The organism is Bifidobacterium aquikefiri (assembly GCF_002259795.1).
Taxonomy (GTDB): domain Bacteria; phylum Actinomycetota; class Actinomycetes; order Actinomycetales; family Bifidobacteriaceae; genus Bombiscardovia; species Bombiscardovia aquikefiri.
Genome location: NZ_MWXA01000005.1, coordinates 576713 through 634383, shown reverse-complemented (window position 1 = coordinate 634383; position 57671 = coordinate 576713). Strand labels below are relative to the sequence as shown.

General features: G+C 52.3%; 44 protein-coding genes, 1 tRNA gene and 3 pseudogenes (1 of these 48 cut by a window edge). 35 read left to right on the top strand and 13 right to left on the bottom strand.

What is annotated here, in order from left to right; all coding sequences use genetic code 11:
* Positions 1-378: 378 nt before the first annotated feature.
* On the bottom strand, positions 379-975 hold the full coding sequence (locus BAQU_RS06570; RefSeq protein ID WP_211277125.1) for a VIT1/CCC1 transporter family protein: 597 nt from the start codon (positions 973-975) through the stop codon (positions 379-381).
* Positions 976-1077: 102 nt separating this feature from the next.
* Between BAQU_RS06570 and BAQU_RS06565 the strand changes: the two genes are divergently transcribed.
* On the top strand, positions 1078-1545 hold the full coding sequence (locus BAQU_RS06565) for a Fur family transcriptional regulator (RefSeq protein ID WP_158215657.1): 468 nt from the start codon (positions 1078-1080) through the stop codon (positions 1543-1545).
* Between the two features lie 53 nt (positions 1546-1598).
* On the opposite strand, the gene BAQU_RS06560 is transcribed toward BAQU_RS06565, so the two are convergent.
* Entirely contained in the window at positions 1599-1892 is a 294-nt protein-coding gene (locus BAQU_RS06560) for a hypothetical protein (RefSeq protein ID WP_094693761.1), read from the bottom strand.
* A 938-nt stretch (positions 1893-2830) separates the two neighbouring features.
* Here BAQU_RS06560 and BAQU_RS06550 point away from each other — a divergent pair.
* Positions 2831-4531, top strand: coding sequence for a serine hydrolase (locus BAQU_RS06550; RefSeq protein WP_094693757.1), 1701 nt, complete (start codon positions 2831-2833; stop codon positions 4529-4531).
* A 23-nt stretch (positions 4532-4554) separates the two neighbouring features.
* Here the strand turns inward: BAQU_RS06550 and BAQU_RS06545 are convergent, their stop codons facing one another.
* Entirely contained in the window at positions 4555-5046 is a 492-nt protein-coding gene (locus tag BAQU_RS06545; RefSeq protein WP_094693755.1) for an AAA family ATPase, read from the bottom strand.
* Between the two features lie 265 nt (positions 5047-5311).
* Here BAQU_RS06545 and BAQU_RS06540 point away from each other — a divergent pair, with 265 nt between their 5' ends.
* Positions 5312-6244: a DMT family transporter gene (locus BAQU_RS06540; RefSeq protein ID WP_094693753.1), complete on the top strand. Its 933-nt coding sequence runs from the start codon at positions 5312-5314 to the stop codon at positions 6242-6244.
* 545 nt (positions 6245-6789) lie between these two features.
* Here BAQU_RS06540 and BAQU_RS06525 read toward each other — a convergent pair.
* Positions 6790-7563, bottom strand: a complete 774-nt coding sequence (locus tag BAQU_RS06525) for a (S)-acetoin forming diacetyl reductase (RefSeq protein WP_094693747.1) — start codon at positions 7561-7563, stop codon at positions 6790-6792.
* A 453-nt stretch (positions 7564-8016) separates the two neighbouring features.
* Between BAQU_RS06525 and BAQU_RS06520 the strand changes: the two are divergent.
* Positions 8017-8502, top strand: a pseudogene (locus tag BAQU_RS06520) (carbohydrate ABC transporter permease); the annotation flags it as partial.
* An 84-nt stretch (positions 8503-8586) separates the two neighbouring features.
* Entirely contained in the window at positions 8587-10704 is a 2118-nt protein-coding gene (locus tag BAQU_RS06515) for a hypothetical protein (protein WP_244568455.1), read from the top strand.
* A gap of 94 nt (positions 10705-10798) precedes the next feature.
* Here the strand turns inward: BAQU_RS06515 and BAQU_RS06510 are convergent, their stop codons facing one another.
* Positions 10799-11812 (bottom strand): LacI family DNA-binding transcriptional regulator, encoded by a 1014-nt coding sequence (locus BAQU_RS06510; protein WP_094693745.1) that lies wholly within the window; start codon positions 11810-11812, stop codon positions 10799-10801.
* Positions 11813-12094: 282 nt separating this feature from the next.
* On the opposite strand from BAQU_RS06510, the gene BAQU_RS06505 reads away from it, so the two are divergent.
* Positions 12095-13369, top strand: coding sequence for an alpha-amylase family protein (locus BAQU_RS06505; protein WP_094693743.1), 1275 nt, complete (start codon positions 12095-12097; stop codon positions 13367-13369).
* Positions 13370-13399: 30 nt separating this feature from the next.
* Here BAQU_RS06505 and BAQU_RS06500 read toward each other — a convergent pair whose 3' ends face one another.
* The 4 genes from BAQU_RS06500 to BAQU_RS06485 all read right to left on the bottom strand — a co-directional run bounded on the left by BAQU_RS06500 (position 13400) and on the right by BAQU_RS06485 (position 18652).
* Positions 13400-14902 (bottom strand): DUF92 domain-containing protein, encoded by a 1503-nt coding sequence (locus BAQU_RS06500; RefSeq protein ID WP_094693741.1) that lies wholly within the window; start codon positions 14900-14902, stop codon positions 13400-13402.
* Positions 14890-15981 carry a phytoene/squalene synthase family protein gene (locus tag BAQU_RS06495; protein ID WP_094693739.1) on the bottom strand — a complete coding sequence of 364 codons (1092 nt, stop codon included), beginning with the start codon at positions 15979-15981 and terminating at the stop codon, positions 14890-14892. Before BAQU_RS06495 ends, BAQU_RS06500 begins: the two co-directional genes overlap by 13 nt.
* Complete coding sequence (locus BAQU_RS06490) at positions 15974-17533, bottom strand: phytoene desaturase family protein (protein ID WP_094693737.1); 1560 nt, start codon at positions 17531-17533, stop codon at positions 15974-15976. Before BAQU_RS06490 ends, BAQU_RS06495 begins: the two co-directional genes overlap by 8 nt.
* A 273-nt stretch (positions 17534-17806) precedes the next feature.
* Positions 17807-18652: an aldo/keto reductase gene (locus tag BAQU_RS06485; RefSeq protein WP_094694093.1), complete on the bottom strand. Its 846-nt coding sequence runs from the start codon at positions 18650-18652 to the stop codon at positions 17807-17809.
* Between the two features lie 223 nt (positions 18653-18875).
* Between BAQU_RS06485 and BAQU_RS06480 the strand changes: the two genes are divergently transcribed.
* Entirely contained in the window at positions 18876-19745 is an 870-nt protein-coding gene (locus BAQU_RS06480; protein ID WP_211277124.1) for a TetR/AcrR family transcriptional regulator, read from the top strand.
* A gap of 42 nt (positions 19746-19787) precedes the next feature.
* Here BAQU_RS06480 and BAQU_RS06475 read toward each other — a convergent pair whose 3' ends face one another.
* Positions 19788-20765 (bottom strand): glycosyltransferase family 2 protein, encoded by a 978-nt coding sequence (locus BAQU_RS06475; RefSeq protein ID WP_094693733.1) that lies wholly within the window; start codon positions 20763-20765, stop codon positions 19788-19790.
* A 106-nt stretch (positions 20766-20871) separates the two neighbouring features.
* On the opposite strand from BAQU_RS06475, the gene BAQU_RS06470 reads away from it, so the two are divergent.
* The 11 genes from BAQU_RS06470 (at position 20872) to BAQU_RS06420 (ending at position 33667) form a co-directional block, all read left to right on the top strand.
* Positions 20872-22311, top strand: a complete 1440-nt coding sequence (locus BAQU_RS06470; RefSeq protein ID WP_094693731.1) for an AI-2E family transporter — start codon at positions 20872-20874, stop codon at positions 22309-22311.
* A complete protein-coding gene (locus tag BAQU_RS06465; RefSeq protein ID WP_094693729.1) occupies positions 22311-23588 on the top strand; it encodes a glycosyltransferase family 2 protein in 1278 nt (425 codons plus the stop codon). The genes BAQU_RS06470 and BAQU_RS06465 overlap by 1 nt, the downstream gene beginning before the upstream one ends.
* Positions 23589-23620: 32 nt before the next feature.
* A complete protein-coding gene (locus BAQU_RS06460) occupies positions 23621-24577 on the top strand; it encodes an ABC transporter ATP-binding protein (RefSeq protein WP_338022688.1) in 957 nt (318 codons plus the stop codon).
* 81 nt (positions 24578-24658) lie between these two features.
* Positions 24659-26287, top strand: coding sequence for a hypothetical protein (locus tag BAQU_RS06455; RefSeq protein WP_094693727.1), 1629 nt, complete (start codon positions 24659-24661; stop codon positions 26285-26287).
* Positions 26288-26405: 118 nt separating this feature from the next.
* Positions 26406-27794: a D-alanyl-D-alanine carboxypeptidase gene (locus tag BAQU_RS06450; RefSeq protein WP_169713272.1), complete on the top strand. Its 1389-nt coding sequence runs from the start codon at positions 26406-26408 to the stop codon at positions 27792-27794.
* 246 nt (positions 27795-28040) lie between these two features.
* Entirely contained in the window at positions 28041-29126 is a 1086-nt protein-coding gene (gene tilS / locus BAQU_RS06445) for a tRNA lysidine(34) synthetase TilS (RefSeq protein WP_244568453.1), read from the top strand.
* A complete protein-coding gene (hpt, locus tag BAQU_RS06440) occupies positions 29113-29676 on the top strand; it encodes a hypoxanthine phosphoribosyltransferase (RefSeq protein WP_094693725.1) in 564 nt (187 codons plus the stop codon). The genes tilS and hpt overlap by 14 nt, the downstream gene beginning before the upstream one ends.
* Positions 29673-31763 (top strand): ATP-dependent zinc metalloprotease FtsH, encoded by a 2091-nt coding sequence (gene ftsH, locus BAQU_RS06435; RefSeq protein ID WP_094693723.1) that lies wholly within the window; start codon positions 29673-29675, stop codon positions 31761-31763. The genes hpt and ftsH overlap by 4 nt, the downstream gene beginning before the upstream one ends.
* Before the next feature lie 13 nt (positions 31764-31776).
* Positions 31777-32898, top strand: a complete 1122-nt coding sequence (locus BAQU_RS06430; RefSeq protein ID WP_094693721.1) for a dihydroneopterin aldolase — start codon at positions 31777-31779, stop codon at positions 32896-32898.
* Positions 32895-33434, top strand: coding sequence for a DUF3180 domain-containing protein (locus BAQU_RS06425; RefSeq protein WP_094693719.1), 540 nt, complete (start codon positions 32895-32897; stop codon positions 33432-33434). Before BAQU_RS06430 ends, BAQU_RS06425 begins: the two co-directional genes overlap by 4 nt.
* Before the next feature lie 159 nt (positions 33435-33593).
* Positions 33594-33667, top strand: a tRNA-Ile gene (locus BAQU_RS06420).
* Here BAQU_RS06420 and BAQU_RS06415 read toward each other — a convergent pair.
* Positions 33649-34827 (bottom strand): glycerate kinase family protein, encoded by a 1179-nt coding sequence (locus BAQU_RS06415; RefSeq protein WP_094693717.1) that lies wholly within the window; start codon positions 34825-34827, stop codon positions 33649-33651. The genes BAQU_RS06420 and BAQU_RS06415 overlap by 19 nt on opposite strands.
* 322 nt (positions 34828-35149) lie before the next feature.
* On the opposite strand from BAQU_RS06415, the gene BAQU_RS06410 reads away from it, so the two are divergent.
* The 5 genes and pseudogenes from BAQU_RS06410 to BAQU_RS06395 all read left to right on the top strand — a co-directional run bounded on the left by BAQU_RS06410 (position 35150) and on the right by BAQU_RS06395 (position 40111).
* The gene (locus tag BAQU_RS06410; RefSeq protein WP_143241973.1) at positions 35150-35398 is read left to right on the top strand and encodes a hypothetical protein; all 249 of its coding nucleotides are present in this window, start codon (positions 35150-35152) and stop codon (positions 35396-35398) included.
* Positions 35395-37536 carry a glycoside hydrolase family protein gene (locus BAQU_RS06405; protein WP_094693713.1) on the top strand — a complete coding sequence of 714 codons (2142 nt, stop codon included), beginning with the start codon at positions 35395-35397 and terminating at the stop codon, positions 37534-37536. The genes BAQU_RS06410 and BAQU_RS06405 overlap by 4 nt, the downstream gene beginning before the upstream one ends.
* A gap of 355 nt (positions 37537-37891) precedes the next feature.
* Positions 37892-37987: pseudogene (locus BAQU_RS10685) on the top strand (LacI family DNA-binding transcriptional regulator); the annotation flags it as partial.
* 272 nt (positions 37988-38259) lie between these two features.
* Positions 38260-38481 (top strand): annotated as a pseudogene (locus tag BAQU_RS10270) (LacI family transcriptional regulator); the annotation flags it as partial.
* Positions 38482-38743: 262 nt separating this feature from the next.
* Positions 38744-40111 carry an amino acid permease gene (locus BAQU_RS06395; protein ID WP_211277123.1) on the top strand — a complete coding sequence of 456 codons (1368 nt, stop codon included), beginning with the start codon at positions 38744-38746 and terminating at the stop codon, positions 40109-40111.
* A 142-nt stretch (positions 40112-40253) separates the two neighbouring features.
* Here BAQU_RS06395 and BAQU_RS06390 read toward each other — a convergent pair whose 3' ends face one another.
* Entirely contained in the window at positions 40254-40874 is a 621-nt protein-coding gene (locus BAQU_RS06390) for an ECF transporter S component (RefSeq protein ID WP_094694083.1), read from the bottom strand.
* 452 nt (positions 40875-41326) lie between these two features.
* Between BAQU_RS06390 and ettA the strand changes: the two genes are divergently transcribed.
* The 12 genes from ettA to BAQU_RS06330 all read left to right on the top strand — a co-directional run bounded on the left by ettA (position 41327) and on the right by BAQU_RS06330 (position 55887).
* Positions 41327-43003 (top strand): energy-dependent translational throttle protein EttA, encoded by a 1677-nt coding sequence (ettA, locus tag BAQU_RS06385; protein WP_094693709.1) that lies wholly within the window; start codon positions 41327-41329, stop codon positions 43001-43003.
* Positions 43004-43227: 224 nt separating this feature from the next.
* Positions 43228-44142: an acyl-CoA thioesterase gene (locus BAQU_RS06380; RefSeq protein ID WP_094693707.1), complete on the top strand. Its 915-nt coding sequence runs from the start codon at positions 43228-43230 to the stop codon at positions 44140-44142.
* Positions 44143-44431: 289 nt separating this feature from the next.
* A complete protein-coding gene (gene rpmE, locus BAQU_RS06375; RefSeq protein ID WP_094693705.1) occupies positions 44432-44644 on the top strand; it encodes a 50S ribosomal protein L31 in 213 nt (70 codons plus the stop codon).
* A gap of 146 nt (positions 44645-44790) precedes the next feature.
* Positions 44791-45885 carry a peptide chain release factor 1 gene (gene prfA, locus BAQU_RS06370; RefSeq protein ID WP_094693703.1) on the top strand — a complete coding sequence of 365 codons (1095 nt, stop codon included), beginning with the start codon at positions 44791-44793 and terminating at the stop codon, positions 45883-45885.
* A 38-nt stretch (positions 45886-45923) separates the two neighbouring features.
* Positions 45924-46904: a peptide chain release factor N(5)-glutamine methyltransferase gene (gene prmC, locus BAQU_RS06365; RefSeq protein ID WP_158215655.1), complete on the top strand. Its 981-nt coding sequence runs from the start codon at positions 45924-45926 to the stop codon at positions 46902-46904.
* Positions 46905-47197: 293 nt separating this feature from the next.
* The gene (locus BAQU_RS06360) at positions 47198-47902 is read left to right on the top strand and encodes an L-threonylcarbamoyladenylate synthase (RefSeq protein WP_094693701.1); all 705 of its coding nucleotides are present in this window, start codon (positions 47198-47200) and stop codon (positions 47900-47902) included.
* Positions 47899-49071, top strand: coding sequence for an MraY family glycosyltransferase (locus tag BAQU_RS06355; RefSeq protein WP_094693699.1), 1173 nt, complete (start codon positions 47899-47901; stop codon positions 49069-49071). The genes BAQU_RS06360 and BAQU_RS06355 overlap by 4 nt, the downstream gene beginning before the upstream one ends.
* Before the next feature lie 71 nt (positions 49072-49142).
* Positions 49143-50690, top strand: coding sequence for an IMP dehydrogenase (gene guaB, locus BAQU_RS06350; RefSeq protein WP_094693697.1), 1548 nt, complete (start codon positions 49143-49145; stop codon positions 50688-50690).
* 151 nt (positions 50691-50841) lie between these two features.
* Entirely contained in the window at positions 50842-51543 is a 702-nt protein-coding gene (gene orn, locus BAQU_RS06345; protein WP_094693695.1) for an oligoribonuclease, read from the top strand.
* A 210-nt stretch (positions 51544-51753) separates the two neighbouring features.
* Entirely contained in the window at positions 51754-53199 is a 1446-nt protein-coding gene (locus tag BAQU_RS06340; protein WP_094693693.1) for a PIF1 family DEAD/DEAH box helicase, read from the top strand.
* 80 nt (positions 53200-53279) lie between these two features.
* Positions 53280-55094 carry a proline--tRNA ligase gene (locus BAQU_RS06335; RefSeq protein ID WP_094693691.1) on the top strand — a complete coding sequence of 605 codons (1815 nt, stop codon included), beginning with the start codon at positions 53280-53282 and terminating at the stop codon, positions 55092-55094.
* A gap of 241 nt (positions 55095-55335) precedes the next feature.
* The gene (locus tag BAQU_RS06330; RefSeq protein WP_094693689.1) at positions 55336-55887 is read left to right on the top strand and encodes a single-stranded DNA-binding protein; all 552 of its coding nucleotides are present in this window, start codon (positions 55336-55338) and stop codon (positions 55885-55887) included.
* Positions 55888-56014: 127 nt separating this feature from the next.
* Here the strand turns inward: BAQU_RS06330 and BAQU_RS06325 are convergent, their stop codons facing one another.
* Positions 56015-57671, bottom strand: partial view of a M13 family metallopeptidase gene (locus tag BAQU_RS06325; RefSeq protein ID WP_094693687.1) — the 3' portion only. Its footprint extends 425 nt past the window's final position; only the last 1657 of its 2082 coding nucleotides appear in the window; its start codon lies beyond the right edge, outside the window; the stop codon is at positions 56015-56017.

Below are 57671 nucleotides of genomic sequence, written 5' to 3'. Positions count from 1 at the left end.
TTCGTTGAGTACTGGGCTGTGCGATGGGTCTGATGGCGACCCTGTAGCAAGGAGCTTCAATGCGTGCTTCATCTTCCTCGACAAAGAATGTAATCGTCTCTCCTTTGTTGGATATGCCCACGGTTGCTGCTCATGACCGTCATCGTCATTCCTTTTGGTAAAAGGATTTCCCGTCTAAACTATCACATAAATCGTTTGACTTCGAGTTCTGGGCGGCGTGTGTCCATGACTCTTTTGAGAGAAGGCATCGAGCGAAGCTCGGTAGCCAGCCCATGCATTCACTCGACTGACACAGATCCAACTGAAGTCTTCACTGATGAAGTGCCAGCATTGTCGCTGCAACGACAATGCTGGCACTTGCAATCCGTCAATCTGGGGTCAGCTGGCTCCCAATGCAACGCCGATGGCGAGAACGATAAGCCCTCCGAGCGTGACAACCAGGAGTGAATTCTTCATCGGAACGTGCAGGAAGCGGTTACGCACCCATGCGATGACAACGAGTTCTATGGCAACCACAATGAATGCCACGAGCAACGATAGGTGCAGATTGGGAATCAGGAAGGGCAGTGTGTGGAAGGTGCCACCGATGGTGGTCGCGGCTCCGGTGATTGCTCCACGCACTATGGAAGAGCCGCGGCCCGTTGACTTTCCATTATCGGAAAGCGCTTCTGACCAGCCCATGCTCACGCCGGCACCGAGTGCGGTTGCCATGCCGACGATGAACGCGGCATGAGAACCGGAGAAGATTGCTGACGCAAATACGGGAGCTAGCGTGCTCACTGTGCCATCGATCAAGCCGACGAGACCTGGCTGCACATAACGAAGTACGAAAGCGCTGTCAGTATGATTGGATGACAATAGTTTCTTGGCAAATGCAGCAGCGGATATACCCGCTGGCGATTGTTTGGCTGTCGTATTCGAAGTTGCCGAATCCGAATAAGCCATCTCAGAATCAATGTTTTCTGAATGAGTCATATCAAAAACCTCCATGAATTATTTTAATTGATTTCTAATTAAATGCAAATTAAGAAAACAAATTCCTTGAAATAGTGTGTGATGTCGTCTAGTCTAGGTTCTATGCAGGCACAAGAAGAGGAACGTGTGATTCACACGAATCTTGATGAGGTTCTTCATGATCGGGGTTTACGGACCACCCCACAACGAAAGCTGATCTATCGCATCATCACTGCGACGGCGCAGCATGTCAGTGCCCAACAGATTCAACAGGAACTTGAGGACGTTTTTCCTGGAATTTCATTGCCCACGGTCTATTCCACCCTGGAGCTTTTCACTCAGCTAGGCGTCATCCACAAAATGGCAATCAATGATGGTGAGATGCTCTATGACACTGGTTGGAGCCATCCACATGCGCATATGAAATGCAGGCAGTGTGGGCGAATCTTCGATTTGGACATCCCACCCGTAACGCAGAAGGATATACAATCTGCGGCGAAGGCCGGATTCAACGTTGATTCAGGGGATTTGCTGCTCCATGGACTTTGCAAGGAATGTGCGGCAAAAGAGTCTCAGAAGGCAGGTGCCTGAATCGCTATGAGCGGTGCTTGTACTGACTGAAGTCAGAGTGGAGCGTCGGAGAATCAGATTGAATTGGTGAATGCCGTGAAATCATTCGCTGCACCTGAAGTCAGATTAGCGATGATCCCGACCACAACGATCACTGAAAGCAAGCTTGCCAATCCTACGAGTATTGAAGATATGAGCCGCATCAGGCTACCGGATCCTCTCGCAAAAATGCGGAAGATGATGGCGACTATCCATGAAACGGCCAAAAGACCAAGTAGTGCAGTGATGGACAAGGATGCCAGATTGGCATAGACGGTACTGATCACGGTCCAAAACCATTGACCTATGCTCGCGAATACGCTATCCATCTCGTTGTACCTTCCTCAATAGGCTGTCCAAACGTTTCAATACAACAATTGTGCATCTCAACCATGAATGTTTACTTATGCTTACGTGCACAATATGTAAGGGAAGTTGGCGGTACCTATGGCAAGTGCGAGTTGATCCAGATCAATACGGCACTGTACCTGATGGTGTCTCTAGCTTTTCTTGGACTTCTGCGGTGTAAAGATCCGGGATGAGACATTCGAACCTTGTAAGGATATGAGAAAATCGATTTTCCGTTCGATCAGATCAAGATATCTACCAACATTGCAGCAAACCCTTTCTCCGTCATCCCGAGCGTAGTCGAGGGATCTTCTGTTGACTGTTGAGTGGGGGTGGGATCTCTCTGCTTCGGCTTCGCCTTCGCTCGAGATGACGGTGAGAAATGCGCTTGGACGCTCGAGATGACGGTGAGAAATGTGCGCTTGGACGCTCGGGGTGACGGAGAAAGAAAAATGCGCGCTTGGTTGCTCGAGATGACGGTGAGAAATGCACCCACAAGCGGTCTCAATGACAGAAAAAGCACACCCTTGGGCGCGCCCGTAATAGCAGAAATCCCTTTCGTTGTTCCAACCATGTTCCTTTGTCATTCTGAGCGTGTTCCTTTGTCATCCCGAGCGTAGTCGAGGGATCTTCTGTTGACCGTTGAGTGGGGGGGGATCTCTCGACTTCGGCTTCGCCTTCGCTCGAGATGACAGGGAAGAAATGTACGCTTGGACGCTCGGGTGACGGTGAGAAATGTGCGCTTGGATGCTCGGGTGACGGTGAGAAATGTGCGCTTGGATGCTCGGGGTGACGGAGAAAATGCGTGCTTGGGCGCTCGGGGTGACGGAAACATACACTCCCTAACGAGACATTTCTGCGGGGGATTGTGGCTGTTTGATAGGGTATTGATAGTGATGGACGGAGTCAGGGGAGCATATTGGTTTGTGACAAGTGCGGATTTGAAAATGAAGAGGGTGCGCAAGTATGCATCTCTTGTGGTTCGCGGTTACCGGCTCTGCCTGCTGATCTGAATTCCACAAAGCAGATCAAGGGCGCTGATGATCTTGATGCGCATCCTGATACGGCTCTTGACGATGTGGAATCCACTTCAAGCATTGATATTGCTGAGATGTTTGGTGATGACGAAGATTCAGGAATCGGTAATTCTCCAAAATCGGATCAACCCAATGACGAGCGCAATGAAGATCAGGCTAGCGACGATGGGCATGGAAAATTTGGCGAGCCGTCGAAGAATAACGACGGCACCAATTTTGCAGCTTCGGGGGTTCTCGGTTTGCATGAGTTTGAAGAGACCCAGTATCAGCCCACCTTTCCATTTGATATTCCCACATCGGCTATGCACCATGGCCAGACGGATGGCAATGGTGCAGGGCGGCAAGCTCAGCCAGGATATGCGGCGCAGATGAATCCAGCGAATTTTGCCAATGCGGCATTCGGGGTCAATTCAGGCAATCTGGCTGACTTGGTAAACACAACACAAGAGAGGGTCTCGAACAGTTCCTCTCAGGGAGTCGAAGATGCAAATAGATTGAGCAACAGTGATAATCCTGACGACTCACCTGCCAAGAGCGAGGCCGGGACCAGCTCCCCTGAAACGGCTCAGCGACCACAGCTTCAGCCCCAACGAAAACAGCAGCCGACATATCAATCCAATCCCTATCAATCCAATCCCTATCAATCCAATCCCTATCAATCCAATCCGTATCAACCACCACTACTGAGCCAACAAGTTCATCCACAGAACCAACCTCAGACTCCAGCACCCAAACAGGCAGATCAGCAAACATCTCGCAACCCAAGGCTGCTCATAAGCATCGGCATAACCATCGCAGCGATGATTGCCATATGCCTCATCATCGTGGGGATACTCAACAGTGGCATATTGGATACGAACTCCACCAACGTTGGAGCAACCCCGAGCACACCACAGCAGACCACCAAGTCCGCGCGATCATCGAAAACCGTCTTTGATAAAAAACAGCTCAATACACTGATATCGCAGTTCTCAGCATCCGATGCTGCAATCGCCGGCATAGACATCAATGGTAAAGACGCATATTCATCGAAGCTGGCAACAACGAAGTTCGTTGCTGCCGGACTCTATCTGCCCATATATCTTGACGCGCATTCCGGCAAGAATCCAGATTCAATAGCGGCTTCCGATGTCATGATGAATACCATGAGCAATGACGATGCCAACACGGCGATGGCAGATCTGGGCGGATTTAGCGGCGTGACCGGCTGGCTGCATAAGAACGGTTACAAATCAACCGAAATGGGCCGAAATTTCGGAGACGTTGCAGCATCCAACAATGGCCTCGAAAACTATTCCACAGCATCCGATTCGGCTTCCATGCTGAAAGCAGCTGAAGCAGCCGGTGGGGCAAACCTGATGACCTATGACATAACGGCGGATGGTGTAACCATTCCTGCAGACATGCAGGTTTGCGCACATCGCGGCCGCGGCATCAAGAACGCGTATAACTATTTCCTCATCATCAAGGACAAGGGCCACACGATTGCACTCGCAGTCCTCACCAAGAATCAGAGCGAAACAGCGGTGACCACATTTACCTCAAAACTGCTGGCATCGATAGACTCGACAATCGCGAAATAAGGTTCCCTCGTCTACCGCATGAATCACAAGGTCACGCATTTTCCCTGAAAGCGGTGAGCGAGACTTCTATATAAGGCTGCGCGGCTTCGTGAGCGCCCTCTCCAGAGCAGCCATGCGAGAAATTCAGCATCGATCTTATCATTGCACCCGACGGTCATGTCCGGGCGGTTGGTATTTCGATATTTCAACCGTCTCAACAACACTCTGCGAAGGCAAATCAAGCGGTTGACATTGAGAATGATGATGCAGTCTGCCTCATTCATTCGTCGCTCGAATGATATGTTACGATAATTTCCTTCGATGACCCACGAATTGTGCGTGTCCAGGAATTCGTCCATCATCGCGCTCGCCTCATCGTGACTGCGTTCCTGCCAATGCGGCAGCCAGTGGAGTGTATCCAGATACACCAGCGGAAGAGAACGATCGGAGGCAAGCTTGCGTGCAAGCGTCGATTTTCCAGAACCGCTATATCCGAGGATCGCTATGCGTTTTGCCTCTTTCGCAATGGTTGTCATGCTATCCCTTTCATGACCTTGTAATTCACCGATGTCATTAAATCCTAGCCATTGGTTATGCGTTCGCCAATCCTTGACATCCCTCAAGCTGCTCGCGTCGCATCACCTCTCCGAGAAAAATGGTTGTTTGAAACTGACAATGGCGCTCACGCCGTTATACTCGCATGTGTTCCAATAATCCTGCGTGCTTCGTCACGGGAAGGCACCATGTTCCGTACTGGGCCTGTGAGAAGTGCAAGCGTTATCTTGTCAAGAGGGGTCCTTCATGTTTTCGCTGCTGATCGGTTTAGTGATTGGGTTTGGATTGCCTGTGCAGACGGCGATCAACTCGCGGCTGCGAAACATTGTAGATTCACCAATGCGGTCTTCCATGATTTCGTTCAGTATCGGAACCATATTTCTGGCATTGGTCTTGTTGATAACGATGCAAGGGCTGATTGTCCCGATCGCGACATTTGCTCAACAGCCATGGTGGATATGGATCGGTGGAATCCTTGGAGTTGTCTATCTCACAGGGAATATCGTTCTCTTTCCACATCTTGGAGCTGCGCAGACGGTAATCATGCCAGTTGTTGGACAGCTGATCATGAGCATGCTGATCGATAACTTCGGTTGGTTCGGATTGCCACGGCACACGCTTACGCTCGTCAGAGTCGTTGGTGGCATCGTCGTTCTTTTTGGAGTCGTTCTGGTGGTGTTCACCAATTCGTCGGCGGGTACATTGAAGACGGCAGAAACGAGACATGCTTCGCTCGTGTTGCCTTGGCAGATTGCAGGAATATGCACGGGCATGCTCAGCGCGGCCCAGACGGCTATCAACGGTCATCTCGGAACCGTGTTGCAATCGCCGGAAAAGGCAGCATTCATATCATTCCTCGTTGGCACTGTCGCGCTGCTGCTGATAGTTGCCATATATGAGCATGGGATTCACATTCGTCCAGCTTTCTCGACACACAATCCGTGGTGGATTTGGCTCGGCGGCGTGATCGGTTCCCTCTTCGTTCTCGGAAACGCCTATCTCGTCCCAGAGATAGGGACTGGTCTAACCGTCGTCATTGTCCTCTTCGGCATGATCTCGGGCGGACTGGTGATAGATAGTCTGGGTTGGCTCGGAGCCAGGCGCATCAAGGTAAAGGCAATCCAGCTGGTAGGCATACTCATACTCGTGTGCGGAGTGGTTCTGATCAAGCTGTTCTGAAGTGAGAGTCTGGGGTCGGCAGAATGGCGTGAATGATGCTCCATTCTATCTCGATTCAACTTTTAAACAGCGCTTTTGGAGTCATTTTCGCCTGATTGTTGCTCAGAACCGATGTGAAAAGCGCACCTGATGAGGTCTGTGACTTCCTCATAAAAGCATCTCAAGCGCTCGAAACGTTCTGGCTTTTTCAGTTCGCACTCCCGCATCACCATGACACGGCAACCGAGTTGTGCAAGCTCTTGCCCTTCTTTGGTGCCGCGCTCGAAATACTCTGTTGTGGCAAAGCTGCTTCGCAAGCACATCTGTACTCATAAGGAAATCGAAACATTCAAATCTGCTGTGCCGATGGTTGTCGCCAAGCAGCATTCTTCCCCTGAGAAAGGCCATCTTCGAGGCTTGAATCAAAGAATACGCAGCGTGTCCAATGGCGATGGAACCCAGATGCATCCCTTGAAGGCCTGTTTCGTTCCATCAGGAACTGTCTATGCTCCACTGGAATGCATGAACTGGTGGGTTCATGCATTCCAGTGCTTTCTGAGCAAATTTCACTGGAACTGCATACCGCCGTCAACGATCAGTGTTTGACCGGTGATGTAGTCCGAATTGTGCCCCGCAAGGAAGGCGACGGCATTTGCCACATCGGAGGCTTCGCTCAGACGACCGAGCGTGATGTCCTTCGAGAAGGTGCTCATGCCCCATTCGTCATCCTTGCCGGCATTGACGGCTACTTGATGGGCTATGTCCATCATCATCGGGGTTTTTACAATGCCCGGAGCATAGGCATTGGCGGTGATGCCATCCTTCGCAAGATCCTTCGCCGCTACTTGAGTCAGACCGCGAATGGCAAATTTCGTAGAGCTGTAAAGCATCAGGTTGGCATTGCCGACGACGCCTGCCTGGCTGGCCGCATTGATGATCTTGCCTCCATGCCCTTTGCCTTTAAATAGTGCAGTTGCTGCCTGCATGCCCCAGATACACGATGCGACATTGACGTGGTATACCTTGTCGAACATTTCTGCAGTGATCGTATCGATAGGTGTCGTTGGAGCAATTCCGGCGTTGTTGATCAGCACGTTGAGATCTCCGAGACTGTCTGATGCGTCTTCGATTGCCTGTTGGAATCCTCCACGATCGGAAACATCAACCTTGAAGGCTGCCGCCTTGCCACCATCATCATTGATGGAGTCAGCAACCTTCGTAGCCAATTCGAAATTCAAATCGGCGATGGCAACGGCAAAACCGTCCTTAACCAATCGGCGGGCGATCGCCTCGCCAATGCCTTGTGCCGAACCTGTAATAAATGCAACTTCTTTGTTCATGATGCAAGCCCCTTCCGGTTGCTTCACGTCTATCGGAAGTCTCACGCCACAATGGCGTGCAACGCCATTAGTATAAGTCTTTCCGTACGTGAAATGAGATGCAAACTCGCGTGGTTTGCAATAAAAATTCTCGCCGAAAATGGTTAATTTGTGCGCATCAAATGTTGTGATATATTGATTTGTACGCTTCAATGTTGACGCGCAACAATAGGAAGGGGGAACGTATGAGCTCCAAGTTATAATCTCGTTGGCTGGGCGCAGCTGTAGCTGCAGCGACCATGATCGTACCATTGGCTGCATGTGGTTCTTCCAGCAGCAATGCGACGGAAATTTCTTTTTATTCATATTTTGGAAAATCACAGCTGGGTCATTGGTGGCCGATTGCGAAAAGAAGAATCCTGGCATCAAGGTCGATGCATCTTACGGGCAAATTCCATCGCAATATGTGCAGGCTTTGCAATTCCACTCCAGGCGACCTTGTTGCCGTTGTTCAAGATGGAGGCTCAGTTCGGTCTCGTCGATTCACTGCTCGGCTTGATCGTGCTCTATGCGGGTTCAAGCGTGTTCTGCTACTTTCTGATCGTTGGATACATGTCGTCACTGCCTATGGAATTGTTCGAAGCTGCAAAGATTGACGGTGCGGGAGCAGGAAGAATTTATGTGAAGATCGTGCTGCCTCTCATTCGACCGATCTTGACTACGGTTGTGGTATTCCAGACCATGTCGACGTGGAACGACTTCCTGCTTCCAAGCGTCTTCCTTTCTTCGACGAATAACGAAACCGTTGTTCTACAGGTATATAACGCGGTTCAGAAGTTCTCGACGAATTGGCCATTGTTCATGACCATTACAGTTATCGCTCTGGTTCCAGTCTTCGTATTCTTCTTCTGCCAGCCTTGGATCGTTTCCGGACTGGTTGCAGGATCTGTAAAGGGATGAGACCGATGCAATGTGAGCAATATGAACTGTTGAACGTGATTTAGGATATCTTCAAGACGGAATGGGTGGGTATAAGCAATGACAATGCAAGAGCAGAATGTGCACGACCAGGCTGAACAGAATCAGGCCGTACGGGAGCAAGGGCCGTTGGACAATCATCTGGTGGCGAGCTCTCTGACCTTTGGCAATGGCAAGGCCGAGCTTGATCCTCAGACTGGATCCATCGTCGGATTCTTCAATACGGATTCTCCGAAGCGGGAGTATCTGATTGATGCCGACATTCCGTGGCATTCACCTGATTTCTATTGGGGAACAGGCATGGTAGTCACATCACAGGGGAGTGGTTCGTGGATTACCCCATCGGTCGGTGAAGTGAGAAACAATGTTCAGAAGCTTCACTTTGACATGGCCCATGTGGGGCTGGAACTTGACGTGACAAGGAGCGGCGGAACACACATGCAGGAACGATACGTGTGGCGTAATGTCTCGGGTTCCGCGCTCACCATATCCCAGCTATCGCTCGAGGCACCGTTCAACAACTATTATCCTTCTGCACAGAAGGCTTTGGACGAGTGCGTCAATGCTCATGTCTTCGCTGGTGGCAGCTGGGCATGGTGCTATGCCGAGCCGATGGATGGTTCCATGCCATCCCTTGGTCTCATCGTGCGCAAAGGGGCCCTGCATTCTTATTCCTTACAGACTCAGAATGAGTCGGTATTCTCGAATGTTCGTGGACACATTGTGTTGAACGTTACGGATAATGCGATTTCTCCAGATTCATTCGGTGGTCAGCCACGCTTGGAATTGCTGCCCGGTGAGAGCTACGAGCTTGAGAACGAAGTGGGTTGGTACGATTCACGAGATGAGTTTGAACTGGATGTTCATACCCCTGCTCATTTCTCCACTCTGTCATCGCCTCTGGGAAAGAGCATTGACGTTGACACGTCGCTGAGCATCACTGTCGACAACAGTCATCTGTTCGTTGTCCACAACGAACATGGCTATTCGTTGACCGCAGACGAACCTGGAACATACTACATTCATCTCACGGATGGTGACTATTCGGCATGTACGGAAGTGCTGTTCTACTCGCCGCTTTCACAGACCATTGCGAAGAGAGCACATTACATTCTTGACCATCAGGTGGCTTCGTATCGACCCGGATCGCTTGCGGCAGCCATCGTATCGGTTGATACCCGAACAAAACTGCAGGTCATCGATCCGTTCTGGAATGACTGGACTGATGGTTCCGAACGAATCTGCATGCCTGTGTTGTTGCAAAAAGCACTGAATCATGGCTTTCTTGAAGATGGTGACAAGCTTCGTGCGCAACAGGAATGCGATGATTGGCGGACATTCGCTGAAAAGAATCTTCTTGATCTGACCGGCGCTTCTCGCCGTGGATCGTCGCAACCAGCTTCTTCGTTTGGCAAGAGGCTCTATGACATGCCATGGATCGCGCAGTTCTATTGTGAGCATTTCCGGGCAAGTGGTGATGCTCATGATCTTGACATGGCCTCGATGATTCTCAACCGGCTCACTGAACTCGGCGGGCAGCACTTCCTGAGCATTGAATTTGCAGAGACCTGCGAGTGTGCTGCCAGTTTGCTCCGCGCATGTGGCAGGGACGCCGAGGCTGAAAACATTCTCGATCATGTCCTCTCAAGTGCCAACTTCTTCCTTAATCTTGGACGCAATCTTCCTCCACACGAAGTCGCGTACGAGCAGTCTGTAGTGGCACCATTGATGAGCTTGCTGATCGGTGCCTACCGCATAACTGGCGAGAAGCAGTACTTGAACGGTATCGAGAGCAGACTGCCATGGTTGCTTTCATTCAGTGGTTTCCAACCGGACTGCAGACTGCATGGTGTGGCAATACGACATTGGGATGGTCACTGGTTCGGCATCTACCGTTCCTTCGGTGACACATTCCCCCACTATTGGTCAGCGCTCACGGCTGAGGTGCTGCTACGTTTACCAAAGGAGATTGCTGACGACCATACCAGCAAGCTGGCAGCTGAGATTCTTCGTGCAAACATGGCGAATTATTCGGCAGATGGGGGTGCTACATGTGCGTATATCTTCCCATCTTCGGTTGATGGTCGTGCCATGAACCGTGCAGATCCTCTTGCCAACGATCAGGACGAACACCTGAACATCTGGATGCGCATGATTGAGGAGGAAAATCTCGATATTCGCTGATTACAGAAGCTGAACACATCCATTCTCGATTAATTCCGAAGTGGGACGACCCAATTCTGTTGAGCCGGTGATTGGAATCGTGCAATATTGTGCTTTATTGGTAGCATTTGGATGCTGTACTCTTGCGTCGTTGCAAGTGTGGTGTGAGCAATGTCCGAAGCTGTGGTTGTTCCTTGCCGCTGAGCATTGAATATAGGATGTTTACGGCGGTCAGTGAGCATGCGTCGGCGAGAGGGTCGATGTTGGTGATTGGCGTTGGTTGAGCCTGTGCAAAATCGTCGGCACACACTGCCACCAATGGAATGTCTTTTCCAAGTTCCAGGTTATTGAATCGCATGGATGCGGTCATGAGATCGAGGATTGCTGGCGTACGAATTGCAATGCCGACCTTGCGCCCCTTCCATGTTTGTATGTCAGATGTTACGGATTCAATTCCTTGCCAATGACGATTTTCAATGTATCGGGTTGATGAGGAGATACCTCGTGATGTGCAGTATCGTGGTCCATCAATGGAGAAAGCCTTGGCAAAGTTATAGTAGTTTGCATCGCTCGACTTATTGTCAACGAAGATGATTTCCTGCGATCCAACACGGATGAGATCATCGATCTGCTGCCTGACTATCGATGCATAATCCACATCGACGCTGGGTAGCGTTGTTGTGCTTTCTGTGGTCCCCACCATGACACACGGCAGATTCATGCTCTCAATGCTAGAGAGTCGATCATCCTTCAGCCCTATGTCGAACAGCAGCAGCCCGTCGATTGTGGCCTGTCGGGTGACCTTTTCGATACCTTCGATGCCCTCTTGCCCTGGGATAAGAATCACATTGGAATTATGTGATTCCGTTTCAGCGATTATTGATGAAAGGTGTGGATATAATTCTACGATGTTGGTGCTGGAATCAATCCTGACGGCAACTCCAATGAATCCCATCTTTCCTCCAGCAAGGGCACGGGCAGGAAGGTTCGGATGGTATCCGAGCTTCTTTACCGCCTTCATGACTTGCTTTTTGGTTGGCTCCGAAATGAGATTGCTGCCATTGATGACATAGGAAACGGTGGTGCGCGAAACGCCTGCCAAATCAGCAACATCCTGCGCAGTAACCATAGCTTCCTTCTTATGAGTTGAGAAAAAATTAGATATGTGAATACCTGAGCCTCAACTTTTTACAGTACTATCGATAACGGTGCAAGTCAATTATGAACAACCCTGAAAACGTTGATATTCTGGGGATGTTGAGCTTTCTTCCCTGAGGGAATCACACGGCCGACTCTTCGTTCAGGGCAAACATTGCGGGGTGGAATTGATAAGATTCGAGTACTCAAATCGTGCATCACTGAACGGTATGAAGCACTGCATGAGATGGCTGTGCCCGAGGGGGGGAATGGAATGGTGAATGGCAACCGATCAAAGAACGCTTCCATGGAAACGATCATCTGGTGGCATGTGTATCCCTTGGGATTCCTTGGTGCTCCGATACGTCCGCGATCTGCGACGCAGCGAGTTCTGACGCACAGGCTTCGTCGGCTCATCCCCTGGCTCGATTACATGAGCGATCTTGGAGCAAATGGCCTTTTCCTTGGGCCGATCTTCGATTCGCAAACCCACGGATATGACACGATTGACTATTTCTCCATAGACCCTCGGCTTGGTGACCTCAACGATTTTGATGATTTGATGCGAGCTTGCCGAGAGCGTGGCATCACCGTGATGCTCGATGGAGTTTTCAATCATGTGGGTACCGGATTTCCCGCTTTCCGCAATGCTCTGGCGGGCCATGACGATCAGGATATGTTCACGATCAGGCGCAGCGATCAGGGCAACCCTGACTATGCAAAGTTCGAAGGACATGCCTCGTTGCCGGAATTGAATCATGACTCGCCACGCGTGGCACAGCTGGTTCGTGACGTCATGGAATTCTGGCTCGCCAAGGGAATCGGCGCATGGAGACTTGACGCTGCCTATACAACACAGACTCACTTCTGGCAGCATGTCTTGCCTGAAGTACGTACGAAATTCCCGAAGGTCTGGTTTATGGGCGAGGTAATTCAGGCAGATTATCCAACCGTTATTCGCGAGAGCGGTTTTGATTCTCTGACGCAGTATGAGCTTTGGAAGGCAATATGGAGTTCCTTGAAGGATGGGAATTTCTTCGAACTTGACTGGTGTCTTCAACGTCATGACGGATTCATGGATGTGTTCACTCCCCAAACCTTCATTGGCAATCATGATGTGACTCGCATTGCCAGCCAGGTTGGCATCGACAAGGCAGCTCTGGCATGTGTGGTGCAGTTCAGCGTTGGGGGAGTGCCGTCGATCTATTACGGTGACGAGCTTGGCATGACCGGAGTGAAGGAGGATCGTCCCGGTGGCGACGATGCAGTGCGTCCGGCGTTCCCCGCCAAGCCTCAGCCGTTCAATGAGCTGAGCGAATCCCAATCGCGCATGTTTGGCATCTATCGCTCCCTGATTGAGATGCGCAAGGCCAACCCATGGCTGGCACAGGCACGTACCAAGTCAACGCTGTTGGAAAACCGCCGTTACGTGTACGAATCCGCGGGAGAGCACGGGGAAACGCTCAGCGTTGACCTCCAACTCGATCCCCATCCGCATGCCGAGGTGCATCTACCCGATGGTTCCGTGCTGAGCATCGCCATGGAGTAACGCGCGGTTGACGAATATTTCTTTTAAAGATCAGGGGACAACGAGACCTTTGAGGAAGTACGCGAAAATGCATATGAGAATAAGGCTGAGCATGTTGACTACGTTGTTGCTGGCATACGCGATGCCCACCACTGCACGCTGCCTTGGATACGCTGGAGCATCCATAAGCTGGCCATGCTTGTCAGCAAAACGTTGCTGGATGGTCGAACCCAATGCGCTATCGATGAGAGTTCCGAAGAACCCAAGAACGAGAACGAAGAGGAAGCCACGAATTCCATATTGACCTGCGCTAGGAATGGCAAGCAGGGCGCTTCCCGCCATGCCTGCGGCAATGCCTAGCAATGTCACGCCGCCTGATGTTCCATTGGGAACTGGCCTCATGTTGATCAGATTGAGCACTTTGCCGCGGCTCAGCATGCCAATCTCGGACGAGAAGGTGTCGGCGCACGCAGCTGCAAAGACGCTGAAGCAGATGAGTGCAGCAGTATTCGTGTTATGCGAGAAATGTGCCAGCCAGAGTGCAACGCATGCCGGCAGCGAGTTGCACAGCACCTGCTTCCAATTTCTTGCGCCCGCATCTCCCTGACGACATTCACCACGCTTCTTCGTGGAGTTGCTGATCTTCGATACGAGAGATCCAGCGATGAAAAAGAGCAGAAGGCTCGCAGCCACCCAGATCGAAGAGAAGGCATAGAGCGTGGCAGCAGTAAGCTCGGCAGCAACGATCCCATCTGCCGTGATTGCCGATTTCTGATATGCATAGATCAGAATGCCTAATGCAACCAGCAAATATACAGTCATGCCAACAGATCCATAACGCAGCAGGAGTGATGCGAACACACCGGTGCATATCGGGACTGAGAGGTTATCGCATCCGTTCTTTCCCGTGAGTTCGACGAAGGCGGCAAATATCGCTGTGGCGAGTGCGATAAGTACCGATTCTGTCACAAAGATGGCAAAGGATGCGCTCATGCCGAATTCCCAGGCGCGATTCATCGTTTTTGTTTCATCATGTAATTCCCGAACCAGTGCAACGCATGCCAACGAGACGATAAAGGCAGTAATGGCAACGGTCACGCTGCCTTCAAGTGATTTCTCCCGCGCAAAGGAGAACGGATGATGCTTGCCCCAACGCCTGCCGACCAACGAAGCGAAGCCATCGCCATACGCCATGGTGAGCAGACCGATGAACGCGAGTTCTCTCCAGCCAAGCAGGAATGCAGCGGAACTGAGAACGAACATGCTGAACGCATAGTAGACCGTGCCAAGATTTTCATGCTCTCGTCCCATAGCCTTGAAGAAATGGAAGCGGATGCTCAGCGCGTTCACAACAATAAAGGTTAAGGGCACCAATGCAACCGCCCAGAGCGATGTGAAGAAAGGTGTGATGAACACCCAGTTGCCAACCATGACATGCACAAGTTTGCGGGAGTATTCACTGCGGCCCCCCTGAATATGTGCAACGAGAGTTGCCAGGCCCAGAACCAGCAGAATGTATGCCAGTGAAATGGCCAGACTCACTAAATTTTCCATAGTGCCTTCTCCCGTAGCTGTATTTGTGTAACGATGCGGAGACGTGTTGCCTTGCTGGTATAGCAGCGCCTGGTGAAGCAGTCATACGATTGATCCCGAACTGCCTGTTCTATCGCCTGATAGAGCTTTGCCGCTGTGATGAGGGGCACGCGAGCTGACTTGTGGAAGCTGTCGATATGACGTTCATACGGCAGGTAATACCGATCCGCAAGAGTGGCAAGCCGCTCCCAGAGAGACACAAATGCCTCTGGTATCACGATACGCTGCGTACTCACATTCTCCTGAGCGAGTGAGCTAAGAAGATTTCGTGTGATGCCATGGGCTTCAAGTAGATCGTGAGGAATGTAGACACGATTGCGTTTGCGGATATCCTCTCCGACATCACGCAAAATATTGGTGATCTGCATTGCTATGCCCAATTCCTCGCATGCCTGCATGAAGCCTAAATCGTGAATGCCGTTCATGTCGTTCACGAGAATCGGAACCAATACAATACCCACCGAACCTGCGACCAGGCGTGAATATTCGATGAGTTCGGCAGTGGTCTCGATGTCATGGAAGTCCGCATCCATTCTCTGACCTTGAATCTGCATCAGAAGTCCTTGCTCCTGCACCCCAAATCTGCGGATGCTGGCGACAAATGCTGGCCACCACGGGAGCGTGGGTGCCATGGTCGCCTTGGGCTTTTGCTGTCTGGAATCATTGTCGTGGAAAGCGTCGTCGGCCGTGCTGATTCGGGTATCGCGGGATCGTGTCTGCTCAAACAGCGAGCGAACTGAACCCTCCAGATCGTCGAGCTGAGGAAGAGCGGCACTGCCTCCCTCATCTACGAGATCGTCGGCGTAGCGGCAGAACGCGTAGACCGCTGCCACTGCCTTGAAGCGATCTTCCGGCAGTCCCCTGAATGCCTGATAAAAGCTCACTGCCTCAGTCTGCATGATCGAGCAAGCTGCCTTGAACGACTGTTCCAGTGAAACTGACGGGGAATGCGAGTCATGTGGTTCGGAAAAAGCGGGTGTGACTAGCTTTTTTGTATCGCTCGCAGCATTGCCGTGGCTGCCATCCTGGCCATCACTCAAAAGTGTCGCCTTTCTCGTCACGTCGCAGTTCTTCCGCACAGATTTTACCGCTTTGCATCACGATTGGCACGCCTGCACCTGGATGCGTGCTGCTGCCTGTGAAATATAATCCCTTGCAATGCTTGGCTTTTGCCTGTGGTCGCCAGTGATTGCTCTGCAACAGGGTTGGCTGAAGTCCGAAGGTGGCACCTCGATATGCATTGAACTCGTGTGCGAAGTCATGAGGTGTAAACACCTTTTCGAATACAATGTCTTCCTTGAGTCTTTCGAGTCCCAGGAGTTGTGTGAGTGCATCCATTACCTTATTGCGATAGAGCTCCACGGTCTGTTCGTTCCACTCGTACCGGGCCGTTCCCAGCTCGGAGATAGGGACCAGCGCATAGAAGGCGGACATGCCGTCTGGAGCCATGCTCGCATCGGTCTGAGTCGGAATATGCAGATATATCGAAGGCTGTTGAATTTCGGTGCCGTCGAAGATACTGCGCAGATTCTCGTCGTACTGTGACGAAATTACGAAATTATGTGTCGAAAGCTTGTCATACGTGCCCTTCACCCCCCAATAGAACACCAGGCATGAGCATGAATAGTCCATCTTGTCGATCTTCTTCGGTGAATACTTTCCCCGCACCTTGGGGTTGTCGATGAGATGCTTCATCGCGTAAGGAAAGTCGGCGTTGCAAACCACGTATGGAGACTTGACAAGCCTGCCATCAATCTCGATGCCCTTGACCTCGGGCTTTCCGGTGGTATCGGGCGTGGACGGACTCTTGCCCTGATTGCTGCCAGAGGACGTCACTATGCTCTGAACATCAGCGTTGTAGTGGATTTTTCCGCCGATTTCTTCGAACAGTCTGGCCATCTGCTCGGCCATGGTATGCATGCCACCCTTGATGAACCAGATACCATAGAGCAGCTCAATCATCGGAATGATGTTGTAGAGCGAAGGGCCGTTGGCAGGCGATACACCGATATATAGGGTCTGAAAACTCAGCATGCGTTGCAGGTCTTTGTCGGACATGAACTTTGCCATCATGTGATCGGCACTGTCGAAGGTCTTGAGCTTCATCGCCTGAACGAGCATGTATGGGTTGTACATATCACGTCGATGACGGAAAGGCCTTGTGATGAAGTGCTGATACGCCACCTGATAACGTGTATGGATGACGCTGAGATAGTCAAGGAAACCCTTGGCATTTTCGGGCCCCTTGCTCTCAACCATCTTCATCAGATCAGGGAGAGTGTTGTTGATCGCATAGTGACGCATCGGACTACCTTCGAAGAAGACCTCATACATCGGATCAAGACGCGTCATGGGAATGTAGTCATCTGGGTTGCGGCCGCAGAGACGGAATATATCCTGATAGATCGAGGGCATCATCACGATCGTTGGGCCAACGTCAAAAGTAAAGCCCTGCTCATGAATCTGATGCATCTTGCCACCGGGCATGCTTTGCTTCTCATAGATTTCAACCGAATATCCCGCATGCTGCAAACGAATGGCTGCCGACAATCCACCGATGCCGGCTCCTACGACCACAACTTTCTTCCCCAAGTTCCCCGTCCCTACTATTGCACCCTTGATTGGGCTGGCAAAGCCTTGCTGATAACGACTCTACCGAGAAATCACTACAAAAGCACTCATAGAGACAGGGGAAAAGGTCAGATTCCCGAGTTTTGTGACAATTGCAAAGCATCAACGTTGTTCTTTCGCATTATCCCGTCGGAAAATCACCGAAAATTGGAACATATACTTTGCAATTGCCACAAAACTCGCATTGCCGCCCAAAAATTGCGACTATGTGACATTTATCTTGCAGATGGAACTCTAGAATTCCTCGTACCACTGTGGATTCTGAGCAAATGAACGTCCTTCTGGATTATCGAGAGCCGCAATCTTCATCATGTCATCACCATCGAGGGTGAAACCGGTCAAATCGATGTTGGCACGCTGACGTTCCGGGTTCGTGGACTTGGGAATGCAAACGTCGCCAATCTGCACGTGCCAGCGGAGGATTGCCTGTACCACAGAAATCCCATGTTTCTTGGCAATGGCCGTCAATGTCGTATCCTTGAGCATTTGATTGGCGCGGCCCAGAGGACTCCATGCCTCGGTAATGATCCCGTGAGTCTTGTCATAGGCGCGTTGCGCGGTCTGCTGGAAGTAGGGGTGCAATTCGATCTGATTCACCTCTGGAGCAACGCCGGTCGAATGAATGAGCATGTCGATATGGCCAGGCAGGAAGTTGCTCACACCAATATGCTTCACGATTCCCTGCTTTTGAGCATCGACAAGCGCTCGCCATGCGTCGGTGTACTTTCCCTTGGATGGGTTCGGCCAATGGATCAGATACAGATCGATGTAGTCGAGGCCCATGCGCGCAACACTTTCTTCGATCGTTACGCGTGCGCCGTCGTAATCCTGATGCCGGCCGGGGAGTTTGCTGGTGACCTGTATGTCTTCACGAGCAATGCCGGACTCGCGGATTGCGCGACCAACGATTCCCTCGTTCTCATAGTTATAGGCACTGTCAATGAGCCGGTAGCCCACCCGCAGAGCAGACTCGATGGACTCAATTCCATCGAATCCATTGATCTTGTATGTGCCGAATCCTATTGCAGGAAGTTCTAAACCGCTGTGTGATTTTCTGACCGGAATGTCCGGTGGATTCATGAAGTCACGCGTCGATTCTTGCTGTTTGCCTTGTTGTTCGTTCACTGTCGAAATCCTCTCATATGGCGATTATGTACGATTTTCCATACTCGTATATGTGTCCCAACAACAATAAGCATGAGTATTTCGAGAAATAATTTTGTGCTGAGAGATAGATTCAGGCTTGAATGAAATCTGAACAATCCAGATGTGCTGCTCTACCTATTGCTCTAGAATGATTGGAATGACGAAAAAACGCGGATCTTATTCAAAGGGAGTGCTCAAGCGCCAGGAAATTCTCAGCCAGGCGTTAAAACTCATTGCAGAGAACGGGTTTGAATCGACAAAGCTTCGAGAGCTCGCCGAGTCTGTCAATCTTTCCGAAGCCGGTCTCTTGCACTATTTCGGAACAAAGGACGATCTGTACGTCGAAATTCTGCGTGAGAACGACAAGAACGAACTGTACGAATTGTTCCGACTGAACACTGAAAACAGTGCAATTCGACCTTCTGATGCGGAGACCGAATGCAAGAAAGCCGAAGCGGAGGCTGATCAGGATAATCTTCAAGATTCAGGCACCGATTCCGTCTCAGCAGCGACCGCGTCGTCCGAACACAAGCATTCAGGTTCGGAAAGCTCAATGTCTGAACTGGCCGAAAGGGCAGGCAAACTCCTCGATGCACGGCTAAGGCTCATGCCTTCGCAGTCACGCGAACACGTTGATGTGCTCTCCCGGCTGGTGCGCATCATGGCTCATAAGGCACAGGTTCCAGGACTCGTGGAACTCTACTCATACATATCAGTGCGTGCCGCTGACAAGGCCAATCCCGCTCACGCCTACTTTTTGGAACGTAGGAACATTTCATCGGCAATCTCGGTTCCGATGCTCAAGCGATTGCAGAAGAGAGGCATCGTCAGCTCGAAGCTCGAGCCAAGTGATCTCAACCGCATTTTCAATGCAGTGACCGACGGTCTGCTTGTTCAGAGATTGATTGACCCAGACCTTGACATTGAACGACTGCTGTTGGAATTGTGCACAATCATTGATTGGGAACGCGATCCTGATTCGAACCCAGACATTGAATCGATCAAGAACCATAGATCACAATCATGATCCGGTCAGTGAAGGGGATTGGTGTCGAGCAGTTACGCAGTGTCAGCGACCGACGCTGAGTTCCTGCCGTTCCTCATCACGATGGCTGGCTGGAGTTGTGTGCATCCCTTCATCGAAACTTTCGCCATACGTTGCTGCCGCAATCGCATCATCCTCATCGCGCTGCATCATGTCCATCTGCTCACGAACCCAGACGCGTTCGGCAGGATTGATGTCGCGAAGGCCAAGATACTTCTGATAGGCAGGGTAGAACGTTCGCAGAATGGGATACAGGGCAAAGAGCGTATGCTCGGGCTTTTCGGTGCGCCAATGCTGCGGGTGGGCGTCGAAGGTATTGCGAAAGCGCTTCATATACTGTCTGAATGACGAAAGCGAGGTATCGATTCTGCGCGCGCTCATGCCAACGATCATGCGCGGGGAATATACGGTCTCGAAACCCTTGCCAAGCAGATGCAGCGAGACATCGACATCTTCGTGCATCACATCGGATTCATCGCGGCACACTTCTTTCGCGATCGCTTTCCAAGCGGTTGCCCGCAGAGCCATATTCGATCCGAACAACAGATAATGACCGCCATCCGCCTTGTAGATGTTTCTTCTGATACGATTATCGCCCTTCAAACCGATTCTGCGACCGGGCATGTCATAATACACCACTGGGCCGGTGGCGCCCATGGCATCGTCATCTTCGGTGAAGATACCCGAAACGACCTCAACCCAGTCAGGCTTCAGCATGCAATCGGCGTCGACACGGCCAAGTACATCGCCTGTTGCATGGTTCAAACCCCAATTGCGGGTCGGGATAAGACCTTGTTCCCTGTTTTGGTGGAGGAGGCGCACATGAGCCTCGGGATGTTCATGAATGAACTGCTTCACGACCATCACGGTGTTATCGGTGGAACGATTGTCTACAACGATAACCTCATATGGCATCACTGTTTGACTCGTAGCATTCTGCAAGCAGTCAGCGATGCGTTCTTCTTCGTTCCATGCAGGGATGACAATTGAAACAGTCAGCATAGGTAACACAATACGTGCAAGCCCATACAGCAACATTCAGGCAATTCAGACGCATTCATGTGCGGCGAAACCATCCTTGTCGATTTTAATGGGGATAATGGGACATATGACATCCAAAGACAACGAACAATTTGATCTCGCCTCAGTGTTCCCCGCAAAAGGGGATCCCAGAAAACCACCCGAATGGTACGGTCGAGCTCTGCTCTATACAGCCATTGGTGTCTTTGCTTCCTGGTTCGTCTATAAGTCATGGGGAAAAATCGAGTTCCTGGTTCTCGATGTAGTCATCTCGATATTCATAGCCCTCGCCTTGGAGCCTTTGGTCAAGATGATGATTCGCCATGGCTGGAGGCGTGGAGCCGCCTCAGGCATCTCCATCGTGCTGTTCATCATCGTGGTCATCGCATTGATGACAACATTCGGCAGCCTCTTCGTGCAACAGGCAACCGCCATGATCTCAGGAATTCCACAGTATTACGAAGATCTTGCCAATACCATCTCGAGCAAGACATCCTGGAAACTGCCTGCAATCGGAGATCTTGGAAACGAGATCCTTGGCAGCATACAGACGTCATGGGTACGCGACTTCGCCGGACAGGCCATATCCACAACCATGAGCTTCCTGAGCGCTGTGCTGAATCTTCTGACCGTGCTGCTCGTCACCTTCTATATCTCCGCATCTGGTCCAAAGATGCGACGCAGCGTATGCCAATGGATGAGCCCTAAATCACAACGTAAATTCGTGCTGGTATGGACAGTCGCCCAGGATCAAATCTCCAGCTTTCTCTTCAGTCGTACCATCCTGGCAATCATCAACAGCGGGTGCCTGGCAATATTCCTCGTCATTCTCCATGTGCCATATTGGCTGCCGCTTTCCCTATTCTGTGGGCTGGTATCACAGTTCGTACCAACCATCGGCACCTACATCGGTGGAGCACTGCCAATCGTCGCCGCATGGGCAAGCGTTGGACTGACCCAGGCGCTCGCGATTCTTGCATACATCATCATCTATCAGCAGATAGAAAATCTGATTTTTGCTCCGAAGGTTTCTCAACGTACGATGGATCTGAATCCGGCGGTCGCTTTCCTTTCGGTGTTGGGAATTGGCGCAGTATTTGGTGCCCTCGGCGCATTCCTCGCTCTGCCTGTGGCTGCAAGCTTCCAAGCCATATTCAAGGCCTACACGAAGCATTACGAATTGATTGATTCGCCATTGCTCAACGATCCGAAGCCGGTGAAGAAGTCAAAGGTCATTGCAGGGGCCGAGGCATTCAATGAGCATGTCATTCGGCCGGTCGCCGAGCGAATGCCGCGGGCGGCGCGTGGTTCCAGCTCCCGCATTCACAGTGAGTCTGACACCAGCGATCTGCAGGACGCGAACCAGTACAAGCAGACTATGCAGGATTTGGACACATCGGAAACTATTGCAATTCCACAGAAAAAAGCCAAGAATACACCTTTGAGCGCAGGCTCAACAGAAACGAAGACCTTGCCGGATGATGTAGACCAGGCGAGTGACGGTAATCCGCGGAACAGGTGGCATTGATGGCAATTCTTGGTGTGTTGGACTGGCTGCTATGGATTCTTGGAATCGTCAGCATCATTTATCAGGCAGTGTGCATCCTCACCTCCTTCGTGTCAAAACCAGTCACGTTCAAGGATGTGCCAATGGACAACCATTACGCAGTACTGATTTCCGCCAGAAACGAAGAACTGGTTGTCGGCAATCTGATTCGTTCGATTCATGCCCAGTCGTATCCAATCGATCTGATCGATATTTGGCTCGTCGCTGACAACTGCACCGATGACACCGCTGGATTGGCACGTAGTATGGGCTGCCATGTTGTGGAACGCCACGACCTCAACCAGATCGGCAAAGGGTATGCCCTGACCTTTCTACTGAACCAGATCAATCAATCACAGATGAGTCAGATCTATGACGCATATTTCGTGTTTGATGCGGATAACCTTCTCCACAAACGCTATATCGAAGAAATGAACAAGGCCTTCCAATCGGGCTTCAAGATCTTGACCAGTTACCGAAATTCCGTGAATTTTTCAGAGAATTGGGTCTCCTCGGGCTCTGCACTCTGGTTCATTCGTGAATCGCGCTTCCTGAATTCCTCGCGCATGGTCTTCGGATCCAGCTGCCATGTTGGCGGTACAGGATTTATGTTCTCCAAGGAGATCATGGAGCGAAACAATGGTTGGAAATTCCACCTGCTGACTGAAGATCTTGAATTCACAATGGATTCGATTCTGCATGGAGACAGGATTGGCTATTGCGGTACGGCAATCCTCTATGACGAACAGCCTGTAACATTCAAGCAGAGTTGGCGCCAGCGCGTGCGTTGGAGTAAGGGATTCCTCGAGGTCTTCCGCTATTACGGACCAAGTCTGATGCGCCGTGCGATTCAGGAGAGGGACTTCTCCGCCGTTGATCTGACCCTGCTTATATGTCCGTTCACTGCCTTTGGTGTGCTGCGCGTTGTGCTATCGATGATTTTCGTCGCTTGCGGCTTCACCACGCTGTCGACGCAGCTCGGCACGATATCAGGCTACTTGTCTGGCATAGTCTTGAGCATGTTTTCGATGATGGCACTTGCGGCGATGACAATCATTGCAGAGCGCAATCGCATTGGTGCTTCGAACAAGGAACTATTCGCGTATTGCCTGAGTTTTCCCGTCTATATGCTCAGCTACATTCCAATTTCCTTCCAGGCCATCTTCTCGAAGCCGGAGTGGAAGCCAATCGAGCATCACGGTCATGAGCATGACGGTCATGAGCATGACGAGGTGCATAAGATGCAGCAGGCGCAATAGATGGGCTTTTTGCCCAGTGTTATGCTTGGAGCATGATTGAAACACCCGGCGGTGCAGATCCCAAACCAATCCAAGGCAAACAGTCATCCGGCAGTGCTGAATCATATCGTGGGCCGGCAGATGGATATTCACAAGAAGAATATCCACGGGATTCAAGAGTTCTGGAAAATTCTCCTGTCCAGCGAGACGGCATTAAATATCCCACTCCCAACGCGGGCGCGGCGATGTCGATTCGTGGACTGGCGAAATTCTATGGTGACAAGATTGCGGTGAATGGTCTTTCACTCGATATTCCCGTAGGTTCCTTCTACGGAATCGTCGGACCGAATGGCGCAGGGAAAACCACAACGCTCAATATGGCCACCGGCATGCTCGTGCCCGATGCGGGCGTTGCGATGGTGCTGGGCAAGGATGTGTGGCTGCATACCAGCGAGGTGAAGCGCATGATAGGCGTGATGCCTCAGCCTTCCCAGATCTTTGACAGACTTACCGGCTTGCAACTGCTCCTGTATTCGGGCATGCTTCGAGGCATGAAGCGTGCAGAGTCACAGCAACGAGCTGACGATCTGCTGCTTGCATTCGATCTGGAAAATGCCAGGAACCTTATGGTCGCAGAATATTCCTCGGGAATGATGAAGAAGATCTGCCTCGCCTCTGCCATGATCCACAGCCCGCGGGTGCTTGTTCTGGATGAACCCTTTGAGTCGGTCGATCCGGTGTCGAGCGCAAACCTGAAAGACATTCTGGTTGAATACGCTCAGACGGGTGGCACGGTGATCATCTCCTCGCATGTCATGGCGCTGGTCGAGAAAATGTGCACGCATGTGGCTGTGATTGCCAACGGGCAGGTCAAGGCTGATGGCACGATAGCCCAAGTTGCTGCCGGGGAGGATCTTGAGGATCGTTTTCTGCAGCTGGTCGGTGGAAGGCATCAGGCCGCCCATATTGCCTGGCTGCAGGGTGGCGGCAGCGAATCGGTGGCCGGATGACAGCGTGAGTTCTGGTCATTGTCCCCTTCGGTGCATTGCTCAGAACATGGAAACAAGTGTGAATGAGGGAAGTGGATTCATATGCTTACTGCAATACTGATAGTGAGACTCCGCTGGTCATTGACGTGGGCGTATTTGAGAAAGTCCTCGTGGCAGACGATCGGCTTCATCATTGGCCTTATCTTCGCCATCGGCTGCGTCGTCGGTGTTGCCAGGGGAGCGTGGGAGATTGGGACGCTGGTCGAGCGCAATGCTGCGGCGAATCCATTGCCCATCATGAATACGGTGATGATTGTCGGCGGAACGTTTGCTTTCCTGTTGACGTCGATTCTACAACTGATGCTTTTCGGCCAGGGATCGACGCTGAGTGCCGATCGATTCGCGCTTTTCGGGATACGTGACCGCGTGCTGCAATTCGGGCTTACGCTTTCTGGTCTATGTGGCATCCCTGGAATCACAGGGCTTGTGGCGTGCCTGCTGATTCCACTGATGTATCGCTCATATGGTGCGCCCATGGTGCTCACAGCCCTTCTCGCAGCGCCGTTCATCATGATTACAATAATCAGTGTCTCCAAGCTCATCATGTCGGCGGCGACGAGTCTGCTGCAGTCGAAGCGCAGCCAGAGCATCCTCTATATCATGATCATTCTGATCTTCATCCTTGTCGCCAATGGTCCGAACATCGTCATCAATTCCTTTGGCATTGAGCAGTTGAGGCTGAGCGTCTTTTTGAGTGTCGCGACGTTCCTCTCTTGGACTCCATTCGGGGCTGCATTTCAACTGCCCTTCGACGCATTGGCGGGAAACTGGCTGTTCTTCGTCGTGCGAATCGCGATTCTATTGCTCACTTGGGTTCTCTGCTTCATGGCTTCGACGTGGTTGATGCGGCATGAACGGTTGGTAGCCGGTGCTGCCGAGAAGGTGGTTCTGCGCAAGGGGGTCGGATCCTTCTCATGGATGCCCGATTCCGTTTCCGGTGCGATCTCGGCGCGCTACCTGACATACCTGCTGCGCGATCCCCGACAGGCAATGGTGCTGCTTATGCCGGTCATCTTTCTTGGATTGTTTGCGATTCAATCGGCCAGCCTGCCGGAAATGGTCTTCATGGCACCGCTGATGTCGGCGCTGTTCATGATGATGCCGGAATCGAACGGATTGGCATACGATGGCATGGGTATGACGATGCACGTGCAGATAGGCGTTCGCGGCATTGACGATCGCATCGGTCGTGTGCGCGTATTGGCGGTTTTGGGATGTGTATATCTTGCCGTGATTGGCATCGCGAGCCTTGTCGTGTACAACCTTCGTGGTGGGCAGTTTGTCACGATTGGAATGGTGTGCACTCTGTGCGGGGTGGGTGTGTATCTGGCGAGCCTAGGTGTTGCTGAAGTGTGTTCATGCATGTTCATGTATCCCGTTGCAAGCTTGGCGAAACCGTTCTCTTCGCCTCAAGGCCGTGCTGTGTCTCAGGGATTTCTTCCATTCATTCCGATGCTTGCTTCAGGGGTGGTGATGATCCCCACAGTCATCGTGGTCATTGTGCTGCTCGTGCTGTCTGGAATGACATATCTGTGGATTGCCATTCCTGTGGCATTGGTCAATGGAGTGCTTATTTTATGGTTGGGCGTAGCCTTGGGGGGTAGGATCATGGATGCACGTCAGTTGAAGATTGTCGCGACCCTCACACATTTTGCGCAATTGCAACGATAATTCATGATGGTCGAACAAGCGGTCAGGTCACGAGACGAATTGAGGTTAGGTGTTAGGTCACAGCACGAGTAGCTCTGTAGCCCAAGTGCACCCACGACGCTCGGCATGGCGAATCACGTTGACTGCCCTTATCACCATCGTGATCGCCGCGGCATATATCGTCGGAGATATCTTTGGACTGGTTCCTGGAGTCTTGACCAATTCATCCTTCTCGCATTATTCAGCTCCTCAGACTCGCACGGCGTATGCAGCTGCGACGCTTGATGGCAAGCTTGAATCCGGTACGCCGATCAATTCCAAGCAGGCTTCGGATCTGGTGAACACCTTGAAGAATGCCGAGGGTGTCGGTTCCGATATTTCGGCGGTCATTCGTGACTCATCAGGTTCAACAATCGCCCAACTCAATGCAACGACCGCACGCGAGCCGGCCTCGACGCTGAAGACGCTGACGGCATTCGCTGCCGCATCGACTTTGGATATGGGCTCAACACTGGACACGAAGGTCTATCTCGTACAGCCGAAGGGTGGCACGCCCCAGCTGATATTGCAGGGCAGTGGCGACATGTTGCTGGGGGCGGGGCAGAACGACACCGCTCATGTCAACGGTCGAGCAGGGTTGGCCACGCTCGCGTCTCGAACCATGCAGGCTTTGCATCAGCGCGGAATATCGCAGGTCACTTTGAAATACGATGATTCACTGTTCGGTTCGGAACGAATGCCTGCGGGAATACAGCAAAATGATGCGGAATGGCGCTATTTCACGCCCATCTCTTCCATGGCCGTTGATGGAGGCAAGCAGTGGAGCGGCACGGCAAAGCCGTCGAATCCAGACAATGACGAGGTGTATCCGACCCGATCCACGACCACGGCAGCGGACACTGCAAAGACTTTCATCTCAAGTCTTTCATCCGCAGGAATTAAGGTTGATGGTGCTGCCACGAGTGGGGATGCGCCAGCGAACTCATCGCCTATAGCGTCGGTCAGCTCGGCAAAGTTAAGCGAGATAATGGCGTATATGCTCCGTAATTCAGATAATACTGAAGCAGAATTATTTGGTCGTCTGCTCGCATTGAAGCTGGATCAGGCCAATTCGACTGCCGGAGCGACGGCAGCCACACAATCTGTCTTGAAGAAGGACGCAATTGACACCAGCGGTCTGCACATGGCTGACAGCTCGGGTTTGAGTCCGGGTTCCATGGTGACGGTCAACACTTTGACCGATGTGCAGGAGAAGCTTCTTGTCAGGGGTTCTGCCGTTGCGGAGGCCGACGGGCTTTCTGTCGTTGGTGTCGTTGGCACGGCGAAAAGTCGAAGCGCCGACGATTCCATGAATGGTCTGGTTCGTGTCAAGACAGGAACGCTCTCAACTGTGAGTGCAATGGCCGGAAATGTTTCCAGAATCCATGGTGGTGCTCTCACCTTCGCGGTGATCATCAACAATGGTGACAACATGTGGTCCGCAGAGCAAGCCGTGAACGCATTCGTTGCCGCATTGCCGAAATTGTGACTTTTTACTTCGATTCCCCGCTCTTTCGACGGACGACACCTCACACATTCGAGTTTTGTTGCCTTTTCAGAAGAACGGGGTCATTCTTGGCCTTCCTTAACGATTTTTCAACGATTCTTGACCTTTATACTGAAAAAAGGCAACAAAACTCGAAATCCAGGTGTTTCCCGGTCGCATTTCATTGAGAACGAGACCGTTCGGGAATCCGCCGCAAGAGTTGGAGATGGATTCATGTATTCCGCAATCATGAAGCGAATGATTGGTGAACTGCGAAAATCACTGGAATCGCAAGGGTTTCATAGACAATCCAAGATTTTTTCGCAGCATGGTCTTCATGCGGCAGCTGAAGATGCGCCACTCATCCTCGTCGCATGTTCGGGAGGGAGAGATTCGCTCGCTCTCGCATATGGTGCATCGATTGTCTGCCCCATGCTGGGACTGCGGTGCGGGGCGATTCTGATCAATCACAACATGCAGGAGCATGCAGATATCGTTGCGCAGCATGCTTCCGATCAGTGCCTTTCCATGGGCTTGAGTCCGGTGGCCGTCAGATCGGTGACGGTCCGCAAGACGGGCGCGGGAGAAGAAGCTGATGCTCGCGAGGTGCGTTATGCGGCCATCATCGAGTATGCGAAGCAGACGGAGGCAGCGGCTGTGTTGCTGGCGCATACCCTGGATGATCAGGCCGAAACGGTTATCATGGGTCTGCTGCGATCGGCCGGTACTCAGGCAATTGCGGGGATGCCCGCGGTCTCGACCAAGATTGATGTCCCATTCCTGCGTCCACTGCTGAATTTGCGTCGTTGCGACACAACGCAGATTTGCAAGGACGCAGGTATCGAATGGTGGGATGATCCGACGAATGGCGATGATATGGATACCTTGCAGCGGTTACCCGTTGAGTATCCTCTTCGCTCCCGGATTCGCCACGATCTGATGCCATTCCTCGATGAATTCGTTGGAAGCGATGTGGCTGCACTTCTGGCTGGCAATACGAAACAGGCGAGCGAGGATGCGCAATGTCTGGACGCGCAGGGAAAGGCTTTGGCAGCGGCGTCTATCCTTGAGGAATCGCACGAGCGCAATCAGGAAACGCTGGATCTCGATGTCATGGAGTTGGAGAAGCAGCATGTCGCCCTGCGCAGACGAGTGATCGTCATTGCGATGAATCGAATGGGAATCCCTGTTTCCAGCCGCCACATCGAGGCCGTAGATCAGCTCATCGTGCACTGGCATGGTCAGGGTGGCGTGAATCTTCCGCTTGGATTCTCAGCAAATCGTCAGGATAACGTCATTCATCTATGCAAAGATGGTGGACATGCAAATCGCTGATATTAAATCCGATATTGACCATGAACTGGTCTCGAAAGAGCAAATTGAATCCAAAATTGAAGAGGTGGCAGCGCGGGTAAGCAAGGATTATCAGGGGAAATCCCTGCTGCTCGTCGCTGTGTTGAAGGGGGCAGTCAACACGCTCACCGCTTTTTCTCAGGCGCTGAGCATCCCGGTCGAGATGGATTTCATGAGCCTTTCTTCCTATGGCCTGGGCACCAAATCAACTGGGACGATCACCATTCGACAGGATTTGAGTACGGACATTACCGGTCGAGATGTACTTATCGTTGAAGATATTGTTGATTCCGGGCACACACTGAAATGGCTTATCGGTGATTTGAAGCGCAGAGGCGCAGCTTCCGTAGAAGTTTTCGCGCTTTTGGAGAAGCCATCGCGTCGCGAGGTCGAAGTTGACGTAAAGTACCGTGGGTACGACATTCCTGATGAATTCGTAGTTGGATTTGGCTTGGACTTCGGAGAGAAATATAGGAATTTGGATTCCATCGCAGTCCTCAAACCAGAGGTGTATCAAGGAGAACAGGTATGAGCTATCCTCAGGGTCCTCAAAGGCGCCCACCAGTAGGCAATAATGGCAACAGGCCAAATAACGGCATGAACCCATTCAACAATCAGTCTCAGGACGATCCCAATGCGGGATCGAGCGGCAAGCGTCCGTTCTGGCAGATGCCGTGGGTGTGGATTGTAGTGTTGGCAATGCTTGCCATTGCAGCCTTCCAACTGTTCTCCATGAATGGAACGCAGACCATCTATACCAAGGATGGGCTCGCTCTTTTGCGTGATAACAAGGCAAATTATGCTGAAATCACCGAAACCAAACAGCTCGTCACCCTTGAGTTGAAGAGCGATTTCACCAAGAAAGACCCTAGTAACGGCCGGATGCGAAACTATGGCAAGAGCGTTCAGTTCTACTATGTCTTTGCACAAGGTGGTCAGGTGGTGAAGGCCGTTGAGGACAGCAGCCTTTCCAAGGGATACAACTCGACTGTTCCACAGACAAGCATTCTGAGCTATCTCATCACCTCAATGCTGCCGTTGCTGATCATTCTTGGGTTGTTCTGGTTCTTCATGAGCCGAATGCAATCGTCAGGTGGCGGCTTGTTCGGTATGGGTGGCAAGAAGAACGCTGGTCGTCTGCTGGATGGCGAGACGCCGAAGACAAAGTTCTCAGATGTTGCAGGTGAACAATCAGCCGTTGAAGAGGTTGAAGAAATCAAGGACTTCCTCAAGGATCCATCGAAATACAAGGCTCTGGGGGCAAGAATTCCACGAGGAGTATTGCTGTACGGTCCTCCAGGAACAGGAAAGACCCTTCTTGCACGAGCGATTGCTGGCGAGGCGGGCGTTCCATTCTATTCGATGGCTGGATCCGACTTCGTTGAAATGTTCGTAGGCCTTGGCGCTTCCCGCGTTCGCGATCTGTTTGACGAAGCAAAGAAAAACGCTCCGGCAATCATCTTCATTGATGAAATCGATGCCGTAGGTCGTCGTCGTGGCTCAGGAATGGGCGGCGGTCATGACGAGCGTGAGCAGACATTGAATCAGTTGCTCGTCGAGATGGATGGATTCAACAACGATACGAATCTGATTATCATCGCGGCAACCAACCGTCCGGATGTGCTCGATCCCGCGCTGCTGCGTCCAGGTCGTTTCGACCGCCAGGTGGGTGTCGAAGCTCCTGATCTGGAAGGCCGCGAGGCTATCCTGAAGGTTCATGCCAAAGGCAAGCCTTTTGTGCCGGATGTGGATCTGCACATCGTGGCAGTACGCACTCCGGGCTTCACCGGTGCCGATCTGGCAAACGTCCTCAACGAAGCTGCATTGCTTACCGCGCGTTCAAATGCTCAGCTGATCGATAATCGCGCCATAGACGAGGCCATCGATCGCGTTCAGGCAGGACCGCGACGTCAGTCCAAGGGCATGGCCCTGAACGAGCTGCGCAATACGGCGTACCACGAGGGCGGGCATGCATTGGTGGCTGCGGCGTTGCACAATACTGATCCAGTCACCAAGGTCACGATTCTTCCTCGTGGCCGCGCACTTGGGTATACGGCAGTCATGCCAACCGAGGATCGCTACTCTCAATCACGTAACGAGCTGCTCGATCAAATGGCATACGCCATGGGTGGAAGAACGGCAGAGGAGATTGTATTCCACGATCCAACGACCGGCGCGTCGAACGATATCGAAAAGGCAACGAAGATCGCCCGCAAGATGGTTGTGGAATTCGGATTCTCGGCAAAGCTTGGAGCCATCAAGTGGGCCGATGATGACGACGACCAGACAACCGTCATGGATGGTCTGCAGCCCCGCAAGTACTCGAACGAGACAGCTCAGATCATTGACGACGAAGTGCGCAAGCTTGTTGAGCGCGCACACTCCGAAGCATGGGACATCATCAACCAGAATCGTCATATTCTCGATGAACTCGTGCGTCAACTCCTGGTCAAGGAGACACTGAACGAGCGCGAGCTGAAGCAGGTGTTCTCGGCCATCGTCAAGGCTCCGGTACGTCAAGTCTGGCTTTCGGACAGCTCACGCCCGGATTCAAACATTCCACCCGTTGAAATTCCAGAGTCACTCAAACGTGGCATTGGCATGAAAACAGGCGAGTGAACGGTAATCATTGATGGATGTGATGAAGCTCACCGGTATCAGACCGGAACGGCATGGCAAGAATTCCACAGACGAAATGTCTGCTGCGAATGACAACCATGACTTGTTCCACAGCGATGCCGGTCTTCGTCATCGTCAGAGCACTGTGAGCGTCGATCTTGTCATGCAATGTGACTTTCAGCAGGCAGGCAGATCATCGGATATCACACAAACCGTAGATTATGAACAGCTGGCGCATCGAGTGGCCTCAGTAATCGAACGCGATGAACGTGGACTACTCGAAACACTCGCATATGACGTTGCACACGCCGTGTTGCTCTCCCATCTCATACACGAAGTGGAAGTCACCGCTCACCGGGCCCGAAGCATCCGTGGAGTTCATGTCGATGACGTTTCCGTCACCATTCGTTGTGCAGCTGAGCATCACGAACAGTTCGGCGAAAAACTGACCTCGAAACGCTCAAACTCCCTCGCTGCTCAATCGGATGCCCACCATACGCAGGCATCACACGTAGCAGCATCGGCCCATGCAGACCAACAGGAAGCATCTGCACAATCAACCGAGACAAGCCAGCCTGAAACCCGTGAAGCCCTGATAGCCCTGCAAACGTCAACCGTCAATGATCAGGCGGCAGATGCCCAGGCGACGCTACGAGCCGCAGTCGTCGCCATTGATAGCGTTCCCGGCAACCAGGTTGTCGGAATTTCTCCGCTGTATCAATGCGGCTCCATCACCGATAACGACTCATTCAATGCTGTCGTGATGATAGAAACGTCATTGAACAATGCCGACATCCACTCGTCGCTGACACTTTTGGAACACGCGCATCAGTCTTCAGACAATCAATACACTGAGATGAGAGATGATTCATCGCATCAATCACGGTGTTTGAGAGCGACACTGCTGGATTTGCGCTCACGGCATCACGAGAAAGAAGCGGAGCAGCGTTCGGTACTGCCGAGCGTTGCAAGCCATGCTGAAATACTTGCTCCGTGGAATGATCTGAACGCAACCATCCAACAGCCGGATGCCGTCGATACGGCGACGATGCTTGAGAGCCTGTTGAGAGATGCACCAAATCGAGAGAATATTATCAAGGTTTCTGATACGTGGATTCTTGGAGGTGCCGTATGAAGGCGAGACGCACGCCGTGGTGGTATTACCTTGTAGCGGTGATTGTTGGAGCTGCCGCTGGGTTCGCCATGTCAGCATTGACACAGGCAAGCCAGTTCTCTCTCATGGGTGCACCGTGGGTCGTGCCGGTGCTGTTGGTGGCTTTGGGTGCATATGTGTTCTATGAGGCGTATCAAGTCCATCTCTATGTCAAAGGTGACCGCGACGATCTTGATCCAATTCGTGCAGTGAATACCCTTGTCATCTCCAAGGCACTGGCCTTGGCTGGGGCGGCTTTGGCTGGTTGGTACGGCATGCAACTGATTATGAGTCTTTCCCATGCTGAAGCTCCGTACTTCAGAACGGTGATCATCGAATGTGCGATCTGCACCGTCGTATCCATTCTCGACATGATTGTTGGCATGGTGAGTGAGTGGCTGTGCCAGCTGCCTCCTCGAGAGGGGCCGGAACACCCGAAGGCAATAGAGGCGAAGCGGAAGCGCAAGCTCGCGCAATCGCCCGCAAATAAAGCCTTTACCAAGATGCATCGGCACTGAGGTCGGCACAATCACAAGACATCGTCAGGGCATTCCTGATTTTCTATTCGTAGCAGTGTGACTGAGGGTATTGCTGCTCACGACATTGCTGGTATCAAAGTTCCTTTGTTTTTGGTAGTATAGGCAAGTTGCCAAGTGCAGACTTGCATTTGGCACAGCGGGGCCTTAGCTCAGTCGGTTAGAGCAAACGACTCATAATCGTTCGGTCCAGGGTTCAAGCCCCTGAGGCCCCACACAGGTGCGTCTTGAGCAACGATGCAATCGAGGCGCAGGTTGTTTCCACGTTCTCTTCGGTTGTTGCGAGCAATGACTCGAAATCTGCAGGACCCGGTGTGATGCCGAAGGTTGCGACAATTCCCTGATCGCGCAGTCGTTTCCTATCATCCGTGTCGAGCTTGATTCGACCGCCGATTGCGATGCAAGGTTTGCCCTCGGTCTGCGCCAACTTTGCTATACCACTGGGAACCTTGCCATACGGGGTTTGTGCGTCGATCGAGCCTTCGCCAGTGATGACGAGATCAGCCCATTGGCATGCTTCACGGCCATTGACGAGATCGAGCACAAGCGCTATGCCTGATTGGATGGTCGCATTGAAGAGCCCTAGGAGGCCAGCACCTGAGCCACCGGCAGCTCCTGCTCCCGCAATGCCGCGTACGTCTTCTCCATTGAATGATGCGATGCATGCGGAGAATTGTGCCAATCCCGAGTCAAGCTTGTCAACCTGCATCGCATTTGCGCCTTTCTGCGGGGCAAATACTCGGGCAGCGCCGTGAAGCCCAGTCAGTGGATTGGTCACATCACTCGCGATGACTATGGGGATGCTCGCAGCCGTGCTATTGAGATGGCCGGCATCGATGGCATGCAGTTGACTGAGGCTGCCTCCGCCCTGCTCAAGAGGCTTGCCATGCTTGTCAAGGAATCTGTATCCACAAGCGGTTGCGATCCCTGCTCCACCATCAGTCGAGGCACTGCCCCCAAGCCCAAGAATTATTCTTTGCGCTCCCGCATTGATTGCGGCCATGATGAGTTCTCCGGTGCCGAAACTCGATGCAGACATCGGGTCTCTGCGTGCTTTCGGTATCCTCTCGATACCGCTGGCAGCTGCCAACTCAATGACTGCGGTTCGTACGTTCCCGAAGGGATTGTCATGCCCAAGGAATCCATACTGTGCTTCGATTGGGTATCCCAACGCATCATGGACTCTCGCGTGACGGAGCATGCCATGCGTTGCGCTCACCAGGGCAAGGGCAAGGCCTTCTCCGCCGTCAGAGAGTGGCAGCATTCGTGTCTCTGCAGCACCATCGCCTGCAAGAACGCCACGCCTCATGGCCTTGGCCACGGCAACGGCATCGACGGCTTCCTTGAATGAGTCCGGTGCAAGCAGATATCGCATGTGTTTCCTTCGATTCCTGAATAAATACGAGCACAGTTCAGACTTTATTGTAACTGCCTATCCGCCTGCGAAGCGATGGCTTGATGGTGCAGATTCATCATCGTTTCGTGTGAATGCAGGGTGTGATGTGGCATGATTTCGATGAAATGCCGGGGCAACACAGCGATAGTGTCAATCGTTTGACGTAAAACGATTGACGTACTATGGTGAAACATGCATCCCAGCATAGATGCTATCGGGATCCATGAAGGTTACGGGTCTCGGGGGTGTAGGGGGGGCTTGTTGCATTGAAGAAGGCGATGCGACAAACGATGAAGCATGGATGAAAGGAACAAGATCATGGCACGACGAAGTGCTCGGCAACGGATACTCGCTTTTATATCTGCTGCAGCGGCGGCAAGACCGCCAAAGCAGCCTGGTCATCGCCCGACCTCTTTGCAGCCTGATAACGGCAGAGCTTTTCACGCTTACGGTATGGGTCTGGTATACGTGGCTTGGCGTACTGGTCGTTCATGGCACATCACTCGGCGCTGCAAAGCCCAATAACAACACGGAGGAACGATCACGATGAGTTCGATAGCACGGTCGGTGCCTATGACTGAGATTGCAGGCACTTGTGTTTTTTCCAGTGGACCATATACGCGTCTGGAACTGTTCGTTGAACGTCACCGCCAAGGTGACGAAGCGGGCGTGAGGTTGGAATGTGAAGACAGCGGCGTCTGCAGGTGTGAGTTCCTGCCTGGCGATTGTCGCAGAGAGCATATGGTGCTTGATGTGGAAAGCGATGTTTCGTACACCCTCGCCATCAGTAATGCCCGCATTTCGATGGCATATCTTTCCGGGGGTGAGCAGCTGATCGACAGGGGCATCAGATTCCTGGCCATGTCTGACGAGGGAACAAGCGAGACCAGTTTGGATGGCAAGGGCGACCTTGAAGCCACTCAGGGACCGGGGCAACACATCGCTCGGCAAAGGGATCGCGATGGCGATGCTGATCTATGGCAGGCGTTGCAAATCGAGCCGATCACCGATCTGGGCAGCTTCTATGAGCGTCACGGAAGAGCCACGATTCATGTTGAGCCATTCGAACGGTGGATGAACGATCCCAACGCCCTATGTCGCTTTCAGGGCCGATATCACCTGTTCTATCAACTCAATCCGTATGGCTGGGAATGGGACAATATGCATTGGGGTCATGCCGTAAGCAGAGACCTGATTCACTGGGTGCATCTGCCAGTGGTGCTCTTCCCGCAGACCGAGCTGGACGAATCGGAGCACTTCTCTGGTGGGGCCTTCTCTGGTAGTGCGATGCCAATAGACGCTCAGGGCAGACCATGTGCTGGCGATGACGCCCATGCGATTCGTTTCTTCCTTACACGGCATATCGAGCGAGACGGGAATCCCGAATCCTTGGTCGAATATCAGACGACTTGTGTGAGTTATGACGGCATACGAATTGAGCAGGAGCGTACGCTCATAGAGCGACCGCTCAATGGCAGGAGAGATACCGAGCTTGGAAGAGACTTCCGAGATCCGAAGGTCGAATGGCGATTCGATGCCAGACATGGGTTGCCAGGATCGAAAACCTTGATGACAGTGGCTTCGAATCTTCCCAGACGCGGTGTGGCGGAGCAGCATTATTCCTACCTGTGGGAACCAAGGCGTGATTATAGGCATGGATGGTTTGCGTTGAATGCGACCGACGAGGCTGATGCCAACGATGCGGATCTGACGCGGGTGCCCGTTCTGGCCGGATTCGTGGCTGACAACCATACCATGCTCGATGATGCCGCTTCGTGGAAGTATGTCGGCGCCATGTTTGCCGATACGGAGCATCCAGAGGCATTCACCTATGAATGTCCCGACTGCTTCCCGCTTGAAGGCCATGATGTCGCCGTTGCGGCCTTGATGAAATATCGCGATGGTGGTGGTCGTTTTCAGCCAGTCGTATGGTATTCCGGGAAGCTTGAAAGTGCGTCTGAGACAGTCGATGCGGTTGAACGAGTCGATGGTGGAGCGGACGAAACCGAGCTTCCTCGCTTCACGGCTCAGCTCAGCGGTCTGTGTGATTTCGGTACGAGCTTCTATGCCGTGCAATCCTTTGCCGATGATGCTGGGCGGCGCATAGCCATCGGCTGGCTTGCCGACTGGTTTGGCGTCCGCAAGGAAGGTGAGCACCGTGCCAATGGTGCGATGACGCTTCCACGGGAGCTGCACATGCGTGACGGCAGGCTTACCAGTTACCCCATAAGTGAGGTCTTTGACGAGCTGCTTGGAGATGTCCTGTTTGAATCGACGGTGCAACTGCATCCTGATAACGGGTCTGAAGTCAGCGAGCAGAGCATTCTGGGCAATGCATACTATGCCAAGGTCGAGGTTCCTGATGATTCCGGCTTTGACATAACGCTCGCATCCGAGACTGACAAGGGTTCGCTTCATCTTGTCAAGAGTGATGGAGTCACCAGAATCGTCACATACGGTTCACCAACGGACGACTTGCATCTCAGCTCGGGTATCAGCGAGGTCAGGACCATCGAGATTTTCTATGACCGGGGTATAGCTGAGATCTTCCTCAACAAGGGCGAGGCTGCCGCATCGGTTCTGAGCGCGTGCGATGGTCGCACTGGAACGTTCTCTGCTCGACTAAGTGGTTTGCTTGACGGCGAAGCAAAGGTGGAGCTTCGAGAACTGCGCGGCATCTGGAACTGATTGGATGGATGGCGCGGCATTGACACCAACGTACTGGTTCAAGCACAAAGGCTTGGGGCGAAGACAGCTTCGATCTCGAAGGTTGCGGGATGATGGTGACCAATACAATTGACTTCGATGGCATTGCCGAAAGAATGTCTCGAATCGTCGATTCAGCAAAGTTGGTGAACGCGTAGAATCGTTGGAAATCGAAGCGTTTGGTCTATGATGACACCCTTTGCACAAGAGACATATAACGTCTGACACGAAAGTGAAATCATGCGTTCATTGGTTTCATGCCAAACGTTTCAGGATATATCGGTTGGTTCGGTTGGGACCCGAAGAACATGTGCAGAGCAGGAACAGAGGAAGAAATATGGCAAGTGTCACCATGAAGGAGATTGCCAGGAAAACTGGTGTATCCATCTCTTCGGTGTCACTTGTGCTCAATAACCGGGACATGGGAAGGATCAAGCCCGAAATAGCAAGCAGAATTCGTGCAACGGCGAAGGAACTCGGGTATCGGCCCAATCGCATAGCAAGCAGCATGAGGACGAACAAGACGCGCATCCTTGGCTTCATCATCGATGAAATTGCGACCACCCCCTTTGCCGGACGTCTGATACTCGAGCGCAGGATGCTGCAAGAATATTCGGATATACCCTTCTCACCGTCAATACCAACGGTGAGAAGGAATCGGAGCGCGAGGAAATCGAAAAACTTCAGCAGTAAGGCGTCGATGGATTTCTCTATGCCTGCATGTTCAATCAGCCGACATCCATACCCGAGGTGCTGCGCGACGTTCCTCTCGTGCTGGTCGATACGACCGACAAACTCGAGAATCTGCCATCCGTGGTTTCCGATGAGCTTCGCTTTGGCAGGGACGTGGCTGAGAGATTGATCCGCGCTGGGTGCAAACGTATTGCCTACATTGGCCTCAATGATTCGATCGCTGCCGAGACTTGATGTCCAGCATGCGCAGATCGAATGCAGTCTGATTGAGAAGGAGTCCGTGGTTCAGCGCACTGTCGCCTGAGCGAAGTGCATAGATTTTGCTGGAATTGTTATCTGGTTGATACATTCCCCCGAGTACCGTGTGCACAGGTCATTGTTGTATGGCAGATCTGTTGCAGTCGCTCCTTTGTCAGGCAGACAATGTGCAGACACACTCAATTGGGGAAAGAGACCGCTGGTGAAATCCGATAAGACGTTGATTTCAGTATCGCAAATGTCCATTATGACCATCATCACGATCGCAGGTTTGCGTGGGCTGCCTGCAATGGCGGTGCTCGGATGGCAGTCGATTGTCCTGTATCTGATTCCGGCCGTGATGTTCTTTGTGCCAACGGCGCTGGTTTCCGCCGAATTGGGCAGCACTTATCAAGGTGGCGTCTATCAGTGGGTAAAGGAAGGACTCGGACAGCGCTGGGGATTTACCGCAATATGGATGCAGTGGATCCATAATGTGGTGTGGTATCCGGCCCAGCTTGCCTTTGTCGCTGGAGCGCTGGCTTCAGCATGTGGTCTGGAAGGTCTATCGAATTCTGGACTGTATGTCACGGCGGTTATCATCGTCGTGTTCTGGTGGGCAATCTGGCTCACGCTCAAGGGCGGCAATCTTTTCGCCCGTGTCGCCTCAACTGCAGGGCTGATCGGAACCATTATCCCTGCGTGCCTGTTGCTCATTCTCGGAGCGGCGTGGCTGCTCACGGGTCAGCATATATCTTCGACGCTGACGGCGAGCTCTCCCATTCCCAATTTCACCAATATTGCCGGCATTGCTCTGGTGGTTCAGAATGTGCTCGCATTCGGCGGCATGGAGGTCAATGCCGTACATGCACAGCAGATGGAAGAGCCCAGGAAATATACGCGAGTCATAGGGATTGCGTTCATCAGCGCACTCGCGATTTTCATCATACCCACCCTGATTCTGGCCATGGTGCTGCCTAGCAACGTCAACCTTTCAAACGGCACTGTCGTCGCCTTCCAGATGATGTTCCAGAGCTTCCACCTTGGTTTCATGGGTAGTGTCATGGGACTGGCGATTGTGTTTGGTGCCGTCGCCTCCATAGTCAGCTGGATCTCAGGTCCTTCTCGTGGTCTATACAACGCAGCCCAGGATGGTTGTCTGCCAGACTATTTCAAAACCACAAATCGAAGTGGAGCACAGTCGGGCATTCTGCTGAGCATGGGAGTGATCGTCACGATTCTCGCATGTCTTTATGTGATATTTCCCTCGAGCGTCTCGATGGTGTTTTCGCTCCTGATCGGCATGGCCGTGGCACTCTATGTGATGATGTACATGCTGATGTTTGCTGCAAGCATCAATCTCCGGCGTAAACATAAAACTGGCAACAACGGGTATCGTGCCCCGGCGCTGTATGCGATGGCGGTCATGGGCATCATCGCATGCGTGAGTGCGTTTGTAATGACATTCGTTCCTGCAGCTGGGCAGACTGGCATTCCGCGATGGCTTTATCCGGTGATAGCTGCAATCGTCGTGGCGATGCTGACTGTGCCCAGCGTGATGCTCTATCGCGGACCGAAATCTGCGAAGCCACATGAAGTGCTGAGTCAGACTCATAAACTGAGCTGAATCAGCACTTTAGGATGAAAGGTGAGGCTACTGCTGAATCGACCTTTGACAGGAAACATCAGTTGCCCAATGTAACCTTGATGAACCAACCCGGGTTCATCAGGCTTGGCATGTGTGGGCGGGCCTATTCAGTCTATTCAGTCTATTCAACTTTGGCTTTGATTGAACGGCCGGATGCGAACTTATCCAAGGCACCGGTCTTGGCTATGGCAACAAAGAGGTACCAACTCATTACACCGCCAATCAGAATGCCTCCGATCATCTCGCAAATCATATGGGTGATGCCGTATGCGCTGAAGAAAGCCACACCCTGATATTGGAAGAACAACAGATAGAGACCATATTCAATGGCGGTCAGCAGACCCGACAGCATGCTGATGCTGAGCGTCCAGCGTTTGTAGAGAAAGATCGCAAAGGCGAGTTCAGAGAACAATGCCTGAAATATGGCTGATACGAAGACGAAGCTCACTGAGAACTGATTGCCAAGAAGCATCTCAACTGCGCTGCCGACAAGATTCACAAAGACCGCAGCGCCCGGTTTGCGAATGATCAGCAAGGCCAATGGGCCGGAGAAATACCAGATTGCATGGAACAGACTTCCCGTTCCTGGCAAAATCGTTCGCATCAGAGGGAACAGCCAGGCGGAGACATAGTTGAATCCCCAAAAAACCAAGCCTGATGCAACGCCAACCGATGCCGCGACCGCAATGTCCGCCGGTCTCCAAGTATAATGATTGCGTGTATGTTGTGTGATATTTGTCATGAGGATCGTCTCCAATTGCATTGTGCGCACTGCTGATGTGGATGCAGAAGGGCATTCACAGCATTCCTTGACCTGCGCATTCGGGCGGGAACACCGAGGATTACTTTACCGCGTGTTTGCACAACGGCGTGTGCACGCCTGAGCGCAGGATAATCGAGATTCCCGAGTTTTGCGGCAATTGCGCAGTATAAGACCTGGTTTTCCTGTGCATGTGACCACCATCATGCGGCAAACTGAGCCTAACAACTGTTCATTTGCCGCAAAACTCGAGAAGCTCCCCATCTGGGAGTGATTGTAGGATTGATGTCGGCATGAGAAGAAGCTTCGAAATCGTTGGAATAGGCAGAAATTGGTTGAGCCTCGCATTTCGGCTTCGATGGGTTAGAGTTACGCTCAGCACTGGCACGCTACGCTGGCAGGTAACACCGGCAAGAAAGATGGAAAGATAACACATGGCAGAGTTCATCTACCAAATGATTAAGGCACGAAAAGCTTTTGGAGAGCGCGTCATCCTTGACGATGTCACGCTCAGTTTCATTCCTGGCGCCAAGATCGGCGTTGTGGGACCGAACGGCATGGGAAAATCTACGCTGCTCAAGATCATGGCAGGTCTGGATACGGTTTCCAACGGAGAGGCCCAGCTCACCCCTGGCTACACCGTTGGGATTTTGCAGCAGGAGCCACCGCTCGATGAGGATAAGACTGTTGGCGAAAACATTGAGATGGCCTTCGGAGGAATCAAGGCAAAGATTCGTCGATTCAATGAGATTGGCGAGGAAATGGCCAAGCCGGACGCCGATTTTGATGCGTTGATGGCAGAGATGGGCAAGCTCCAGGAAGAGATCGATGCCGCAGATGCCTGGGATCTGGACAGCCAGCTCGACCAGGCCATGGATGCTTTGCAATGCCCTGATTCAGACACTCCGGTTACCGTGCTTTCTGGAGGCGAGCGTCGACGAGTGGCACTATGCAAGCTGCTGCTGGAAGCGCCGGATCTGCTCCTGCTCGATGAGCCCACCAACCATTTGGATGCTGAATCAATCCTGTGGCTCGAAAACTTCCTTCATACATACAAGGGCGCAGTACTTGCCGTCACCCACGATCGGTACTTCCTCAATAACGTTGCCGAATGGATATGCGAGGTTGACCGCGGCCATCTCTATCCGTACAAGGGCAACTATTCGACGTATCTGGAGACCAAGGCCAAGCGTCTGGAAGTTCAGGGCGCCAAGGATGCCAAGCTTTCGCGTCGGCTCAATTCCGAATTGGACTGGGTGCGCAGCTCTCCTAAGGCGCGTCAGGCGAAGAACAAGGCTCGTTTGGAACGCTATGAACAGATGGAGACCGAGGCACGCAATAACAAGAAACTCGACTTCTCGGAGATTCAGATTCCACCGGGTCCGCGTCTGGGTTCAAAGGTGCTTGAGGCAGAGCATATTCACAAGGCTTTCGGGGATCGCGTGCTGATTGACGATCTGAGCTTCACTCTGCCTCGAAACGGCATTGTCGGTGTGATTGGTCCAAACGGTGTCGGAAAATCCACGCTGTTCAAGACGATTGTCGGTCTTGAACCTCTCACGAGCGGATCATTGGATATCGGCGACACCGTCAAGATTTCTTATGTCGATCAGAATCGCGAGGGCATTGATCCTGACAAGAATCTCTGGCAGGTGGTATCCGGCGGACTTGACTTTATGGAAGTCGGCGGGGTTGAAGTGCCAACGAGAGCCTATGTCGCAAGCTTCGGATTCAAAGGTCCCGATCAGCAGAAGCCTGCCGGGGTACTTTCAGGTGGAGAGCGTAACCGTTTGAATCTGGCCCTTACCTTGAAACAGGGCGGCAATCTACTGCTGCTTGACGAGCCCACCAACGATCTGGACGTAGAAACCCTTGAAAGTCTTGAAAATGCCTTGCTCGCATTTCCCGGATGCGCTGTGGTCATTTCGCACGATCGTTGGTTCCTGGACCGCATCTCCACTCATATTCTGGCGTGGGAAGGCAACGACGACGATCCAGGCAACTGGTATTGGTTCGAAGGCAACTTCCAGGCATATCAGGAGAACAAGGTTGCGCGTCTTGGAGAAGAGGCATCGAAGCCTCACCGTCTGCATCGCAAGCTTACGCGTTGAGAACAGGTTCAGTCAGAGCCTGACACTTGTGGTTCATGGGGATGTGTCAGGCTCGGCGTGCGCTTTCTTCGTCACGCGCTGTTCATCTTCTGAACCTGTTCGTTACATAACATATGCAGTTATTTACTTGCCATGGTTAGACTTCAACAGAATAAACGGAAAATTCAAGCATCGTGTCATAACGTTGCAGGTAGAGTGTGCCATGAACGTAAAAGGGGGAGAGGATGGCTTCAACTAAATCCGCCACACCACTTGATGATTTGGTAAGGGTGCTGAGTCTGGGAGAACCTTCGGAGTACCGGAACCATACATATGTCAACGGCGAGAGTATGTATTTTCCTACAGGGCGTGTCTATGGGGGTCAGGTTATCGCACAGGCGGTGGTTGCGGCATCCAAAACGGTGCCGGAGGGTCGCCTGCCTCACTCGATTCATGGCTACTTTGTCTCTGCCGGCGACATTCGTCAGGATATACTCTTCGATGTTGAAAATCTGCGCGATGGAAAGTCTTTCTCTTCCAGACGCGTCAACGCCACGCAGGCTCAGGGTTCGATCCTGACTTCAATTTCAAGCTTCCAGGAACCGAATCAGCGTGGTGTGGAATTTGCCGATTCGATGCCCAGCGACGTGCCTGATCCGGAATCGCTTACCAGCGCGAAGGATTTGATGACACCCTATGCAGAGCAGTCACCATTCGCCAATTTCTATGCAACCAAATCTCCATTTGACATTCGACATGTCAATGCAACGCTGCTTATGGGTGCCGACAAGCAGGCGGTTGACGAAGATTCAGGCAAACAGATGGTATGGATGAAGGCAGATGGGAAGGTCAACATTTCTCAGGTCATGCATCGCGCCATGCTTGCACTTGGATGCGATCAGGTCATGATGGAGCCGGTATTGCGCCGTGCGGGTCTGAGTCTGGTCACACCCGGTATTTCCTATGCTTCTATAGATCATTCAATGTGGTGGTATCGCAATGTGGATATCAACGCCTGGCATCTCTATGTGCAAGACACACCCACAGCGGCGCATGGCCGTGGTCTGAGCTTTGCCAAGGTGTATTCGCAGGATGGTTCTCTCGTCGCGGCCATTGCCCAGGAAGCAATGATTCGCGTTCCAGACACGCCACAAAAATGAATTCGCCGATTTCGACAATGATCCAGGTCACTTTTTAAGGTCTAGGCTGCTCATTGTGAACTTACCAAAGTATAAACGATGAAATTTGGTACGGATGAGGGAATAGAACAGGGATAATTGAGTTTTATACTTCGAGAAGTTCACAATGAGCAGCGAAGTTATCGAAATGTCGTCAATATGCTGAGAGTGAGTATGCTCGGTTGAGGTTATGGCGTATAATCTCAACAGTTCCGGTTCACGTCTGTCATAGGGGCATGGCGACCCGGTGCCTTGAACTCTAGGAGTCAATATGAAGCAGGGAATTCATCCCGAATATCATGCGGTGGAAGTCACATGTTCGTGTGGCAACCATTTCATCACACGCTCGACTGAGAAAAGCGATCATATGACCGTTGATGTGTGCGCGAAGTGCCACCCGTTCTATACCGGCAAGCAGAAGATTCTCGACACCGGTGGTCGTGTCGCTCGTTTCGAAGCTCGTTACGGCAAGAAGAACAAGTAGCGTTATTGACGCCAATCCTTTCACTGGGTTTTCCTTTGCGATGCCCGGAAAAGGGTTGGCTTTTTTGTTGTATAGCTGCGTTGCGCAGTATGTATGGGCTTGCATACGATTGATAGGCAAGACAATGATAGGTGGAGAGGGATTCAATGGCATCCGATGAGCAATTCCCAGCAGCCCTCACGGCACTTGAGGAATATCGCGACATTGAGCGGCAGATGAGTCAGCCGGAGGTGGCATCGAATCCAGACAAGATGCGCAAACTTGGGCGTCGTCATTCTGAGCTTGGTCTGATTGTGAGTGCATATCAGCAATATGCACGCGTGCGGGACGACTATGAGGCCGCCAAAGAGATGGCGGATGAAGATGCAGACTTCCAGGCGGAGGCCAAACGCCTTGAATCACAGTTGCCTGGAGTTGAAGAAAAGCTGCGCAATGCTCTGATTCCGCGTGATCCTGATGATTCGCGCGATGTGATCATGGAGATCAAGGCGGGCACTGGTGGCGAGGAAGCCGCGCTGTTTGCTGGAGACCTGCTACGCATGTATACGCGCTATGCAGAAAAGCGTGGTTGGAAGACCGAGCTGATGAGTGAGAATTCCACCGAGCTTGGCGGAATGAAAGACGTTCAGATTGCCTTGCGCGCCAAGTCGGTGCAATCGCCTGTGGACGGTGTATGGGCAAGTATGAAATACGAGGGCGGCGTTCACCGCGTTCAGCGTGTCCCCGTTACTGAGTCTCAGGGTCGTATTCAGACATCCGCAGCCGGAGTGATTGTCTTCCCTGAAGCTGACGAGGATGACGATGAGATTGAAGTTGATCCCAAGGATTTGAAGATCGACATATTCATGAGTTCGGGCCCAGGGGGTCAGTCGGTAAACACCACCTATTCTGCGGTGCGCATGACTCACATTCCAACCGGCATTGTGGTGAGCATGCAGGACGAAAAATCTCAAATACAGAACAGGCAGGCGGCGCTGCGCGTCCTGAAATCGCGTCTTCTCGCGATGAAGCATGAGCAGGAAGCCGAGGAGGCCGCAGACATGCGCCATTCCCAGGTTCGTTCCATGGATCGCTCTGAACGCATCCGTACATATAATTTTCCCGAGAATCGCATTGTCGATCATCGAACGAATTACAAGGCCTACAACCTGGATCAAGTGTTAGACGGAGATTTGCAGGCAGTCATCGATTCCGACATGCAGACCGACGAAGCCGACCGTCTCGCCGCGCAACAGAAGTAAGTTGCGAGATCGTGCATCAAGCGGAGCATGGCCTGGGCTTGGGGAAGTCTGTTGAAGATATCGTTCGAGACGCAACTGAAGCGCTGAAATCATGCGGGATTGATTCGCCACAACATGATTCCATGGTGTTGCTTGCGTTCGCGGCGTCTTTCGGCTTGAGCGTCAGCGTGAATGATATTCGCACGGCGATGATTCTCGGTTCCAGCTTTGAGAGCGCCTTTACCCGCTGGAATGGCTCCGACGAGCTTTCCCTGCCGCAACAGGCAGGCGATGCCTTGGATTTGTTTGCCAAGCTGCTGCAACGAAGAATCAGACGCGAACCATTGCAATACATCGTCGGTCATGCACGATTCAGATTCCTGGACGTGCTTGTGGGCACAGGCGTGTTCATTCCACGGCAAGAGACCGAGCTTGTGGTTCAGGCTGCACTCGACTGGTTGCAACGGCAGAAGATAGGCCGGCCGGTGATGGTCGATCTCTGCTCCGGTTCGGGTGCCATCGCTGTGAGCGTGGCGACGGAAGTGCCGCACGCCCGCGTCTATGCGGTTGAACAATCTGAACGGACAATTGAGTGGACTCGAAAGAATATTCAGAAAAATCAAGCACGGATCGATGAGATCGGCAGTTCCCTGGAGCTTATCGAAGGCGATGCCACCAGCGTTCAGACTCTGCAATCGCTTGATGGGTACTGCGATGTGATTATCTGTAATCCGCCGTACATTCCAGAGCGAGAAATCCCGGCTCAACCCGAAGTCCGTGATTGGGAACCGCAGCAAGCCTTATACGGCGGTTCGCCTGACGGCCTGCGATTCCCCAAACGCATCATCGACAGGGCAGCCACACTGCTGAAGGTTGGAGGAGTGCTGGTTATGGAGCACGACATCTCGCAAGGCGCGGCCTTGCGAAACTACGCATTGGCACAAGGATATAGAAACGCACAAACTGAACAGGATCTCACACATCGTGACCGTTTCTTGATTGCTTCACGGCAGTCGCAAGCAAATACGAGTCAAAAGTGAAGGAATTTTCGGGGAACCATTAATTTTGTTGCCTATTTTAGGAATGTTGCGTGTATTGCAGCTCAACAACGTTGAAATGACGGTGCCCATACGCCGAGTTTTTCAAATGCAGGCAACAAAAAAACGGACAAGACTAAAAAACACAAAAAACAGAAGCAGATGAGAGATGCATCCGTGAGAATCGGCATTGTAGACTGAACATAGACCGTGTGCGGACATTTCCCAAAACGATGTCGGCATGCATGGCGTGCAAGAGCTTTCCAAATACAGACAAAGCGAGATGATACGGGTAAATGAGTGAGATTCGTTTAATCGACGAGGATTCCTTGGCATTGGCTGCCCAATACATTCATGAGGGCAAGTTGATTGTGATGCCAACAGATACGGTATACGGCATTGCATGTGATCCTTTCAATGACATCGCCATTGATGCCTTGTTCGAGGCCAAGCAACGTCCACGTACCAAATCGTTGCAGGTGCTTCTTGCAGATACAGACGAGATCGGGAAATTGGATCTGAGACTTCCATACCCACTTGATGTGCTTTCGGCATCGTTGCTTCCAGGGGCATTTTCGCCGATCTGCATAGCGAGCGCAGATACGCAGTTGCAGACAATCAAGCTCGAAGTCACGGCCCGAACTCAGGCAGTTCGTGTTCCTGACGCGGATAGTACTCGTCGCATTCTTGCAGCAACTGGACCCTTGGCTGCATCGAGCGCGAATATCTCAGGTCATGACAGTGCGCAGAGCGCTCAGGAAGCACAGGCGCAACTGGGCGATAGCGTTGCTCTGTATCTTGATGCCGGTACGACCCCTGGTCCAGTGGCAAGTACGGTTGTGACAACGTCCAAGAACGACGCCGATGGCATCGCAATCCTGCGAGCGGGAGTGATTCCCGAATCGCAACTGCGCGACATCATCCATGCCAGTCAGAGCATGCACCGCACGCCGAATGGCTCTCGGCCACATGAGTCGAACACGTCGGAAACCAGCGCATGAGAGTTTATCTGTTCATCGCCGCCATCGCAGGGGGTGTCACCTGGCTGGTGACGCCACTTGTTCGCCATCTTGCCATACGTATTGGAGCAGTGGGCAAAGTTCGCGCTCGCGATGTTCATACTGTGCCGACACCTCGCATGGGTGGCGTAGGCATGTTGATAGGCTTTGCCGTAGCTACGGCATATGCCAGTACGTTCCCCTTTATCAATGGGCTGTTTGCGTCCAGCAATCAGGCATGGTTCATCCTGTGCGGAGCCTTGCTGATATGCATGTTGGGTGTGACCGACGATCTGTGGGATCTCGATTGGATGCTCAAGCTGGCAGGGCAGCTGCTTATTTCAGTGTTCGTATCGTGGGGCGGCATCCAGATCATCTCGTTGCCGCTCGGTTCACTCGTCACGGCCTCTCCAAGCCTTTCCATGGCGATTACCGCCTTTTTGCTCGTTGCGTCGATCAACGCCGTCAATTTCGTGGACGGCCTGGATGGCCTTGCAGCAGGCATCGTGGCAATAGGGGGCATTGCCTTCGCCATCTATTCATATATTCTCGCCCGAACATCACCGAGCTACGCTTCTATGGCCACTCTCATCGATGTAATGCTGGTAGGGGTATGCGTCGGCTTTCTTCTTCACAACTGGCATCCAGCCAAGCTATTCATGGGCGACTCAGGATCCATGCTCCTCGGTTATCTGATTACCTGTGCATCCATCGTCATGACGGGCCGTCTCGATCCGGTTTCTATCCATGCCAGCATCTATCTTCCCGTGTTTATGCCAATACTTTTGCCGCTTTTGGTACTCTTTCTCCCCGTGCTCGATATGTTTCTTGCCATCGTTCGCCGGCTCAGCCATGGTCAGTCACCGACCCACCCTGACCGCATGCATCTGCATCATCGCATGATTCGCATTGGTCATTCCGTTCGTTCGGCTGTGCTTATTCTGTGGGGCTGGGCAGCACTTATCTCATTTGGCTCTATCATGATTCTGTTCTTCAAGGCGCAATATGTGGCGATTGGCTTTGTGATATCAGCGGTTATGCTCACCATCGCCACATTGTATCCGTATTATCGTCGTAGAATTCCAGAGATTCGCGAGGAGAATGCCGCACTGGCGGCAGCCCGCCGACGAGAAAAGGCATTCGAAGAGGAACACAAACAGCATAAGGACTGAAAATACAGGAGTTTCGATATCAGCGAAGCGAATGTGTCGCCAAGGTCAGTATCCGAATATACAGTACTGTTATGGCTACATTGACTGAACAGAATTCAGAATCCCGCTATACTCCAGTTCCACCAATGTTCGAGAAGCTCGGGCTTGCATATGATGATGTGCTCCTTCTTCCCAACGAATCGGATGTGATTCCTTCCGAGGTTGACACAACAACTCATCTCACCAAGGGGATTACGATGAAATCCCCGGTGTTGTCGGCTGCTATGGATACCGTCACCGAGGCCCAGATGGCTATCTCGATGGCTCGCAATGGTGGTATCGGGGTACTCCACCGCAACTTGAGCATCGAAGATCAGGCAAATCAGGTAGATATCGTAAAGCGCAGCGAATCCGGCATGATCTCTGACCCGCTGACCGTCACTCCCGATGCGACGCTCACCGATCTCGACAAGCTCTGCGCCGCATATCATGTATCTGGTCTGCCTGTTGTTGACACGCAGGACCATCTCGTCGGCATCATCACCAACCGTGACATGAGGTTCGTGAATCCTTCGGATTACGACACCTTGAAGGTGCGCGATGTGATGACCAAGGATAACTTGATCACCGGTCCTGCCGACATCACCCGAGAAGATGCACACCGACTGCTCGCCCAGCACAAGGTTGAGAAACTGCCTTTGCTCGACAACGAAGGCAAGCTTGCCGGACTGATAACCGTCAAGGATTTCGTGAAGACCGAACAATACCCGAATGCCACCAAGGATGAGCAAGGTAGGTTGCGTGTCGCCGCGGGCGTCGGCTTCTTCGGCGATGCATGGCAGCGTTCGACCGCATTGGTTGATGCCGGCGTTGATGTGTTGGTCGTCGATACCGCACACGGTCATGCCAAGCTCATGCTGGACATGATCAAGCGCATCAAGAGTGACCATGCCTTTGACGGCGTGCAGATCATCGGTGGCAACGTCGCGACCCGCGAGGGTGCCCAGGCTCTGATCGATGCCGGCGTTGACGCGGTGAAGGTCGGCGTTGGCCCAGGTTCCATCTGCACGACCAGAATTGTGGCAGGCGTTGGCGTACCCCAGCTCACCGCTGTTTATGATTCGAGCCTTGCTTGCAAGCCTGCCGGCATCCCATTGGTCGCCGACGGTGGCATCCATTATTCCGGTGACATTGCCAAGGCAATCGTTGCCGGTGCCGACACCGTGATGCTCGGCGGTCTGCTCGCAGGAACCGAGGAGGCTCCAGGCGAGAAGGTGCTGCTGCATGGCAAGCAGTACAAGATCTATCGCGGCATGGGTTCGCTCGGTGCAATGGCACCGCGCGGCAAAAAGAGCTACTCGAAGGATCGATACTTCCAGGCCGATGTTACCAGCAACGACAAGGTCGTTCCAGAAGGCGTCGAAGGCGAAGTTCCATATCGCGGCCCATTGAACTACGTGCTCTACGAACTTGTCGGCGGTCTGCATCAGACGATGTTCTATACCGGTGCGCGTACGATTGCAGAGCTTCAGGAAAAGGGTAAATTCATCCGTATCACGGATGCAGGTCTGCGCGAATCGCATCCTCATGACATCGTGATGACCAAGGAAGCCCCGAATTACACAGGTTTCCACAACTGATATCTGCTTCCCATCGCTGAGATCATCCCGGATGAGCACCCTTGCTCATCCGGGATTTTTCATGCACCCTGATCAACCGGGTTTCGTCCCCATTGCGGGATAACCTAAAGAGTTCGGCATTCGAGGCCGACGGGAACGAAAGGTGGAAGTTATGGGGAGCAAGGACGATATGACCTTCAGCTCAGAAGAATCGCGAATGATATGGATAGACTGCGAGATGACCGGTCTTGACATCTTCCATGACGAGCTTTGCGAGGTGTCGGTTGTTCCTACCGATTTCGACATGAATGTACTTGACGAAGGCATCGATCTGGTTATCAAGCCTTCGGATGCCGCACTCGCACAGATGAACAGCTTCGTACGTCATATGCATACATCGTCAGGTCTCATTGAGGAAATGAAGCGGGGCTTGCCTCTTGCCGAGGCCCAGCAACAGGTCATTGACTATGTCAAGCCTTTCCTGCCCAAACATGGCAAGGCTCACCTTGCGGGGAATTCGGTCGGTTCCGATAAGAAATTCCTTGACCGGTTCATGCCGAATCTGATGGATCTGCTGCACTATCGTGTGATCGATGTGAGCACCGTAAAGGAGCTCTCACGCCGCTGGTATCCGAATGTATACCTCAATAAACCTGCGAAGCACGGTGGCCACCGTGCCCTGGCGGATATCATCGAGTCTATGGATGAGCTGCGATACTATCGCAAGATGTTCTTCACACCTACCCCCGGGGCCAGCGAAACGGAGGCAAAGGCCGGTGCTGAGGAAATTGAAAGCACCAGTCTCCTGCGCACATTCGAGGAACAAGGCGCTCCCGTGGAGGATATTGCCACCCCGGAAAAGCTCGATTACTGATTTTTTGGAATAGTACGAGACGGATTGCGTTCATTGTGAACTTCTTGAAGTACAAACTTGATTTTTTCCCAAAATAGCCTTGGGCCACTGACGTTTTTCTGGTTTGATACTCTACATAGTTCACAATGAATAGAAAATATCGATGATTCCCTTCAACAAGACCTGGTGGAGGTTCAACATGGCATCAATCGCGTGTGAGATGGTGAGGATATGTTTCAAAAAGAGGCTTTAGCTATCTTGAATGCGGGTGCGAATGCGTTCATCACCGGAGCGCCCGGTGCCGGCAAGACCTTTGTACTCAATGAGTTCATCAGTCGAAAGCGCGCAGAGGGTGCCTCGGTGGCAGTGACTGCCTCAACAGGCATTGCTTCGACGCATATCAATGGGCAGACCATTCACTCGTGGAGCGGTGTAGGGGTTTCCAAGTTTCTGACGTCGGAGTTGCTGAAGCGAATCCGCAGTCGGCGCAAGCGCAGGATTGAGGCAACGGACGTGCTGGTCATCGATGAGGTTTCGATGATGCACGCTTGGCTATTCGACATGGTGGATCAGGTGTGTAGGGCACTGCGAAACAATCCCGAGCCTTTCGGGGGTCTGCAGGTTGTTCTCTCAGGTGACTTCTTCCAGCTCCCGCCGGTCACGCGTTCGCACCGTGATGCAGACATGATGATGCCCGACGAGCTGTTGCTCTCATCACGTCAGGAGTACGCACGTCTCGGCAAGGATCCCGACGGCTTTGTCACCGATTCTCTGGTCTGGCCTGCCTTGAACCCCATCATTTGCTATTTGACCGAGCAGCATAGGCAGGATGATGGCCAACTGCTTACGGTGCTGACCGATATCCGCGACGGCTCGGTGAGCCAGGAAGACCATGACGTGCTCGCCAACAGATTGGGCAAGGTGCCGGCGACATCTGAGGTCGCGGTGAATCTGTTCCCGGTGAATCGGCAGGCTGATGCCTTGAACGACATGCGCCTTGCTCAGATCATGCTTGACGCTCACGAGTTCCATGCAGAATCCGCTGGGCCAGCTCAGTTGGTTGAACGATTGAAGAAGAACATGCTGGCCCCCGAGCATCTGGTCTTGAAAGCCGGAGCGAACGTCATGGCACTGAGAAACGATCCAGACCGGCAATATGTGAACGGCTCGATCGGTACAATCAAGGGCTTCGCACAGGAGAACAAGGGTGGATGGCCCATTGTTCAATTCGAGAACGGCAATACCGTCACCATGAAACCGGCATCATGGGAAATGATGGATGGTGAGACTGTGCTCGCATCTGTCAATCAGGTACCACTGCGATGCGCCTGGGCGATTACGATTCATAAGTCCCAGGGTATGACGCTTGATAGGGCAGTCATGGATCTGCGACGTACCTTTGCTCCAGGCATGGGATATGTTGCCTTGTCCCGAGTCGAGGCCTTGGATGGCTTGTATCTGCGAGGCATCAACGAGCATGCGTTCCTTGTTTCGCCGGAAGCGGTTTCGCTCGATTCTGCACTTCGTCAGGATTCAAAGGCTGCTTCGGCCAGATTGGCGGGTGAGGGTGCGCAATCATTCACGGCAAGGCCGGCCATTGACGAGTTTGACGACGACTTGTCAGAGGAATCCGCGGAAGAATCCGCGGATGGTTTTTCACAGAGTGCTCTCTTCTAGCTCGTGTTCCAGTGAGCATTCGTCTTTAAGTGTCGAGTGCCTGAAAGCTATGTCCCTCAATATGAATACCCTTGGGATTCATGAGTTCTCAAGCACTTCGCATGTCATCACTGTTTCTTCGTACCCTGCGAGAAGACCCTGCAGATGCCGATGTCGATTCGGCCAAGCTGCTGGTTCGTGCAGGGTATATTCGTAAGACTTCGCCAGGCATATATGTCTGGCTGCCGCTCGGTTTGCGTGTTCTCGCCAAGGTCGAGGCAATCATCCGTGAGGAAATGAGTTCCATACATGCTCAGGAAGTGCATTTTCCGGCATTGCTGCCAAAGGCGCCATATGAAGCCACCCATCGCTGGGAAGAATACGGCGACAATATTTTCAGATTGAAGGATCGTCACGAGGCAGACTATCTTCTTGCCCCCACGCATGAGGAAATGTTCACGCTTCTGGTCAAGGACATGTATTCGTCCTACAAGGATCTGCCAGTGAATCTGTATCAGATTCAGACGAAGTATCGTGACGAATTCCGTCCGCGTGCCGGTCTGATTCGCGGTCGCGAATTCATCATGAAGGATGGGTATTCATTCACGATTGACGAGGATGGACTCAAGACCTGTTACAACGATGAGCGTAACGCCTACCAGCGTATTTTCAACCGACTCGGTGTGAAGTATGTGATTGTTCATGCTGTTTCCGGTCCTATGGGAGGCTCGGAGTCCGAGGAGTTTCTTGCTCCGCTCGCCATCGGTGAAGACACCTTTGCACAGGCCCCCTCGGGTAAGGCTTGGAATGTGGAGGCACTGACAACACCTGCTATGCAAGACGTTGATTTTTCTGCAACTCCTTCGATGAAAGCGTTGAAAACACCGGATTCCACCACGATTGATTCGCTGGTAAGCCAGGCAAATGCCCTGCATCCGCGCGAAGATGGGCGTGCATGGACAGCCGCCGATACCCTCAAGAATGTGATAATCGTTGTAAAGCATGCCGAAGACAAGGATCATGACAAGCCTTGGCGTGAATTGGTTGCGATTGGTGTTCCAGGAGATCGCCAGGTCGACATGAAGCGTCTTGAAGCCCAGTTTGCTCCTTCAGAAATCGAAGAGGCTTCGCCAGACGACCTGAGGAAGCATCCGGAATTGGTCAAGGGCTACATCGGACCGAAGGTGCTTGGTCCGCAAGCTGAACATGCCGGAATCGATGAACCGATCACCTATCTTCTTGACCATCACGTTGCTCGCGGAACTGCTTGGGTGACGGGAGCAGATCACGAGGGAACACATGTGTTCAATGCCGTATATGGGCGGGATTTCGAAGCCAATGGAAGCGTCGAAGCCGTTGAAGTGCGTCATGGAGACATGAGTCCGGATGGATCGGGCCCGTTGAGCTTCGAACGCGGTGTCGAAATCGGTCAGGTGTTCCAACTGGGACTGAAGTACTCCAAGGCTCTGGATTTGAAGGTGCTGAACGAGAATGGCAAGGCAGTTCCAGTATGGATGGGCTGCTACGGCATCGGCGTATCACGTGTGCTTGCGTGCATTGCCGAAAGTCATCACGATGATAAGGGTCTGGCGTGGCCAGTTGCGGTCGCTCCGGCTCAGGTGCATGTGTTGGCCACAGGCAAGGATTCCAAGGTATTCGAGGCAGCAGAACAGCTGGTTGACGAACTCGAACAGCGGGGGATTGAGACTCTGTTCGATGATCGCGCGAAGGTTTCTCCGGGCGTGAAGTTCAAGGACAGTGAATTGCTTGGCGTGCCGATCGTCGCTATCGCTGGTAGAGACACCGCAGCCAATGGCACGATTGAAATTCGTGACCGCGATGGTTCACATTCGCAATCGGTGCCCGTATCTCAAGCGGCACAGACGATTGCTGATCGGGTGGCAGAGCTCATCTAATCGGTGTTCCGCCCCAGACGCGCAACACAATGCACGACTTCGATGCAGCGTTGCTCTATGTGGTCGAATGGTGCTTGAATTCCCCAGGATGTTCGGGTTCAAGCACATTCGACCACATTCGAATATCTGGTGTATTCCTCGCTGCAATATTGGCATAGTTATCTCACCGCAGTTGGTTAGCTGCGAAAGATAACGAAAGGGCAGTTCTCACGCCCATGACAATGTTGAGGAAGGAATCATCATGGCATCACAGCAAGGAACGATCACAATCACGGGATTCGTAGCCACTGAGCCGCTGCGTATTGGCCGAGAGGAAAGCAACCCGGTCTGCACATTCCGCCTGGCTTCAACGCGTGGCTACTTCCATGTACGAAGAAACCAGTGGGAGGAGCGTGCCACGACATGGATGACAGTGAAGGCATATAAGACATTGGCTGCAAACGTACTGCAATCCATTCATAAAGGTCAGCCGGTGGTTGTCAGCGGGGTGCTGGAAACGGAGGAATGGACCGACAGAAATGGAGATCATCAATCAGCAGTGATTATCGAAGCGTCGTGCATCGGCCATCATCTCGGCCTGGGGGTGAGCTCGTTCACCCGGAAGAAAGCCTCTATTGCTCTGCCAAGTGAGCGTCACCATAAGGATGCACATCCTGATGTTCACAAGGTTGTCAGCATCGCAACGAACCAAACTCCGATACAGGCATCTGGGCGTAAGACAAACTATCGCCCATTCGAGTCTCAACCGACTAACGTTTCTGCTACGGCAACGCAATCTCTTCAGCATGCATGAATCATGAGGGCCTGAAATGGGTCGGGGTGTGTTTTCTGTGGTAACGCAGAAAACACACCCCGAACACCCGCGCGTGACTCACACAAAGCAGTAAGCATGTGCTTAAGACCAAGCACTACTCAGCTCATCACCAAATGCGTACGCGCTGCTCCGGCTCAATCCACATGCCGTCTCCTGCCTTTACGCCAAAGGCCTTGTAGAACAGATCGACGTTGCTCACAATGCCATTCGTTCTGAATTCTGCAGGGGAGTGTGGATCGATCTGCAGATATTGTTCTGCGAGTTCGTCGCGCATCTTGGTGCGCCAGATGGTGGCATAGGACAGGAAGAACCGTTGCAGTCCGGTGAAGCCATCGATCTCAGGAGCGGAGTCAAGTGCTTCCTGGATGCCTTCAGGGCTTGCGTCGCGTGGCTTACCTTGCTTCTCGTCCAATGCGAATGCATATGCTTTGAGTGAGATGTTGACGCCGCCAAGATCGCCAATGTTTTCACCAATGGTGAGTGCGCCATTGACATGCGGAGCCTTGTCCGGTGTTTCGACATATTTGTCGGCTAGCTGCTGTGGAACGAATGCATTGTATTCATCGATCAGTGCCTTGGTGCGCTTTTCGAAGTTGCTGCGGTCGCTCTCAGTCCACCAGTCGTGCAGTTGGCCGTTGCCATCATACTTGCTGCCCTGATCGTCGAATCCATGCCCGATTTCATGTCCGATGACTGCTCCGATACCGCCATAGTTGGCAGCATCATCTGCATTCGGATCGAAGAATGGCGGCTGCAAAATTGCCGCTGGGAACACGATCACGTTGAGCGTTGGCTCGTAGTAGGCATTCACAGTCTGTGGATTCATGAGCCATTCGTCTTTATCGACAGGCTTGCCGGCCTTGGAAATCTGGTAGCCAGTCTCATAGGCGTTGGCAATGCGTAAGTTTGCAATGAGGCCACGGTCGTCGCCGACCTTAAGTGCCGTGTAGTCACGCCAATGGTTGGTAAATCCAATTTTTGGCGAGAATTTGGCCATCTTGTCGAGTGCCTTCTTCTTGGTGTCTTCGCCAAGCCATTCGCTCGCGGCAATGGAGGATTCGTATGCCTTGATCAGATTACTGACCAATTTCTCCATCTGCCTCTTGCTGCTTTGCGGGAAGTGCCGTTGAACGTATTCGCGTCCCGCCTCTTCTCCGCAGGTGGAGTTGACAAGTGCAACGCCGCGCTTCCACCGGTCGCGCATCTGTGTCGTTCCGGAAAGGGTCTTGCCGTAGAAGTCGAACTTTGTCTGTTCGAAGTCCCGATTCATGAAAGTCGCCCATGCGATAAGTGTATGAACTCTCGCCCAGAGCTTGAGATCGCTGAGCTCTGTGCGGCTCCACAGATCATTGAGACCGGTAAGGAAGCTGGGTTCATGCACGATGGTATGAGCCAGGGCAGCCTTCATATCTATGGGCTGATCAGTCGCGGTAAAGGTGGCATTGTATGCGAACTGCCATGCTGAGACCCATGTATCGATGTCAAAGGAATCGAGTGCTGAACTCAACTCGTCGTAGGAGGTTGGATTATATGTCTTATCTTCGTCGCGGGTTTCCACATTGTCCCAATGATGTGCTGCGAGATGCGTTTCAAAGGCAAGGAATGCGGCAGCTTTGTCCTGAGCATCGCTCATCGGTGCTTCCTGCTGCGCGAGATGCAGGAGTTTGGCGACCATGTCCTTGTAGGCTTCACGAATTGCCGCATAGCGCTCCTCGCGATAATAGGCCTCGTCTGGAAGTCCCAGTCCGCCTTGGGCGATGTGA

Coding starts and splice junctions, on each gene's coding strand:
- BAQU_RS06355 (WP_094693699.1), top strand. CDS start 47,899: ATGAGAGTTTATCTGTTCATCGCCGCCATCGCAGGGGGTGTCACCTGG.
- BAQU_RS06395 (WP_211277123.1), top strand. CDS start 38,744: ATGTCCATTATGACCATCATCACGATCGCAGGTTTGCGTGGGCTGCCT.
- BAQU_RS06540 (WP_094693753.1), top strand. CDS start 5,312: ATGTTTTCGCTGCTGATCGGTTTAGTGATTGGGTTTGGATTGCCTGTG.
- BAQU_RS06475 (WP_094693733.1), bottom strand. CDS start 20,765: ATGCTGACTGTTTCAATTGTCATCCCTGCATGGAACGAAGAAGAACGC.
- BAQU_RS06465 (WP_094693729.1), top strand. CDS start 22,311: ATGGCAATTCTTGGTGTGTTGGACTGGCTGCTATGGATTCTTGGAATC.
- BAQU_RS06340 (WP_094693693.1), top strand. CDS start 51,754: ATGTTTCAAAAAGAGGCTTTAGCTATCTTGAATGCGGGTGCGAATGCG.
- BAQU_RS06380 (WP_094693707.1), top strand. CDS start 43,228: ATGGCTTCAACTAAATCCGCCACACCACTTGATGATTTGGTAAGGGTG.
- orn (WP_094693695.1), top strand. CDS start 50,842: ATGGGGAGCAAGGACGATATGACCTTCAGCTCAGAAGAATCGCGAATG.
- tilS (WP_244568453.1), top strand. CDS start 28,041: ATGAAGCGAATGATTGGTGAACTGCGAAAATCACTGGAATCGCAAGGG.
- BAQU_RS06335 (WP_094693691.1), top strand. CDS start 53,280: ATGAGTTCTCAAGCACTTCGCATGTCATCACTGTTTCTTCGTACCCTG.
- BAQU_RS06500 (WP_094693741.1), bottom strand. CDS start 14,902: ATGGAAAATTTAGTGAGTCTGGCCATTTCACTGGCATACATTCTGCTG.
- BAQU_RS06360 (WP_094693701.1), top strand. CDS start 47,198: ATGAGTGAGATTCGTTTAATCGACGAGGATTCCTTGGCATTGGCTGCC.
- BAQU_RS06525 (WP_094693747.1), bottom strand. CDS start 7,563: ATGAACAAAGAAGTTGCATTTATTACAGGTTCGGCACAAGGCATTGGC.
- BAQU_RS06470 (WP_094693731.1), top strand. CDS start 20,872: ATGACATCCAAAGACAACGAACAATTTGATCTCGCCTCAGTGTTCCCC.
- BAQU_RS06410 (WP_143241973.1), top strand. CDS start 35,150: ATGAAAGGAACAAGATCATGGCACGACGAAGTGCTCGGCAACGGATAC.
- BAQU_RS06390 (WP_094694083.1), bottom strand. CDS start 40,874: ATGACAAATATCACACAACATACACGCAATCATTATACTTGGAGACCG.
- BAQU_RS06505 (WP_094693743.1), top strand. CDS start 12,095: ATGGTGAATGGCAACCGATCAAAGAACGCTTCCATGGAAACGATCATC.
- hpt (WP_094693725.1), top strand. CDS start 29,113: ATGCAAATCGCTGATATTAAATCCGATATTGACCATGAACTGGTCTCG.
- BAQU_RS06415 (WP_094693717.1), bottom strand. CDS start 34,827: ATGCGATATCTGCTTGCACCGGACTCATTCAAGGAAGCCGTCGATGCC.
- BAQU_RS06460 (WP_338022688.1), top strand. CDS start 23,621: ATGATTGAAACACCCGGCGGTGCAGATCCCAAACCAATCCAAGGCAAA.
- rpmE (WP_094693705.1), top strand. CDS start 44,432: ATGAAGCAGGGAATTCATCCCGAATATCATGCGGTGGAAGTCACATGT.
- BAQU_RS06515 (WP_244568455.1), top strand. CDS start 8,587: ATGCAAGAGCAGAATGTGCACGACCAGGCTGAACAGAATCAGGCCGTA.
- BAQU_RS06405 (WP_094693713.1), top strand. CDS start 35,395: ATGAGTTCGATAGCACGGTCGGTGCCTATGACTGAGATTGCAGGCACT.
- BAQU_RS06510 (WP_094693745.1), bottom strand. CDS start 11,812: ATGGTTACTGCGCAGGATGTTGCTGATTTGGCAGGCGTTTCGCGCACC.
- BAQU_RS06560 (WP_094693761.1), bottom strand. CDS start 1,892: ATGGATAGCGTATTCGCGAGCATAGGTCAATGGTTTTGGACCGTGATC.
- BAQU_RS06485 (WP_094694093.1), bottom strand. CDS start 18,652: ATGAATCCACCGGACATTCCGGTCAGAAAATCACACAGCGGTTTAGAA.
- BAQU_RS06425 (WP_094693719.1), top strand. CDS start 32,895: ATGAAGGCGAGACGCACGCCGTGGTGGTATTACCTTGTAGCGGTGATT.
- BAQU_RS06570 (WP_211277125.1), bottom strand. CDS start 975: ATGACTCATTCAGAAAACATTGATTCTGAGATGGCTTATTCGGATTCG.
- prfA (WP_094693703.1), top strand. CDS start 44,791: ATGGCATCCGATGAGCAATTCCCAGCAGCCCTCACGGCACTTGAGGAA.
- ettA (WP_094693709.1), top strand. CDS start 41,327: ATGGCAGAGTTCATCTACCAAATGATTAAGGCACGAAAAGCTTTTGGA.
- BAQU_RS06565 (WP_158215657.1), top strand. CDS start 1,078: ATGCAGGCACAAGAAGAGGAACGTGTGATTCACACGAATCTTGATGAG.
- BAQU_RS06430 (WP_094693721.1), top strand. CDS start 31,777: ATGGATGTGATGAAGCTCACCGGTATCAGACCGGAACGGCATGGCAAG.
- guaB (WP_094693697.1), top strand. CDS start 49,143: ATGGCTACATTGACTGAACAGAATTCAGAATCCCGCTATACTCCAGTT.
- BAQU_RS06545 (WP_094693755.1), bottom strand. CDS start 5,046: ATGACAACCATTGCGAAAGAGGCAAAACGCATAGCGATCCTCGGATAT.
- ftsH (WP_094693723.1), top strand. CDS start 29,673: ATGAGCTATCCTCAGGGTCCTCAAAGGCGCCCACCAGTAGGCAATAAT.
- BAQU_RS06330 (WP_094693689.1), top strand. CDS start 55,336: ATGGCATCACAGCAAGGAACGATCACAATCACGGGATTCGTAGCCACT.
- BAQU_RS06455 (WP_094693727.1), top strand. CDS start 24,659: ATGCTTACTGCAATACTGATAGTGAGACTCCGCTGGTCATTGACGTGG.
- BAQU_RS06480 (WP_211277124.1), top strand. CDS start 18,876: ATGACGAAAAAACGCGGATCTTATTCAAAGGGAGTGCTCAAGCGCCAG.